The organism is bacterium (genome assembly GCA_030652805.1).
In the GTDB taxonomy this organism is placed as follows: domain Bacteria; phylum JAHJDO01; class JAHJDO01; order JAHJDO01; family JAHJDO01; genus JAHJDO01.
In genome coordinates, this window is the sequence record JAUSPT010000076.1 from 1 (window position 1) to 41,295 (window position 41,295).

At 38.3% G+C, this 41,295-nt stretch carries 28 protein-coding genes and 1 tRNA gene; 18 read left to right on the forward strand and 11 right to left on the reverse strand.

Features of this window, described 5'->3' with window-relative positions:
* The 18 genes from Q7J67_07800 to Q7J67_07885 all read left to right on the forward strand — a co-directional run.
* Window positions 1-951: (4Fe-4S)-binding protein (locus Q7J67_07800; protein MDO9465182.1), on the forward strand; the 951-nt coding region annotated here is incomplete at its 5' end.
* Window positions 948-3,347, forward strand: a complete 2,400-nt coding sequence (locus tag Q7J67_07805) for a hypothetical protein (protein MDO9465183.1) — start codon at window positions 948-950, stop codon at window positions 3,345-3,347. The genes Q7J67_07800 and Q7J67_07805, both read left to right, overlap by 4 nt.
* A gap of 82 nt (window positions 3,348-3,429) precedes the next feature.
* Window positions 3,430-4,455 (forward strand): hypothetical protein, encoded by a 1,026-nt coding sequence (locus tag Q7J67_07810; GenBank protein ID MDO9465184.1) that lies wholly within the window; start codon window positions 3,430-3,432, stop codon window positions 4,453-4,455.
* 1 nt (window position 4,456) lies between these two features.
* Window positions 4,457-5,794 carry a GH1 family beta-glucosidase gene (locus Q7J67_07815; protein MDO9465185.1) on the forward strand — a complete coding sequence of 446 codons (1,338 nt, stop codon included), beginning with the start codon at window positions 4,457-4,459 and terminating at the stop codon, window positions 5,792-5,794.
* 135 nt (window positions 5,795-5,929) lie between these two features.
* Window positions 5,930-7,267, forward strand: a complete 1,338-nt coding sequence (locus tag Q7J67_07820; protein ID MDO9465186.1) for a sialidase family protein — start codon at window positions 5,930-5,932, stop codon at window positions 7,265-7,267.
* Window positions 7,268-7,337: 70 nt separating this feature from the next.
* Window positions 7,338-8,492: a hypothetical protein gene (locus Q7J67_07825; protein MDO9465187.1), complete on the forward strand. Its 1,155-nt coding sequence runs from the start codon at window positions 7,338-7,340 to the stop codon at window positions 8,490-8,492.
* 9 nt (window positions 8,493-8,501) lie between these two features.
* Window positions 8,502-10,220: a glycoside hydrolase family 2 TIM barrel-domain containing protein gene (locus Q7J67_07830; GenBank protein ID MDO9465188.1), complete on the forward strand. Its 1,719-nt coding sequence runs from the start codon at window positions 8,502-8,504 to the stop codon at window positions 10,218-10,220.
* Between the two features lie 16 nt (window positions 10,221-10,236).
* The gene (locus Q7J67_07835; protein MDO9465189.1) at window positions 10,237-11,340 is read left to right on the forward strand and encodes a uroporphyrinogen decarboxylase family protein; all 1,104 of its coding nucleotides are present in this window, start codon (window positions 10,237-10,239) and stop codon (window positions 11,338-11,340) included.
* Window positions 11,341-11,358: 18 nt separating this feature from the next.
* A complete protein-coding gene (locus tag Q7J67_07840; GenBank protein MDO9465190.1) occupies window positions 11,359-14,016 on the forward strand; it encodes a glycoside hydrolase family 38 C-terminal domain-containing protein in 2,658 nt (885 codons plus the stop codon).
* 134 nt (window positions 14,017-14,150) lie between these two features.
* Window positions 14,151-17,882 (forward strand): DUF3857 domain-containing protein, encoded by a 3,732-nt coding sequence (locus Q7J67_07845; protein MDO9465191.1) that lies wholly within the window; start codon window positions 14,151-14,153, stop codon window positions 17,880-17,882.
* Complete coding sequence (locus tag Q7J67_07850; protein ID MDO9465192.1) at window positions 17,879-18,466, forward strand: hypothetical protein; 588 nt, start codon at window positions 17,879-17,881, stop codon at window positions 18,464-18,466. The genes Q7J67_07845 and Q7J67_07850 overlap by 4 nt, the downstream gene beginning before the upstream one ends.
* Complete coding sequence (locus Q7J67_07855) at window positions 18,456-18,977, forward strand: hypothetical protein (GenBank protein ID MDO9465193.1); 522 nt, start codon at window positions 18,456-18,458, stop codon at window positions 18,975-18,977. The genes Q7J67_07850 and Q7J67_07855 overlap by 11 nt, the downstream gene beginning before the upstream one ends.
* 15 nt (window positions 18,978-18,992) lie before the next feature.
* Window positions 18,993-20,387, forward strand: a complete 1,395-nt coding sequence (locus Q7J67_07860; GenBank protein ID MDO9465194.1) for a hypothetical protein — start codon at window positions 18,993-18,995, stop codon at window positions 20,385-20,387.
* Window positions 20,388-20,414: 27 nt separating this feature from the next.
* A complete protein-coding gene (locus Q7J67_07865) occupies window positions 20,415-20,891 on the forward strand; it encodes a hypothetical protein (protein ID MDO9465195.1) in 477 nt (158 codons plus the stop codon).
* Entirely contained in the window at window positions 20,888-21,112 is a 225-nt protein-coding gene (locus tag Q7J67_07870) for a superinfection immunity protein (protein MDO9465196.1), read from the forward strand. Before Q7J67_07865 ends, Q7J67_07870 begins: the two co-directional genes overlap by 4 nt.
* Window positions 21,113-21,174: 62 nt before the next feature.
* Entirely contained in the window at window positions 21,175-22,518 is a 1,344-nt protein-coding gene (locus Q7J67_07875) for a helix-turn-helix domain-containing protein (GenBank protein ID MDO9465197.1), read from the forward strand.
* Window positions 22,515-26,276 (forward strand): tetratricopeptide repeat protein, encoded by a 3,762-nt coding sequence (locus tag Q7J67_07880; GenBank protein MDO9465198.1) that lies wholly within the window; start codon window positions 22,515-22,517, stop codon window positions 26,274-26,276. The genes Q7J67_07875 and Q7J67_07880 overlap by 4 nt, the downstream gene beginning before the upstream one ends.
* Window positions 26,277-26,319: 43 nt before the next feature.
* Complete coding sequence (locus Q7J67_07885; protein MDO9465199.1) at window positions 26,320-27,201, forward strand: M15 family metallopeptidase; 882 nt, start codon at window positions 26,320-26,322, stop codon at window positions 27,199-27,201.
* A 155-nt stretch (window positions 27,202-27,356) separates the two neighbouring features.
* Here Q7J67_07885 and Q7J67_07890 read toward each other — a convergent pair whose 3' ends face one another.
* The 11 genes from Q7J67_07890 to Q7J67_07940 all read right to left on the reverse strand — a co-directional run bounded on the left by Q7J67_07890 (window position 27,357) and on the right by Q7J67_07940 (window position 41,174).
* Complete coding sequence (locus Q7J67_07890) at window positions 27,357-27,638, reverse strand: type II toxin-antitoxin system RelE/ParE family toxin (GenBank protein ID MDO9465200.1); 282 nt, start codon at window positions 27,636-27,638, stop codon at window positions 27,357-27,359.
* Window positions 27,635-27,862 carry a hypothetical protein gene (locus tag Q7J67_07895; protein MDO9465201.1) on the reverse strand — a complete coding sequence of 76 codons (228 nt, stop codon included), beginning with the start codon at window positions 27,860-27,862 and terminating at the stop codon, window positions 27,635-27,637. Before Q7J67_07895 ends, Q7J67_07890 begins: the two co-directional genes overlap by 4 nt.
* Window positions 27,863-27,918: 56 nt before the next feature.
* Window positions 27,919-30,018, reverse strand: coding sequence for a DNA translocase FtsK (locus Q7J67_07900; GenBank protein MDO9465202.1), 2,100 nt, complete (start codon window positions 30,016-30,018; stop codon window positions 27,919-27,921).
* A gap of 271 nt (window positions 30,019-30,289) precedes the next feature.
* Window positions 30,290-31,066, reverse strand: a complete 777-nt coding sequence (locus Q7J67_07905; GenBank protein ID MDO9465203.1) for a class I SAM-dependent methyltransferase — start codon at window positions 31,064-31,066, stop codon at window positions 30,290-30,292.
* 17 nt (window positions 31,067-31,083) lie between these two features.
* Complete coding sequence (locus Q7J67_07910; protein MDO9465204.1) at window positions 31,084-33,720, reverse strand: hypothetical protein; 2,637 nt, start codon at window positions 33,718-33,720, stop codon at window positions 31,084-31,086.
* 12 nt (window positions 33,721-33,732) lie between these two features.
* Window positions 33,733-34,305 (reverse strand): hypothetical protein, encoded by a 573-nt coding sequence (locus Q7J67_07915; GenBank protein MDO9465205.1) that lies wholly within the window; start codon window positions 34,303-34,305, stop codon window positions 33,733-33,735.
* A gap of 14 nt (window positions 34,306-34,319) precedes the next feature.
* Window positions 34,320-36,734, reverse strand: coding sequence for an Ig-like domain-containing protein (locus tag Q7J67_07920; GenBank protein ID MDO9465206.1), 2,415 nt, complete (start codon window positions 36,732-36,734; stop codon window positions 34,320-34,322).
* A 61-nt stretch (window positions 36,735-36,795) separates the two neighbouring features.
* The gene (gene dut / locus Q7J67_07925) at window positions 36,796-37,245 is read right to left on the reverse strand and encodes a dUTP diphosphatase (GenBank protein ID MDO9465207.1); all 450 of its coding nucleotides are present in this window, start codon (window positions 37,243-37,245) and stop codon (window positions 36,796-36,798) included.
* A gap of 9 nt (window positions 37,246-37,254) precedes the next feature.
* Complete coding sequence (gene pnp / locus Q7J67_07930; GenBank protein MDO9465208.1) at window positions 37,255-39,348, reverse strand: polyribonucleotide nucleotidyltransferase; 2,094 nt, start codon at window positions 39,346-39,348, stop codon at window positions 37,255-37,257.
* Window positions 39,349-39,373: 25 nt separating this feature from the next.
* Window positions 39,374-41,098: a threonine--tRNA ligase gene (gene thrS / locus Q7J67_07935; protein MDO9465209.1), complete on the reverse strand. Its 1,725-nt coding sequence runs from the start codon at window positions 41,096-41,098 to the stop codon at window positions 39,374-39,376.
* A 2-nt stretch (window positions 41,099-41,100) separates the two neighbouring features.
* Window positions 41,101-41,174 (reverse strand) — tRNA-Val (locus tag Q7J67_07940).
* Window positions 41,175-41,295: the final 121 nt, after the last annotated feature.

Sequence of the window (41,295 nt, forward strand, 5' to 3'; positions counted from 1 at the left end):
GAGTTTGCAAAAAATTGCGGGGCAGACTTGGTCGGAATTGCTTCAATGGATAGATTTGAGGGAGCACCTATGGAAATGGACCCTAGATACATTTTTCCTGAAGCGAAATCGTTGATTGCTCTGGCTTTTCGCATTCCTCGGGGTTGTTTTCGTGGGATTGAGGAAGGGACTTACTTTTCTGCCTATCCAGCCATGGGGTATGCCAATATCAACCAAATTCACGCTCCTATTGTTCTAAGAGCCGTCTCCCTTTTTTTAGAAGACAACGGCTATGAAGCAGTCCCTATTCAGAATGTGCTTGTCGGAGAAGGAAATTTAAGAGATGTAAATACCGGCAAATTGCGTCAGAGATCAGCAAAACGGGTCTCTCCCGATAAACCAGCGCCAGATGTATTTTTTCACTTTCGAATTGCCGCCTTTATTGCTGGCTTGGGAGAGATTGGTTACAGTAAGTTACTCCTTACTCCAGAATTTGGTCCCAGGCAGAGATTTGCGTTTATTCTTACTGATGCTCCTTTAGAACCAGACCCGCTCTTTGAAGGTAAAATCTGTGATCGGTGTATGCTTTGCGTCCGGGATTGCAGTGGAAAAGCAATCAGCAGGACAGAGACAGTAAAGATTAAAGTGGCCGGAAGAGAAATAGAGTGGGGAAAGTTAGATGAACTGAAATGTTCTGTGGCATATCTTGGGGGCAACAAGGAAACCAATCCTTTTCTGCTTGAAAATGTGGACGAGAATGAATACAACAAGGAATTCTACGGATGGGGTAAGATTTCCAGGTGCATGGTAGACAATTACCTGGATCACTGCTATCAGGAACTTCATCATATGCCGGCAATTGAAGGAGCTAAAGGATGTATCAGGGCTTGCATGATTCATTTAGAGGAGACGGGAAAAATCAAAAAAACTTTTAAAAATCCCTTCAGGAAAAGAAAGCCCTGGAAACTATGAAAATGAATTTGAGCAGGAAAACAATGGATGCATATCTGACTTTGAAAGTTAAATCTCTTATGCAGGATGAAGGAGCGGATTTGGTGGGGATAGCCGATGTTGGGAGATTTACAAAAATGTCCCTGAAAGTTGGGCCGAAACCTCAAGAAGTATATCCTGAGGCTAAATCGGTAATTGTAGCGGCAGTACGTATGACCGATGCCTGTATGGAAATGTCGGCACGGAATCACTACCAGAATCCCGGCCCAGGTATTATAAATCACCAAATGTCCAATAGGCTAAACTGGATAGCAATGAAAACCGTTCATTTTCTGGAAAATAGTGGGTATCCTTCTCTGGGTATATTCTCAACGTGCTTCTGGAGATACAGGCCATATAAACAGTATCCTACCCCATTTACAGCAGATGTATCCCACCGTCATATGGCAGTCGGTGCTGGTTTGGGTGAGTTTGGTTGGAATGGGCTTCTATTGACTCCCGAATACGGTCCCCGGATACGGCTAATAACGGTAATTACAACCGCATCTCTTGAACCTTCTCCTATGTATGAAGGTCCTGCCTTATGCGACAAATGTATGAAATGTGTAGAAGCCTGTAAGAAACATCTGAAAGGACTTACTAAGGAGGTGCACGGTAAGGTTCAGATTGAAATAGGCGGTAAAAAGTTTGAGTATGCTAATAAAAATTTATGGCGCTGTGCCTGGACAGAAAATTTTGGATTGGACTGTGCGATTGAATTACCGGATAAAATTGATGAAAAGGTAATGACTGAAATATCTAAAGAAGCAACCCTTCATCATCCTGAATGGTGGAAGACATGGACAATAGAACCATGCTGGCGCTACTGTTTGCCACCTCATTTGAGGTTTAATGACCCTGAATATACTGACGTACCGAGAAGGAAAAAGCCCATAATGGTGACCGATAACTCCATAATGAAAAACAAGATAATTGCAGAAATTGAATCGTGTCTTGTTAAAGGTGGAGTTAATGAATTTGGTGTTATTTCTATTGAGGAAAGTGGTAAAGAATTAAGTATTTTTAAAAGATATCTTCCCGACGCTTCCTCTGTCTTGATTTTTTCTTTGAAATATCCGTTACACTTTAAAGAATTGAGAGGTTATCTTAGCCAGCGCCGGGACTATTTAGAGATGGATGTAATTAACTACCTGGATAATTTGGGATACTCCGCTATTCAGATGAGTTACTTGCAGAACTCGCCAAATCGAAGCACTGAAGATGAACGGGCATTTGCTCTGGCAATGAAAACCTGCCGTTTAACGAGAGACAATGATAAGGAAACGGATGTTTTCGGCGGAGTAATCACCAGCGCTCAGTTGCAAATCACCATGTTCGCACCCCGGAAACAACGAAAAATAGCCGTAAAAAACATTTCAGCGAATAAGGATACTTCGCAAGAGCTCCGAGACAAAATCAAGGCGATTGCGTATCAAAACGGCATTGATTTGCTTGGTATTGCGCCAGCAGAAAGATTAGAAAACATAACCGCTCAACTGAGGAACTTGTTTGAAAAGGAATATTATTTTGAAGCTAATGACACCGGATTTTATAAAGGTCCAACCCTTCCGCAGATCAAAAGAAAAATGATAACGGTCAAAAAACCCAGTGATTATCTTGGAAAAGCCAGGTCCGTTGTAGTTCTGGGTTTGCACTTTTCAGATGCTGCAGTGGATTGGGCGGCAAAATCTCCTTCTGAATCTGTGGGACCATACTGTTTTAGCCAAACCTGGGATTATTTTTTTCTCTCCGAATCTGCTTTTCAGATATCTAATTTTTTAGAAAGTAAAGGCTACCTTGCTGTTCCTGTTGCTGACCTTTCTGGAATTGCATCAAGAGTGATAAGTTCTTATGTTGGTTCATATCCGGATATTAGTGCTAATCGATTCGCCGCTATCGCTGCTGGTCTCGGAGAATTAGGTTGGCATGGAAGGGTACTTACTCCGAAATTTGGCGTCCGGCAAAAATTTTTCGCTATTATTACCGATGCCGAATTAGAATCAGACCCTCTTTATCAAGGGCCCAGTCTGTGTAAGAGGTGTTTTAAATGTGTAAAAACCTGCCCGGTCCAGGCTATTTCCAGAAGAAAAGTTTCCCTTAATGTAGAGGGGAAAATTTTTGAATTTGGGATTTTTAATAGACTGCGCTGTGACTGGGCAATAAGATATGGATTAGTAGGTGATGAAGGACCCGGTTTTGTGGGTTCAGAAACAGATATAAAACCTCCGAAAAATATAACTAAAAAAGCGCTGGATAAAGCACTAAAGCAAATGGACCCTATACAAAAAAATTATTTAGCTATCCGAGAAAATTGTTTGGTTAATTGTCCTGCCGTTGTTCCCGCCATTTCTGAATTTCCGGGTAGAGAAGGATTATGAACAGCAGGGTAAACTGAAAAATGTTTTCAAAGGACCTTTTAGAAAAAGGAAACCCTGGAAGTTATAGGGTCAAAGGAATGCAATGAGATTTGCGTTCGGCTATCAATTACCCGAAGAGGGTGAAGAATCAATCGTTGATATCGCAAAGGAGTTCAGGGAACATATAGAAGAAGTCTATTTTCCCTGGCTGTATCTACCCAGTGGCAGATCTCCTATGACTGTCCGTGACGGCTTTGTGAACTGGACAGGTCAACATAAACAGGAGGAGGAACTGAAAGAGATAAAAAAGATGGGCATAAAACTTGATTTATTACTTAATGCCAACTGTTACGGAAGACACAGTTTATCCAAACATTTTAAAAACTTTATCGGTTCCCTTATTTCCTATTTACAAGAGACCATTGGACTGGATATAATTACAACCGCATCTTTGATGATTGCCAACACAGTAAAGGAAAATTTCCCGGAAATAGATGTTCGCGCTTCCGTTAATATGAAAATCGGTACCATAAAAGGGGCAGAGTATATTTCAGATCTTTTTGACAGTTTTTATATCCAGAGGGAATACAATCGGAACCTCAAAAGAATTGCGGAATTGAAGGAATGGGCGGATAGAAACCATAAAGATATTTATATCTTAGTCAATAGTGGCTGTTTAAATTTTTGTTCCGGTCAGACCTTTCATGACAACCTGGTTGCCCACGAAAGAGAAATAAGTGAAATGGACAACGTGACAGGATGGAATCCATGTCTCTGCTGGAATTACTACGCTAAGAAGAATAGATGGGTATCTTTTTTACAAAATTCCTGGATTCGTCCGGAAGATCTACATCATTATAGACCTTACTTTTCCGTGGCTAAACTTGCTACCCGGATGCACTCAAACCCGAGGAAAGTGATTCAATCTTATGTAGAAGAAAAGTTTCGGGGTAATCTATTAGACCTGCTGGAACCAGGACACAGCTCTCTATTTTCTCCATATATTATAGATAACTCCGAATTTCCAGAAGATTGGTTTCAGAAAACAACCGACTGCGAGATAAGAAGATGCCATCAGTGTGAGTATTGTTCATCAGTACTAAAAAAAGTATTAAAAAAGGTCGTGTGAAATGCATTCAAAAACAAAATTTCCAGCTGATTTTCTATGGGGTGTGTCCACCAGCGCCTATCAGATAGAAGGTGGCTGGAATGAGAATGGTAAAGGAGAATCCAACTGGGATAGATGGGCTCATCTTGGGAAGATAAAAAATGGAAACACCGGAGACATCACCTGCGACCATTACCATTTATGGAAAGAAGATGTAAGATTGATGAGAGAAATTGGTATAAATGCCTACCGTTTCTCCATTGCCTGGTCAAGGGTTCTTCCTGATGGCAAAGGGAAAATAAACCAAAAAAGCATTGACTTTTATAGTAATCTTGTTGATGAACTTTTGAAAAATAATGTTAAGCCTTTTATTACTCTACATCACTATGATATGCCCGTAACACTTGAAGAAGAAGGAGGCTGGGTTAACAGACAAACCATTGGCCATTTTGCTAAATATGCGGAAATAATGGCAAAGCATCTTGGTGACAGAGTCAAATATTGGACGACCCACAATGAACCTATTTGTATCGCCGGTCTTGGTTATTCGGGAACCTCTGAACCACCCGGTTTAGGTGACTCCAAGGCTGGCGCCCAGGCTTTACATAATCTCCTGGTTGCTCACGGTAGTGCCGTAAAGTCAATTAAAACAGAAAGAAAAGGGGCAAAAGTCGGTATTGTCCTGAATCTTTATCCGGTTCAGCCATTTAATAAAGAATCGGAAGATGACAGAAAGGTCGCCCGGACTAAGGATGGTATTTTAAATCGCTGGTTTCTTGACGCCCTGTATCTTGGTAAATATCCCGAAGATGTGTGGGCATATCAGAAGGAAAACCCGGAGATTAAACCGAACGATATGGGAACAATCTCAACACCTACAAATTTCCTCGGGATTAACTATTACTCCCGGTATGTGGTAAAAGGAAAAAGGGAAGAGGGGAAATTGAAGATTGTCGACGTGTCACCTGAAGAATTGGGAACCCCTTTCAGCACGATGGGCTGGGAGATTTATCCGGAAGGTCTGGGCATTCTCTTAAGAAGAATCGGGAAGGATTATAAAAATCCGGTTATCCTGGTTACCGAAAACGGCGTTGCCCTTGATGACAAAATAGAACCGGACGGTTCCATAAATGACCCGGTGAGAATAGATTTTTTGAAAAGACACATTGAAGAGTTAAAAAATACAATTTCAGGGGGTGTTGATGTAAGGGGATATTTTGTCTGGACCCTTATGGATACCATTGAATGGGAACTTGGTTTTACCCAAAGATTTGGATTAGTTTACACAGATTTTAAAACATTGAAGAGAACAGTAAAGGCAAGCGGAAGATGGTATAAGAATTGGATTAATCAGACATAATTAATAAAGAGAATTTGACAAAAGGGAAAGAAAAAGATTATCTGGTTTGAATCCAGTGGGAATGTTGTCTTTAACGGCGCAGGAACATAACGAAAAAGGATGGACGAAGACTTTTGCTTTTGAGGAGAAACAGTTATGCCATATGCTGAAGGACAGTCTGTATCGCCCCGCGTGACCAAAGAGATTCTTCACCCAAAATCCATGGATGCTGCTGATGCCTGCAGTGTTATCATCGACGGCGAGCCGGGCCCAAGATTCTTCAATTACCAGGTACAGCTCTGCGTGACCCCCAAAGGTACCTGGATTGCCTGCTGGACACAGGGAAGCTATGAGGCTGATTCTGATCAGCGTGTCGTGGTAGCGCGAAGCGAAGACAATGGTCAAACCTGGAGCAAGGAAATTGTGATTGAGGGTTCCGGGGGCACCTATCATGTGCCGGCGTGGATTGTCAGTTTCGTAGTTCCAGGCACGGGGCGGATATACATGTTTTATTGGTACAATATCAATGGCGTTTTCCTGCGCGATGCAGGCGATATTTTCTATCGGTGTTCTGACGATGACGGTTTTACATGGTCACCGCGGTACCGTGTTGAGATACCCCGCACAGCCATGGATGATCCGGAAGGCGATATCCACGGCTGGAATTTCGGCCAGCCGTGCCTTTTGGCGACGGGGCAGGTGATGATGACATATACTAAGATCAATCGCTCAAGTCTTTATCCAAAAGGTTGGCGTCTGGATCTGAACAATGAATGGCAGGTGGAGCCGGGTGCGGATTCTGCTACCAAACCCAAGAATGAGCAGGGGGGAGATCCAAACAACTGGGTAACGGAGGTTTTTTTTCTTGAACTGACCAATATCCTCACTGAAAATAATCCGGCCAGATTAAATTTCCGGTTCTTGCCGGAAGGACATAAGGGACTCTGGATGCCCTACCCGGGTACTGATCGTCATTTTGGTCAGGAAGGAACACTTGTAGATCTTTCCGGCGAACGATTGCTTTGTGTCTTTCGGTCGAGACTGGGGCATCCTTTTTTTGCCATCAGCGAGGATTGTGGGGCAACCTGGAGTAAGCCCGATATTCTCCGAATTTGCCCTGAGGGAGAGCCGTTTAATCAACCCTGCGCCCCATGTCCTATGACTAAACTGCCGGATGGCCGATTTGTATTTATTTTTCACAATGTGAAACCCGAAGGCCTGGGCTGGTATCCGCGGGATCCTCTTTGGATTACAGCGGGACGGGAAGCGCACGGCGTTACCAACAATGCCGGTCTGCACTTTGCCAAACCTAAAGTAGTTATTTTTAACGATGGCAAACCTGGCGGACCTTTTAAGGATCCTGAGATTGGTTATCCGTCATTTTACAGGATAGGCGGCAGACATTATATCGCTTACGCTAACAAAACCTGCCAACTTCGAATTAATGAAGTGCCCGATGAATTATTGGATGACTTTGGTTTGCGGGTTGAATAGTAAAGGTCAATACGGTTGTTAGGGGCGGAAACGCAGATAAACGAATAACGATTGAAATATAGGGTAGAGCGTGAAATTGCTTATTGCAAAAGTAATAGATATGGGTTTACAAATGGACAAACTGCGTAAAGAGACGCTTGCATTTGTCGAGACTAATCGGGTCTTAGGTGGGGAGATGGGTGAATATCGCTATTCAAGCGTGGTTACACTGCCTACGCTATATTCATCAACTTATGCGGTTATGACCCGCTCACTTTACAATGATCTGGATGTTTTGACAAGCGCTGAGCGACAAGCATGGATTGATTATTTCAACAGATATCAGGATGATGACGGTCTATTCCGCGATCCTGTTATATTTAACCAATATTCCTATAAAGGTGATTATTTTGGGAATGGAAGACCACATTTAACATGTCATATTTTAACAGCTTTGACATGTCTGAAAGGAGTTGCAAAAAAAAGCTTTGCTTTGGTTAAAAAGTTTTCATCGAGAAAGAATCTGGAGTCATGGTTAGAATCACGCGACTGGGGAAAAAGGGTGGCAAGCACAGGTAATGAGATAATGAATTTAGGCACAATTCTTCAGTATGCAAGGGATTTTCAGAATGATGCCCGTGCAGGAAGCGCTGTGGAATTTCTCCTTAATTGGCTGGATACGCACTATATCCATTCTGATACAGGTGTTTGGGGCGATATAGATATTGTTGAGCCACAGCAACGGTCTCATGCGGTTCAGGCAGCATATCATTGGTGGGCACTCTATTTCTATGACCATCACCCTATTCCTTATGTAGAACGTGCCATTGATACACTGCTTGCAACGCAGAATCAAGAAGGTGGATTTGGCTGGGGCGTACATAATTCTTCTGAGCCGTATAAAAGCAGTGCGTGTGAGGATATTGATTCGATAGATCCACTGGCCAGAATGTCTTTTTATACTGATTACCGTAGAGAAGATATCAAACAGAGCCTTGAAAAAGCATTAGGTTGGGTAAAACAAAATCAAATGCCGGATGGTGGATTCGTATTCATGCTGGATAAAGCTTACCAGTATGGACATCCTGAATTGAATGGTGAGAAGAATGCAGGAGCTATGTTCCCGACCTGGTTCAGAACTCTTTGTCTGGCCTATCTTGGAAAAACAATTACTAATAACCCGATTTGGAGTTTTCCCTGGCATTTTTGTAATTGTCCCGGGTATCAATTTTGGGAACATGAATAAGGAGAAATCGTGAAAAGAATTGACCTTAACGGAACGTGGGATTTTCTTGTCGACCTTGACCCAAAATATCATAAGAAAAACAAGAATACCTATGCTTATGCTCAAACGGATTGGAATCGGCGACACTGGAAGAAAGTAGAAGTTCCGGGAGTCTGGAATAAATATGGACCTGAACTTGATATCTATGAAGGAGTCTGCTGGTTCTCACGCACCTTTCAGGTGGACAAGTTGTTAACGAAAGCAACGTCATTATTACGTTTTGGGGCGGTAAATTACCTGTGTGAAGTTTTCGTTAACGGCGAATGCGTGGGTATGCATGAGGGAGGTTATACGGAATTTACCTTTGATGTATCAAGTTTTTTACAAAAAGGAGAAAATACCATTGCCCTAAGAGTAGATAATCGCGCCTTTATTATGAAATTACCACCTGTACTTGGTTATTTTAATTATGGCGGTATTCATCGGGACGTGAGTCTTGAAATATATCCTGATTCATTCATGGAAAATTTATTCATAAGCGCAGAACCTATCCGGCGAGGAGGCAGACTGACTATCAGGGGTTTTGTTGAAAAGAAAACAAAGGAGATTCTCAATATAAAAGTTGCCTGTGAAGGTGTTTCAGGTCAGGTTACTGTAAAGGCAGACAGCAGTTTTGAAATGATATTAGATACAGAGAATGTAAAAACGTGGACTCCCGAAAACCCCGTTCTTTATGATACCAAAATTATACTGCTTTCAGGTGAAGAGATAGTAGATACAAGGGAAGTGCGTATAGGTTTTCGTTCTATTACAGCACAAAGTGATGAAATTCTATTTAATGATAAGCCAATACAGTTGAATGGCATCTGTTATGTTTATGATAGTCCTGCTTATGGTCTCGTTATGAAGAAAGAACAATTTTTGACTGATATTTCACTTTTAAAAGAACTAGGCGTCAACATTATTCGCAGTCATTTTCCTTTTCCCAACGAATTTTATGAGGCTTGCGATAGAGCAGGTATTATGGTCTGGGTTGAAACTCCGGTCTATTGCATTAATCCGGGGAAAGAAAAAATCAATACCGTATTTTCTGATCCGTCATGGTTATTACTTGCCAAACAAATGATTAAGGAGATGATTATTCAGGCACGCAACCATCCATGCGTGGTTATTTATAGCATTGGTAATGAGTGCAACGTTGACTGCCCTGAAGCAGAGCCGTTTTTTAGCAAATTGGCAGCTACTGTGCGTGAACTTGATACAACACGTCTAGTTTCTTACGCTGCGCTTTACGGAATGGTCGGCCCTATAGGTGACATGGTGGATGTCATTGGTGTAAACGAGTACTGGGGCTGGTATGATCGACTAAAGGGTGGTGGCACGCCAAAAGCAGGCGCTCAAGGCCTGCCTGACCTAAAGATTGTCGAGAAAAAATTAACAGAGCTGTCAAAACAATTTAAAAAACCTTTATTACTAACGGAATTTGGTGCGGATTCAATTCCTGGATTTCGTTCAGAGAGTCTTGAATTGTGGTCGGAGGATTACCATGCTGAACTCCTTAAGCTTACAATTGAACTGGCAAGAACATTGCCTCGAGTGTGTGGGACATTTCCATTCTGCTTTAGCGATTACCGGGACCCATCCAAGTTTGTCGGAACTCATTGGGATGCTGTGAATTATAAAGGTGTGGTTAGTTATAATCGGACAAAAAAGATTTCGTTTAAGTATTTGAAAGCACTATATAGGTAGCAAAGAAGGGGAAATAATGACTTCCAGAGATAGAATGAAAACAGTTCTTTCAGGCAATATTCCTGATAAAGTTCCGTTTTCCCCAACAATTTATATTGACTATGCTTGTGTGTTATGTGGTAAAAATTTTGAAGATGCACTTATCAATCCATCTTTAGGCGCAGAATGTATGCTTGGTGCGGCTTTGAAGTATAATACGGATGTTGTACGTTTTGTTATGGGACCTGATGAGTCGTGGTATAGTGACAAGACTGTGAAAAAAGAAGATGGTATACTTATACAGTATGATAAGAAGACAGGGACAAAAGAAGGATACTATGATTTTGTGGGTGGAGGATATTATTTCCCTTTTGAAAAACAACGTTTTGTGCAGTGTATTAATGAAGTACGTGATATAAAAGTGATAAGTTCTAAGGAGTATATAGAACGTGGTTACCTGAAAGATATCAAACGATATATTGAAAAAGCACATGATAATGGATTGTTTGTAGTTGGCATGTGTGGTGGGCAGACAATAAACTTTATGGTTGAGAAATTGGGTAGTGTTGATACTGCGCTTATGAGTTTTTATGATTCGCCTGATCTTGTGTATGAACTTATTAACAAAGCAGTAGAAATTTCTATCCAGAAAGGTAAAGCATTTATTGAAGTGGGAGTGGATTGTATTTACATTGGTGATTCCTTTGCGTCTTCCAGTGTTATATCGCCTGATATATATAAACGTTTCTGTGCTCCGGCATATAAAGAAGTTACGCAAGAATTTCATAATTCAGGTGTTTTTTGTTATATGCATTGCTGTGGGAATTATAATCCCTTACTTGAATTTTTACCTTCAATCGGAATAGATGCTATGGATGGGATAGATCCTACAAGCGGTATGAGTGTAAAACGCACAAAAGATGCAATTGGTAAAGAACTTACATTAATGGGAGGAATAAGTTGTCTTACACTTCTAAATGGTTCTTCTGAAGAGGTGTATGATGAAGCAAGGAAGTGCATTGAAGAAGGTAAATCAGGTGGAAGATATGTCCTTGGAAGTGCATGTGCAGTACCAAGAGCAACCCCTACAAAAAATATAATTGCGGCACAAAAAGCGATATTTGAATATGGTTGGTATTAAAATCCAATACAGGAAGGGATGATTAAGAAGTTATTTGTCGTTCATCATACTCATACAGACATTGGCTATACAGATATCCAGACTAAGATAATGAATGACCATGTTGATTTTATAGATAAGGTCTTGGATTATTGCAAAGAGACGGATAATTATCCAGAAGAATCAAAATTTAAATGGACATGTGAAGTTTCATGGACAGTTAAAAATTATTTAAAAAAAAGACCTGAAAGGATTAATGAGTTCATTCAAAGGGTAAAAGAAGGGAGAATAGAAGTAACCGGACTTTATCTGAATGTTACTGAATTATATACTGCCGAGGAACTTATTCGTTCTCTCTATTTTGCTAAGAAGTTAGAAAAAAATTATGGAATTAAAGTAGTTTCTGCAATGAACTCCGACGTGCCCGGCTTATCCTGGGGTCTTCCGCAAATTTTTCCCGGAGCAGGTATTAAATATCTTTCTATGGCTCCTAATAGTATCAGGGCTAAAAGGATTTCAGTTCCCCAGCCTTTTTATTGGATTTCTCCTGATGAAAGCAGGGTTCTTGTCTGGACCAATAATGATTCTTATGGAGCAGGATATAATCTTGGACTTGGAAGTAGTTATAAAACATTTTCTAAAAAGCTACCTGAATATCTCAGACATCTTGAAAATAAAAATTATCCCTACGATGCTTATTGCCTGCGAATGGCCATGGATAATGTTGATCCTCATATTGAACTCTCCAAAATTGCTAGAGAATGGAACGAGAAACATGTTTCTCCTCAAATTATTGTCTCCACAAACAAAGATTTCTTTGAGTATATGGAGAAGAAATACAAAAACAAATTTCCGTCTTATAAACTTGCCTGGCCGGACTGGTGGGCTGACGGGAGTGCATCCGCTGCTTATGAGACAGGGCTATCAAGGAAGACAAAAAGAAGGTTAAAGGTCGCAGAAGCGCTCCTTGCTCTGCAATCGTTCTATCAAAGCCCTTATCCTAAAAGAGAGATTGATAATATCTGGGATAATTTAATGTTTTTTGATGAGCATACATGGGGAGCAACATCAACATACGGACTCGAATCCCCTATAGCAAAAGGGAGCTGGGCGATAAAGTCTTCCTTTATTTATAATGCCGTCGTAGAGGCCGAAAGGCTTCTGAAGAAAGCAAAGATTCTGACTAATAGGAAAGATTCTGCAGGGAAAAAGGACGTTTTTAATTTAGAATTATTACTACTTCAGGAACACAGTGACTCACTTAAGGAGATAGTTGTATTTAGCCCGTTCTTTCAGAGCAGAAAATCTCTTATTTCTTTTACAATGGGCCGTGAAGCATTGAAAGAAAAGTTTCATGTTAAAGATGGAAAGGAGATTTTGCCGATTCAGGTAGAAAAGATAGATAGAGAGGTTCCATGGAAAAAAGAAGAAGCAAAAGTTTCTTTTGTAGCCACCATTCCATCTTTTGGCTATAAAACCTTTGAGGTGATTTCCCGGGGTTCAGCTTATCAGTCTGATTTCTCTTTTGGAAAAGATAGCATTGAGAATAATTTTTATAAAGTTTCTCTTGACCATATCACCGGCGGGATAAAAAGCATCTATGATAAGCAGCTTGGAAGAGAATTGGTGGAGCAAAAAAGTCCCTATAGAGTTAATCAGTGTATCTATGAAGAGGCAGCCTTCGCCGGAGGAAAAAATCCTTTGGAACAGAGAGAGACAATTTTCAATGCTATCAAGTTTTATGGTGTTACTTCTGCAATAAAAGAAAGAGACACAAAATTTCGCAGGTTTAGTCCAACAATTTCTGAAATAAAGAGAGGCAAGGATGGCACTGTGATGGGCAGCTTAATCTCAGAGGCCAAGTTAAGAAAATGCCGTAAAATCATCCAGGAGGTTATTCTTTATCATGACCTGAAGAGAATAGATATAGTGAACACCATCTTCAAGGAAGAAACCCTAAATCCAGAAGCTGTTTATTATGCTTTTCCCTTTAATTTTAAGAATCCAGAGATAAAATTTGAAATTGCCGGGGCATCAATGAGACCGGAAATTGACCAATTACCCGGTTCAGCCAAGGATTATTATTCTATTCAGGACTGGGTCTCTATTTCAGATAAAGATTGTAGTGTAGTCTGGACTGCAAAAGAGGCTCCTCTGGTTCAGTTTGGGGAAATAAATACAGGAAAATGGCTTAGTAATGTCCGAATAAAAAATGGCACTCTTTTCTCATGGATAATGAATAATTACTGGTTTACGAATTTTAGGGCAAGCCAGGGAGGAAAATCTGTTTTTCATTATTCCCTTACAAGTTGTAAAGGGAAGATTAATAACTCAACAGCTTCTCTCTTTGCCCAAGAGTGCAATAACTCCTCAATTAGTCTAGCAATTGATAAAAACCTAAAAGTAGCTTTGCCGAAAAAATACAGTTTTATTTCTTTGGATAAGAAAAATGTTTCTCTTTTAGCCTTAAAAGGGGCTGAGGACAAAAAAGGATTGATTCTTCGTCTAATAGAGACAGATGGTAGGGATACTGTTATAAAAATAACCTTACCGTTTCTTGAAATTAAAAAGGCCTATCAAACGAATCTAGTGGAGGAGAATCAAAAAGAAATTTCCGCAGGAAAGCATTTAATAAACATGTCTATTAAATCATTTGGTATTGCTACGATCAGGATTCAGCGCTTTGAAAAATCCTAAGTTCTAAATTTCAAATCCAAATAAATTCCTAAATGCCCTGAAAAAAGTGATTGTTACTCTATATCAAATACGCTAAAATAGCCAAAATAGTAAAGACAGGTGTCATTGCGATTTGTGACTGCAAGATGCATTCTATGAAGATTAATTCAAAAAATTTGTTTTTCGTTATTCTCTCAATACTTTTTATCAGTGTCCCCCTCTATTCAACACCAAAGATAGAAAATATATTAGCACTAGAAAAAGCCGGGCTGTCTGAGGAAGCAAAGGGGCATTATGATAAGGCATTTGCATTGTATGAAAAGCTAATTAGAGAGACTTCCGATGGCGTACAGCAGGAGATATATCTAAGAAGAATTTTTGATATGCGTTTCAGTATCAGTAATAAAACAAACGTCTTAAAAATCTGTAAATATATAAGAAAAGGCAGAAAATCTAACCAATCACTAAAATCTCTTGCTAAATGGTTTATGCTGCAGCTATACCTTGAGGACGGAAAAATTGAGGCGGCAAAGAGCTTGTGCAAAAAACTCGGTTTTATTCAAAACTGGTTTGCAATAGGTCCTTTTGACAATGATGGGAAAACAGGTTTTGACAAAGAATACCCGCCTGAGACGGAAATAAAAATTTCTTCCGAATATCAGGGTAAGGATAGAGAAGTAAAATGGAGACATATAAATATTGAATCTCCGTCAGGATTTGTTGACCTTGGAGCTATTTTCAGACCAAATAAAAATACGTGTAGTTACTTACTAACATTTGTTAAATCAAGCAAGAAAAGAGAAGTTGCATTTAGAATGGGACACGATGATGCAATTAAGATATGGCTAAATAACAGCTTAGTTTTTAGCAATAATAATTATCATGCTGCACGATTTGATCAGAGTCATGCAAGAGTCCTTCTTAACAAAGGATGGAACAAAATCCTGATTAAGCTCTGTCAAAAACAGGAGAAATGGGGATTGCTTTTTAGAATAACATCTCCAAATGGCAACCCTATATCAAGACTAAAGGTCAGGGCAAATCTGCCCGCAAAGATAGCAGAACATGTTCCTGTGGAAGATACTGTCAGAACTGACTCAGGAAGTATATCCTGTCTTGAAGAAAGCATCAAAACCGACGCGGGTAATGCGCAACTCTATTATTATTTATCATATTTATACAACAAAAGTCTGCCATATGACGAAACCGAACATAAGGATTTTCTATGTATAACAAAGGCTATTCAGCTAAATCCCAATAATCCCTTTTACACCCATCTTGGAGCAAATCTTGCAGATCAACCAAACAAAAGAAGAGAGCTGCTGGAAAAAACGATTAAATTAGATCCTTATTTTATAATAGCATTTTATCAATTAGCGGAATATTATTTAAATGCCGATAATCTGACAAAAGCTCTGCATACAGTTAATAAATGTCTTGATATTAATCCATCATTTCTCCCGTCAATTTGTCTAAAAATCTCTATTTACTCAAAACAAGGATTAACCCCGCTTATTTCTCCTTTGCTTGAAGAGGTAAAAGATGCTCCTACACATAAGAAAGAAACACGGAATAATATAATCCGCTATTATGAGTATCATCGTTCACAGGAAGAAACCTTAGCACAACTCCGAAAGCTTTCAGAGATAGATTTTACAGATAACTGTGCAAGAGACAAGATCGTTAAAATTTTACTAGATACGAGCAAGGATTCAGAAGCATTGAATAGACTATGTGAAATGTCGGCCTTGAGTCCGTATGATACGAGCATATATCTTCGCAGAGCAAAGATATATGCTAACAGATACCAATTCCATAAAGCCATTAAAGTATGTAATCAAGCAATTATTATCTGTCCAGAGAACTATGAAATACTTTCAAGTTTAGGACTTCTGTATCGACGCATTGGTAATTACGAAAAGTTTGAGGGGTTTGTCAATGAGGCGTTGAAAATAAAGCCTGACTATACATGGCTCAGAAAATACGCTGAATTTGTGAGTCCAAAGAAAGAAGCGTATGAAGAGAATTTTACAGAGAACATAGCAGCAATAATCAATTCTGCAAATAACCTAAAACAGACTGATAGCGAAGCTGTTTATCTACTTGATAAAGCAATCTCACGGGTATATATGGATGGCACTTCGTCTGAATATATACATCAAGTCATTAAAATTCTTACAGATAAAGGCGTAAGGGATTTCAATCATCTCAACATATATTATGTGCCTGGAGACCAGGAAGTTATTATTAAAAAAGCATGCATTATAAAAAAAGATGGAACAATAAGAGATTATTATAAATTCTCTGACGTGTCCACATCCAGCCCACAGTACAGAACATACTATGATTACAGAAGAAAAACCATTAAGTTTAGTTCTCTTGAAAAAGGGGATATTATTGATTTTGAATACAATGTCAACGATATAGGGGGCAATATATATGGTGATTACTTTGGAAATATGTTCCTGTTTAAAGATACAAATCCTATAATTTTTTCTAAATACATTCTCATTGCTCCAAAACGCCGCAAATTTTATTTTTATAGCCCAAAGCTCCATATCATTCCCCGAAAAATTTATGATAAACATGCAGATACTATTAGCTATATTTGGGAGAAAAGGAACATTGGAAAAATAGACAAAGAGTTGAGTATGCCTCCTTACCAAGAGATTACTCCGTATCTGCTTATATCTACATTTAAGGATTGGACAGATATGGCCAGGTGGTACGCTGATCTTACAAGGGATCAGATGGAATCATCTCCTGAAATAAAAAAGATAGTAGCCTCATTAACAGAAAATAAGAATACAGAAATTGATAAGATTGAAGCTATATACAATTATGTTGTTAAGAAAATTAGATATGTAGCTCTGGAATTCGGCATACATGGTTATAAGCCATATAAAGCATGCCAGGTATTTAGCAGGAAATTCGGTGACTGCAAGGATAAAGCTCTACTGATTATGACAATGCTTAAAGAAGCTGGGATTCCTTCAGAAATTGTACTTGTAAGAACAAGATCCCTGGGCAGGTTTGATTTCTCCCAAGCCTCTCTTGGCTTATTTAATCACGCAATATGTCATATCAGACTTAAGGGTGGAAAAGAGCTCTGGCTGGATGGCACTGCTGAATATAGCAGTATCAATGAGATACCATGGATGGATCAGGGGGCTCGTGTGTTTGTAGTAGACCTGAAGCGGAGAAAGGGCATATTATCTGAAATACCTGTTAGCGCAGGCATTCATAATAATCGCATTTCAGATAAAAATGTATTATTAAAAAACGATGGCAGCGCATACATTGGCGGAACAGAAATAGTTAGTGGAGCATTCTGTTCTGGAATTAGATACTTCTTCCAAATTCCTTCAAAGCAAAAGGAGGAGTTTGAAAAATTATTAAACACCGTATTTGAAGGTGTGCAAGTAATAAATATCCATTTCCCTGATTTATCAGGACTGGATACTCCTATAAAATACAATTATGCTGTTAGTGTGCCAAAGTTCTTAAAACCTGTTTCCGAAGGCTTTTCATTTAATCCTGTTATGTTAAGGCACAAACTTACTCAAAGGTATGCTTCAAGTAGTATACGAAAACATGATTTCTTACTTTCGTATCCATTTATGGATAACAAAACAACTGAATTCTTACTCCCACAAGGTTATGAAGCAATTCACTTGCCTCAAGATGTTGAGCTGAAAAGTAAATTCGGCTCTCTATCAATGATATATGGTAAATTACCTGATAAGATTATAGTTAAAATAAAGCTTCAGTTAGATGTCTCAAGAGTTTTGCCTGAAGAGTATTCAGAATTTCGCAAATTTGTTGCAGACGTAGATAAGAACGAAAACAAGGAAATAATAATTAAAAAGATACCTGTGGCTGAATGATGAAAACAAGAAGAAAGAGACAACTTTGGAAACTTGAAGTCGCAGTTGTTCTAGCCGGAGTAGTTATGCTTATCTCTTTAGCTGACTGTAACTCGCTAAAACTCATTACATTTACTGACATACAAGGACATACTGAACCAACAGTTGTGGTAAAAAAAGAATATAGTTATCAAGAAATGCTAAAGGTTATTAAATCAGCTAAAGAATCTCTATGGATCTGCGACATTAAATATGAAGATAATCTTTCAGATGAGGTCAATCCCGGAATAGTTAATACAATTCTTCAAGCGGAGCAGCGTGGAGTAGATGTCAGAATTATGCACAGAGAGACAGGTACTCTCTGGCTTAATAAATTAAGGAGAGCGGGAATTGTAAATATCTTGGTCCCTCCGTGTGAAAGCAAGATGGTAAGAGAGAAATCAAAATATGTAATCGCAGATAAAAAAGTTGTGTTTGTGCAGGACGACAAGCTTGATCATCGTCCAAGAATAATAAGGCACTATTCGCGTGTTAGAGATTATATCATAGATTTTAGTGAGAGGTGGAATGAATCAGAGAGGAGAATTAGAAAATATGGTAACTAAATTAGTATATCTAAAATTGGGTTTATTGAGTCTTTTGGTCTTTTTATTAACAGGGTGCGCTTGTATCCCCGGAGGTATTTCAGCTTCAAGTACGCCTCTTAACAATAGGCCATATCATATACTTGGGCATACCTCGGCAACTGATAGTAGATTTCTTATACTGGGATTTATACCAGTAACAGGAAGTAACTCAACAAGAGACGCGCTTAATGAGGCAATTAAGGATGCTGGAGCTGATGCGTTAATTGATGTAACGGTAGAAGCATATGGACAATGGTTTATACTATTTTCCAGGGTAGTAACAAAAGTAGAAGGAATTGGTATTCGGTTTGAGCATTATAAGCAAGAGCCTGAGAATATAGGCGTAAAGAGCAAAAATACGGATAGTGAAGCTATTGCAGATTATATTACAGAAGCAGTAAAAGAAAAGAGAGAAAGAGAGAGCAAAAAGCAAAAGCAGAAAACGGATCCTGAAAAAACGGGAATGTGGGATAAGATTAAAATTGATTAACGTAGGAGCTCAAAAATGAAAGCACATAGCAAGTATTTGACAATCCTGTGTTTATTTCTGGTAGTTTCAATAGTTGGTTGCGGCGTAATTAAGAAACGTCCATCTAACGATCTTATTCGAGGCGCGTTAAAGTACAAATTACCTCCAGCGCTGAAAATAGTAGATTTGAAAGCAGATGAATGGAGTTCATCAGGTAAACTCGGAGAAATTATCACTATTTTTTCTGCGCAGGTTATTCCTAAAGAAGACCTTGTAGAACAGGTCGATTATATTGAAGGGACTTCCATTGTAAAGATTGTTTTTCCAAAAACAAAAAGCGTTCCAATTAGTGGTAAGGCGTTTGCCAAACAATTTGGAGATCAATGGGAAGTTCAAGTAGAAATTAGCGAAAAGCACAAAGTGCTGTATTTTGTAGAAGAACCAATATCAAAATATCAACCGGCAATTCTAGCAGGAAGCAAAGAAGCAGAGAAATTAAAATTAGCGGAGATAAACAAAAATTTGCTTATAGAGTCTAAAAAACTTGATGCAGAAAAGAAGTTGGAAGAAAAAAAAGAGCAAATAAGACAGCAACAGCTTGAAGAAGAAGGACAAAGGGATCTTGTTTTACGAAGCAAAATGTTCTCAGCAATAATCAATGCACCAGGTCTTGTTGGAGGGCCAGAGAAAAAGATACGCGATTGGTATATCTTTATTGAAAACAAAGATCCTAAAAAACTTCTTTTTACCGGTACTATTATTAAAGAACTTATAATTGGTGGATCTGTCCCTTTTTCGGGTAGAATTGAAAAGGGTGGGATAGCAGTCTTGGAAACAGTTGCCGATGACGAAACAAAAAATATTATACTTAACCAGGTAGATGTAACCGGCCGTGTGACAGGAAGATACTTTGCTTTTATGCCAATATCAGAAAATAAGGCAAAAGAAGTAAAAGGAACATTAGAATATATGAAAGCATGGGGCGAAAGAGATTTTATTATTAAAACACTGAGTAAAGAGGACGCCATACTACTTCTTGATCAAACTGAGTATTATACTCCAAAGGGAACAGCAACGAATTCAAGTTATCAAGATCATTCTATGATGTTAGATAATGATTTTAGTACATGGCAGCGTTTAGGTGATAAAACTGGATGGCTTAATGTTTATTTTAAAACGCCGCAAAAATGTATGGGAATTTTGTTATACAGACCCGGTTCCAAAACAATAATCAAATCCGCAAATATAAAGATTAATAATGGGAAAAGGATTTCCTTCTCAACTACAGCAGAAAAAGGGAGTCTTTTAATTCCTTTCACAAAAGAGGAATCTATTAAAAACATTAGGATAAATATTATCCAATCGGATAAAATCACTGGATTTGCAGAAATAGTTTTTATTTCTCGCTTGAAAGATAATAAGGGAAACTAAAATAAGAATAAACAAGCAGGAGGGAAAATGGAACAAAAAAAGGTTAAAAAATTTTCGCATTCGCTTTTTGGAATTATCCTTATTTGTTTTTTATTACCGTTTATAAGTGTTTCTTGTAACGGTCAGAAGTGTCTAACTTTAAGTGGGAGACAACTGATTACTGGCACAACTATTAAATATCCAAGTGGATTTGGTTATACCCAAGAGCAGAAAATAGATGGAGAGCCACTGGCACTAATAGTCTTTCTGTGCGCTACTGGTGGTTTATTATTGAGCTTTGCAAAACATAAAAGCGGAATTATCGGCACTACAATCAGTGGCGTTGCTGGCTTAATAGCCCTTTTGTCGCTTAAAGGAAAACTTAACAATGATATTGCAAGGGAAGGTATGGGATCTTATTTTGAATATCTTATAGGATATCAACTAATGTTGCTGTGCTTTCTTTTAGCTATAGGCTTAAGTATTTATCTTATTATAAATTATAAAGGGAACGAAAAGTTGTGAGTGATGGTTGGGGCGTTTTTTATTGTATTTGTTTTTTGATTTATTTCATTCCTACGTTTGTTGCGTTTTCCAGAGACCATGAAAATAAGGGGTGGATTACGTTGGTTAATATCATAATTGGTTGGACTGGTCTTGGTTGGCTAGCAGTGCTTCTCTGGGCAGGATTAGGAAATAAAGCGCAGAGGATTAAATCTTCTAATGAAGGGTCGAATGAGAAATGATGAAAAGAAAGGACAGTTTTAGATGAGATTATTTAAAATGTATTGGTTTAGATATTAAAATTATGAAAACCGAAGAATTAAAGCTCATAATCAAAGAAGGCGAAGGCTTAACGGTTGAGTTTAAGGAGAAATACACCTCAAAGATTAATCGTGATATTGTTGCTTTTGCCAATTCAAAAGGCGGATTGTTGCTTCTTGGAGTTAACGACAGTGGGAAAATAGTCGGTGAGATGCTAACGAACAAGATGAAATCTGAAATAAATACGATTGCCAGAAATTGTGAGCCGTCAATCCACATTAAGAAAATTCAGCAGGCTGAAGAGATTGTTGTTGTTGAGATCGCCGAAGGAGATGAAAAGCCGTATAGCTGTTCCGCTGGATATTTCCGCAGGCTTGACGCTGTTACGCAGAAGATGACACAACGAGAAGTGCACTCTATCTTCCGTGAGACGGGTACTATTTCTTTCGAGGACATCACTTGCAAAGATTTAAGCCTTAATGATATTTCATTTAAAAAAGTAAAATCATTTCTGCAGGTAGCGAATACATCCTATAAGGTTAGCAAAGCAAATATTCCTTCTTTTCTTACAAGTCTAAGCATATATAGGAAAGGCAAAATCAGTAATGCAGGGACGTTGATGTTTGCGTCTAAAGTTAAGAGATTTATCCCTCATGCAGAAAGTATTCTAGGAGCTTTTAAGGGAAGGGATAAGACGAATATTTACGACCGCAAAGATGTTCAGGATGATTTATTGACGCAATTTAATGAAGCTGAGACTTTTCTTAAGAAACATTTAAACGTAAGGAGCGAAATAAAAGGATTTAACCGTCAGGATATTTATGAAATTCCTCTGGACGCCTTAAGGGAAGCGGTAGTTAATGCGATAGTTCATCGAAATTATAGCATAAAAGGCACGAGTATATATGTAAGGATTTATGATGATCGCTTGGAGATAGAAAATCCCGGCGGGTTGCCTGATGGCGTTACAAAGCATAATTTCGGTAAATCATCAGTAAGAAGAAATCCAATTATTGCGGATTTATTCCACCGCATGGGTAAGGTTGAACGTATGGGCTCTGGAATTGATCGTATGAGAGATCTTATGCGTGAAGCCGGTCTGAAAGAGCCTGTGTTTGAAATGGGTGGGTTTTTCCGTGTTATCTTCTATCGCGACCCACGCTATTCGCTTAAAGTTGGAGAAACTAGGGAGAAAACTAGGGAGAAAACTAGGGAGAAAATATTGCGGTTGATGCAAGAAAATCCCGGGGTTACCACGAAAGAATTGACTGGAATGGTCGGGATAACTTCCAAAGGAATAGAATGGCATATCAAAAAGCTAAAAAAAGAAGGCTTTATTAAGCGTATCGGCTCGGCAAAAGGTGGACACTGGGAAATAATTAGATGAGATTATTTAAAAATTTCGCTCTAGTAATACTTATATGCTTAATAACAGCAAACGCAACTGCTGATTCTTTGTCTCGAGGCTGGAAGGCTCTTTATCAGAACAGGTATGACGAAGCCATTGAATATTTCTCTAAAGACATTGGCCAGAATAAAAATGCAGTGTCTGCATATGAGGGGATGGCTTTTGCCTATGAAGCCAGAGGTAAATATGACGAGATGCTGAATAGCTGGCTGAAAATATTAAAGGAGGATCCTGATTCTGCAAGAAGCACGGTTATATTGCAAAGCATGTTGAACTCATCTAACAAGTTTAATAAGTTAACGGATTATAAAAAAGCTATTAAGGTTCTTGCGAAGACATTAAAAAAAGGAATAAGTAATCAGAGAAACAAGTTTCTCATAAAACAGGTTATTGTAAAATTCTATAACCTCACTCATCAGTTAAAAAAGGCTGAAAAAATATATGCTTCTTTTGGATATGTAACTGAATGGGCAGTAATAGGTCCGTTTGGCAGATTTGGACGCTCATGTTTCTATGAGGAATTTCCTCCAGAACAAGAGATCAAATTCGATGCCAGTTATCAGGGATATACCGGAGAGATTCGCTGGAGACGTTTTGATGGCATCTTCAGAAATGGCTTAGTCGACTTTAAACAGATAGTTAAGCCAAATGTTGGATGTGCTTATGCGCTGACGTTTATATATTCTCCTTTTAGGCAGGATGTGATTTTCAAGCTCCAAACACCGCATGCTTGGAAAGCATGGGTCAACTATCAATGCGTCTCTGTATGTGACAGATATAAGAATTTCTATCCTCTTACTAATTCGTTTCCTGTTTCCCTGGAGGAAGGGTGGAATTCTCTGCTTATCAAGTCTGTTTGTGATGTAGAATTAGGCAGCTGGACACTTAAGTTAAGAGTAACTGACCTGAAAGAAAAAAACTGTACAAATCTAAAGTTTACGGATAACTTATCAACTGCGTCATTGCGAGGAGTTCCAAAAGTCCCGAAAGCTTTCGGGAGTACGACGTGGCAACCTGAAACTGAGTTGCTTCGGGAGTCTCTCCCTCGCAATGATATTGAATGTTTAGATGATAAAGCGCTGAATTATTACTATACCGGCATGCTTCTTTATTTCCAAGGACTGCAAGATAAGGGGATAAAATACCTAAAGAATGCGGTAGAGCTTCAGCCCAAATTCTCAGGATTTTTGTATGCAATCGGCAAGACGTATGAACAAGCCAGATTTCTCCCAAAAATAGAAAGAGAAAACAAAGCAAAGGATTTTTACAATAAAGTTATCGAATATGACAGCCAGTATGTACCCGCTTTAGGAGCCCTGGGCCTATATTTTGAGAGAAACAAGTTGTATGAAGAAGCAATAGAGAAATTTAGACATACAATAAAAATAAATTCTGAGTTTGCTCATGGCTATGTTGATCTTGGAAGAGTTTACAGGAATAGAGGATGGGATTTAGAAGCCACAAAATCCATTGATTTTGCTTTAAAAATCAATCCAGAGCTAAAAGATGCCTTAGTGCTTAAAGCAAAGTTATACACTGACAGAACCCAGTTTAATAAAGCAGAAAGGATCTATAAAAAAATCGGCAATATACCTGTCTCTTTATTACTCAGGCAAGGCAAATATGATCAGGCAGTAGAGCAATATAATGCCAGTATAAAAGCTAATCCATTGAGAACAGATCTACGGCTGGAATTGGGTAGATTATATTCTAAATTGGGAGACCAGAGAGGCGCATACAAACAGTATAAAGATATTCTGGACATTATACCAACATACAGTATGTGCTATAAACTATTGGGAACCCTCCTCTATGCTGAGCATATGACTAATAGTGCAATAGAAGCATGGGAATCTGCCTTAAAGCTTAATCCACGTGATTATGAACTCAGAAACCTGTTAGCTGAAATAAAAACAAGTACAGCACCCTATACTTTAAAGAAATTTAATACAGTAAAACTAATTTCGGATAATAAAGATCTGAGCGAACTTCCCAATGCCTACACTGCTGCTTTATATAATGGGAAGGTTATAATTCTTAATACAGACGGCAGTTACAAGGAGATAGTACACAGGATAGTTAAAATCCTCAGTGAAATAGGGATAGAAAAATATGGTGAAATTTACATCCCTGGGAACCTGGAAGAATTAAGGGTATTCCTTAAAGACGGAACAATATTGGAACCTGTAAAGATAAAGGGGAAAAATACCTACTCTATTCATGGATTAGAGAAGGATGCAGTGATAGAGTATAAATATACAGTCGAACATAAATCATATAATATTGCTAAAGATTATTTTAGATTACCTCCATTCTATTTCCAGGCATTTAATGAAGCTCTCCTCTGGTCTCGTTATACCGTAATATTACCCTCAGACATTAATGTGTCATATATATCTAAAAATTTAGGGGGGAACATAGTAAAGGAAGAAAAAAACTTGGAAGGCAATAAAAAACTTGTTCAGTTCGAATGCCATAACATTCCAGGTGTTACAGAAGAGGTTATGATGCCTCCAGAAGAAGATGTATTACCAAATATTATTATAACGGCTTCTATGAAATTGGATAAAGTGAGTGATCTATACAGAAGTTTAATTATGGGAACATCTGTTGTTACGTCTATACTTAAAGACACAACTTATGAAATTATAAAGGCTTGTAACACCCCTCATGAAAAGGCAGAGGCAATATACTACTATATAAACAGGACTATTAAACATAACAGCGCTAAGTTTGAACCTGCAATATCTACGTTAGCAGAAAAAAGTGGAAATAAAGCTATTTTGCTAAAAGTAATGTTGGATATAGCAGGGCTGGATGCAACTTATGTTCTTGTAAGACCCAATACATTTGCAAAAATGGCTACACCCTATTATGGCGCTTTTTCAACACCACTTGTAAAACTTAATCTTCAGGGGAACAATGTTTGGCTTGACATAAGCAACAAATATCTTAAGTTTGGCGAAATTTCTTCGAGTTTAACAAATGGAGATGCACTTGTTTTTAATACAACTAATTATCAGACATGCAAAACTCCTCCCTTGGATCTTTCAGCTAATGGCGCAGAAACAAGTCTAGTTATAAATATTAACAGAGATATTAACGGAAAATCTGATTGTTTGGCAGAGGAAACCTATCCGGGCAATTTATCCGGTTTATTTCGCCTTGTTTTTCTTGAGGGCATAGAAAAAAATCTATGGGGTAAATATATTGAAAAAGGTCTGGCAAACTCCTTTGGAGAGCCTGTATTAGAAAAGGCAGAATTCCCAAATATAGATAATCCTGAAGAGCCATTTCGTATAAAATATAAATTCAAGATATCCGATTTTCTCCAACAGGTATCGGGACAAGATGATGAGTTTATATTCAACCCTATTCCTTTTAAACTTGAACTCAGCAAAAAATATATACAAAAAACCCAGCGAAAATTCCCAATCAAAATAAAGCTTGAATTTACTCCTCTATATCTAGATCAGCAGTTTGATATAAATATCCCTGACAATTTTATCATTAAGGATACGCCTCAAGATATTACTGAAGAGAGTAAATTTGGTAAATATCTAGTTAAATTTACTTTCAATAAGAACACACTGAAAGTAAAACAGCACTTTGAACTTTTCCCTCAAGAAATCTCTGCCTTGGATTATCCCAAGTTTGTAGATTTCTGCCGCAGGATTGATGCTCTGGAAAAGAAAACTATTTCGCTTCAGATAAAAACGGTCTCTGAGATAAAATAACTATTTTTTAACAGAAAAGATAATTGTGTGTAAGAGATTAACTATGAAGAAACATAAAAAAACTGAGAATGATGCAAAACGCATGTATTGGAAGGATCAGATGGAGAAAGCGTATACAATGATGATGGATGTGCGTAATTATCCAGTTGAGGAATGTATGGAAGCATTAGTCTTATTGCAAGAGGCTGTTTCAGGGACAGGGGTAGACGTTGTGTTTTCAACAACGAAAATTTCAAATAAATACAATCGCCTATTTTACCTTCGTGAAGGATTGCTTGATGATTTTCTCAAAATAGCACAGGATATGAATGATAATGACTGGGTATTGAAAGTGGAGGATGCATTTCGGACCCTTCAGATGCAAAGACATCTTGCACGCGCAGAGTACACCTTTGATGTTATTCTAAATCGTGTTATATGGGAATCCAAGGGTACTATCCCATCGTCTGATTTTCTTATGCGTCGTCTCACTGCTCTCGTTGCCACTACGGCTAAAATAGGAACACACATTTCTGGAAGCGCAATTGACATTTCTGTTCTGGATATGAATACGAGGCAAGAGATTGATAGAGGTGGTCCATATATAGAGCTTTCAGAATTAACGCCTATGAATTCTCCGTTTGTCTCCAGGAAAGCCCGGGAAAACCGCATTAAAATCACAAATATAATGAGCCGTAACGGCTTTACAGCCTACCCGTTTGAGTTCTGGCATTATAGTAAAGGAGACGCATATGATCACTATTTAAATAAAACTGGCAGGTCTGCTCGTTATGGGCCCGTAGACTGGGACCGGAGTACAAATACACTAAACCCCGTTCCTGATCCATGTAAGCCACTAATTACACTTGATGAAATTCAGGAACACATAAAAAAGGTAGTGGAACGATCCGATTTACAGAAAACAGATCGCTCTGTTATCTATTAAAGAGGAAATTATGAAAATTATCCCCAGACCTAAGCATGTAACAATTTCCACAGGCAGGTTTTGTCTGCGGAAAGATACTGAAATCTTTATCGTTGATAGACCTTATAGAAAAAGAAAACAATAAGTGGATTATTCCAGAATTCGAAATTAGGGATTTACCTCAGATATCGTTTTAAACTTTTATAAAACCCCTCGTGGGTATTTAGTGCGATCAAATATCTAACTTTGGAATCCCACTGGTAAGCAAGGAGCAATAGTTGGGGACCTACCTTAAATTTATGTATCCATATCCCCTTTAAATCTCCCTTTTTTTGTTCGCCGACTTCAGGATTTTTGATAAGCTTTTTAATTTCTCTATCCAATACTTCTATTTGATTTTTATGAAGTTTCTTTTTCTGCCTAGAGAATAAAGGAGATTGTAAAACAGGAACCGTCACTTAGCCTCTCCAAAAACATAGGGAGTAGCTAAACCATGGTTTATTTCTTCCCTTCCTTGCAGAATATCATGGATAAAGGACAGCGAAAGCTCTGGATTATCTTCTGCTATTTTCCCCATCTGCGCCCAGTATTCTATCTGTTTAGCTACAGATCGATGCTCAACTTTTGCATAAATTCTAGCTGTGGCTAAAAGTTCACTTGATATTTTAACCGCATTACTCATATAACTCCCTCCATTTTCAAAACATTATACTATAAAATGCAACCTTTTGCAACTTATTATTCTTCCGATTCATAAGAGTCTATGAGGATTTCTCTGCCTTTACTGCCTTTGAGGTGGCCTACAATGTCTTCAGCTTCCATCATATCAATAAGTCTCGCCGCTCTTGCGTATCCGATCCTGAGACGGCGCTGCAGGACCGACGAGGAAGCCTGACGTGTATCTAAAACTACTTTGACTGCATCTTCAAACAGTTCGTCTTTTTCAAATAATTCCTCTTGTCCATTTTCAACCCGAGGTTCTTCTAGAATCTCCTTCCTGTATGAAGGGCCCGCCTGCTTCTTTAGGAAGTTAACCGTCCTTGATATTTCCTTATCAGATACAAAGCACGCCTGTGCCCTCACAGGCTTTGGTAAGCCGGCAGGCAGAAATAACATATCTCCTTTGCCAAGGAGAACCTCTGCTCCATTCATATCAAGAACAGTTCTGGAATCCACCTTAGAAGAAACCTGAAACGAGAGTCTACATGGAAAATTAGCTTTAATAACACCTGTTATTACATCAACAGATGGTCTCTGAGTAGCCAGAATAATATGAATTCCAGCAGCTCTTGAGAGTTGCGCCAGTCTTGTAATTGAATCTTCAACATCTCTACGCGCTACACTCATTAAATCTGCTAATTCGTCAATAATTACAACAATATACGGCATGTTCTCCATATGTTCCTGAGATCCATTTGATTCGGAAACTATCTTGTTATATCCAATGATATTGCGTACGCCTGCTTTTGCAAGCTTTTGATATCTATCCTCCATCTCTCCCACGATCCATTTCAAAGCATTAGCTGCTTTCTTTGCATCAGTTACTATTGGAGTTATGAGCTGAGGAATATCTGAAAAAGCAGCTAATTCCACCATTTTTGGATCTATCATCAGAAATTGAACTTCAGTTGGATATGCGTTATATAACATGCTCATTATAAGACTATTAATACATACAGATTTGCCTGACCCGGTAGTTCCTGCAATTAAAATATGAGGCATATCTTCAATATCTGCAACCAGGCATTCTCCCTGAATATCCTTTCCAAAGGCTAGTGCAAGTTTTGACTTAATATCCCTAAAAGCTTTTGATTCCAGTACTTCTCTCAGATACACAGGCTGCCTCTTCTTATTTGGGATTTCAATCCCTACAACATCCTTTCCAGGAATTGGTGCAACAATACGTACGCTTTGTGCTTTGAGATTCAAGGCTATGTCATTTGCAAGGGAAACAATATTATGCACCTTTACGCCGGGCGCAGGTTGCAGTTCATAACTCGTAATAACAGGCCCTTGATTGATCTGAGTAACCTTTGCCTCTATGCCAAAATCATGAAGTGTATGTTCCAGTATTTCAGAGTTTGAATCTAACATGCCTGCATCATCGCTCGCCATCTCAGACTCTGAAGGTAATTCTAATAGTGTTAATGGCGGTAACTGAAATACATCAGGCTGAACTGAAGCAACAGTTTCTTTAGATACAGACTGGTTTTCTGAAACATCTTCTGTTTGAACTTGTTTTAGTCCTGTAGTTCTAATCTTTCTTGTAACATTTTTATTAATAATTAAGTCCTTTTTTGAGAATTTGTGGACAATAAATGAACTAAAAACAGAGAGAGAAAACTCTGTACATAATAGAAAACCTGAAATAAACACTGTTACTGTTACAATATAAGCTCCTGTTTGCTGCAGATACATTTTCAGCTGTTCCGCCAAAAAAACCCCTAATATGCCGCCTGCTTTAAACCTGCTTGTCAAAAGAAAAATTTTTAATGACGGCACATTGATCAGTGCAAATAAAGATGCTCCTCCACATAGAAGCAAAACTATTCCCAGTATTTTCACATATAGATTCTGTGACGGTTTCTGTCTGAATTTATTGATACTTGAAATAAAGCTTATAAGAGGGACAAAATAGGCTGCAAATCCCAGAGCGAGAAAAAGCCCAAACCCAATATATGCCCCGGTTATACCAATATAATTGTGCGCAGGACTATTAGGAGTTGATATATTAAATGCGATATCAGCTGAATCATAGGATTTTAAGCTAAGAAATATAAGAATGCTAAAGGCAAGAAGCAGGACTCCAATTAAGTCATTTCTCTGTTTTTCTTTCAAAAAAATAAACAAGTTTATAGCCCTGTATGCCCAAATCCTCCCGCATTCCTGGAGGTTTTGGTTAATTTGTCAACTATGCCCTAAATTGAATGCTCGGCGAATTACGTTATTGCAGGCGTTAGCGAAGCAATCTCGCTCGTACCACTTATGAATTTTTCAACGCTTTTTGTTCTGGTTTTGTGATGGTTTTTATCATTTTGTGTTCCATCCTCTCCCAATGTACCACAACACACAACCTACGGTCATAGCATATTATCCCATTTTTGCAAAATTAATCTACTATCCTCTTAAACAGAAACTCATTACATCCAATTGAATTTGTTCTATTGCATTTTAATAAATCAAATCCCCGTGATTCTATATATGAACATACTTCCTTATATGGAGCGAATTCATATGGGAATCCCCCTGCCCAATCAACGGCATCATAATAAATAGACATTCCCCTTTTTTCCTTAAATGGATGTTTGAATTTGATTAGTCTCGCTAGGACTCTGGGAAGAAAAATAATCCATACCATAATGCTTTTCTTGATCCTTCTTGATTTATTGTACAAGCGTTTATATTTCAACCAGAAATTTGACATCAGCGTCTGGTTGTAAATAGCAATACCAAATAGACCATTAAGCTTGACTAAGTCAGTTGCACTATTTATCGCTTCCCACATCCTGCCTGTATGATGCAGAACTCCCCAAGCATAAACAATGTCAAACTTCCCTAATCTAGAAATAAAATCATTATTAACAACTGAACCTTCAAAAACTTCCCAATTCTCAGGATTGTTTGCTTTTTTGCGGAGATGTCTACAACATTCTACTGAGAAAGTGTCCAGATCAAAACTAACAATCTTATCAGCACCAAGACTAAAAGCAGCATAGGAAAAAAGACCGCTGCCACAACCCACATCCAAAAAGCTTTTGCCCTGCATATTCTCTAGCCCCAAAAATTCAGTAAGGGATAATTTTGCATTTCTAAATTTATCCTCACTAAGACTTATTAAAAAATTTTGCCAATTTTTACCAAATGAAAAAGTTATCTTTTCTTGCACAAATAATTCCCAACTTTTTATTCTACAATTATAAGCAATGAGTAAGATTGAAAACTCTGCAATCCATGCATTTTTCTCTGGTAATATTTTCCATCTATAATTCTTTCTTTATAGAATTGAGATGTTTCAACCTGCGATTCATTTCCATATTTCAATTGTGTGTATAATGGAGTTTTATTGTCATAAGTTTCCTGTATCTTTGATAAGTTATTAATTTCAGCAATAGTCTTTTGTGGCTGAACCCAACTAGAAGATCCACCTCCATACCAATGTAGAGAAGCTAACTTTGCGCCTACATTACCATTAAGCCCAAAATTTCCAATTGCAGAAGATGGAGATACATGAAAGTCTATTGTATACATAGGAGAATTAGAAGAAGTGCTCCAGCTTCCCCAATGATGCCAACTTTCATTATTCCAATTATAGCTAGCATTAGATCTAAACTTAGCAGCTACTATTTTTAATCCCTCAATTGGTATTTGATTACCGATATCATAGGAAAACAACAGTCTATATGCCTGAAGACTCGTATGACTATATATTTCAGGATTATCATCTGAGAATATAAAGCTACCAGGTCCCCATCCACCAGCTTGTCCCCAAGTAATAGACTCTGGTGTGCCATCATAATAAATGTCATGTGTTCTATATCTGCTCTCTATTAAAGACGGGCTTATTACAATAGGATTTACCATTAACGCATTATTACCGTTTCCCGTTCCGTCTGAAGCAGAGATAATTAGAAATAGATGATTATCTCCTATATTTCCATCTTCTGCTTTTATTACTACACCTGATATTGATCCTGTTCCATCTACAAGTTCCAATGTCTCCAGCTTCTCTCCGCCTACGTATAATTCATACCCTGACGTATTTATTCCAAAACTTACCTCTCCAGTGTAATCGTTCTTTTCCCACTCTTCAGGGGCGATACAATTCGGATTGATCTTCTCTTTTCGCCATTCATCAATGCTTTCCCCTACATTAACATAATGCCACCAGCTCTCTGTGCCTTCTTTCTTATCTACATATCTTTCGCCCTCTACCTCTGGCTTTGTTTCCGATGTTCCATAGTTATAACACTGAACTTTTATTGTGAATGTTTCTGTTTGTAATACAGGACTGCCTGTTTCTACATATTCCGGGGAGAGTTGGACGTGGAAGTAGTAGGGGGGGATTTCTTCCATTTCATCAAAAACTTTTCCAATCGTTACGCTTGACTCCTGCCCGAGTCCTCCGCTATACGCAAGTGTAAATTCTATCTTGCTGAAATCATCTTGTTTAAACTCATCCTTTGCATATTCAGGCATTTCTATTATTGCATCGTTTATCACCCACTCTTTCGTCTCCGCTCCGTTGGGAAGTTCTGTTACTCCTGTCTCAAGAAGCTCAGAGAGACTTTTTGTGTTTCCAAGTTGCGCATATTCCGTTTCACTCTTCTTATACATCAACACAAAACTACCACCGCTCATCCCCTCGCCGGAATCGTTTTTTATCTTCAGTGTTATATCATAGCTCCTGTTATCAGCACTTTCCCTCTTTGCTTCCTTCTTTGTAATCTCCAGCTTCCCTCTGAAAAAGTGATTGAGCAGTCCCGCAGAATAGCCAACTGAGCGGGGAATTAAATATTGAGAGTATTCTGCATGGCATTTATTATTTAGCGAGTATACTTCCTTGCCAGTTTTTTTCTTTGATTCAAAATTCCAGTAAGAATACGCAGTCAAATAATTAAAAGGATCTACGCTTTGAGCAGGTTTATAAGCATCTTTTATTATCGATCGCGTATATTTGATAGTAGGACTGTGTGTATTTCCCTTTTTGTCTTCAAACGTGTATATCTCTTCCCACCTATCCGGATAAATATTATTTTTAGGGTAAAGATAAGCGTTGAGTTTATCATCAAGATTTGTATCTTTGCTTAAAAAATTGAAATTAGTAAATTCTGCCAATCCAATTCCTATATCAGCTCCCGGATTTTGTGGAGACCGTTTCTCGTCCCAGAGGTATTTTACATCATCATTTGAAAAACTTACAGCTTCATAACTGCCTGTTGGCAATATTGCAACATTTTGCTCTGCCCATGTCTCATAAGGATCACCCGGTATATGTTGGTCATTTCTCACATGCGCAGGAACTGCCATATCTTCTAATAAATGCATACTACGTCCAAGAGAATGGAACATTAAACCAAAATTCACTGACCTTTTTAGTTTTGTGTCTGCTGTAAGTGCGTTATATAAATAGATTTTTGCAATAGAATATTTATCATCTGTCCCTCTCACCATTGCGCTGGTAAGCCCAAACAAACCTCCGCCTGTCGTTGGATCATAGAAATGGAAACGACAGTTACGCGAAGGGATATCTTCGCTCCATCCACCTGAAGTTATCAAATCGCTGTACGTCCCTTCAAATCTCTTAACAATAGTATTGCCATCTTCCTGAAGTTCTGAAAACTGTATCTTGAATCTTTCGCTTGATTTTAGTTTCCATTCATCGGTTACAACGTTATTTATTTTTGATTTGACACTTTCAATCGCTTCCTTTGTTATCCTGACGTGTGTTCTCTTTTCATATGCAAACAGATTAATCGAAAATATTAACGATAGACATATACCAATTGCACAAACCCACAATATGTTTTTTCTTTTGCCCATTTACTTATCCCTTTATTGTTCTTTTTTATGCCACAAATCAGAGGCTCTTTCTTCTTCTCTTTTAATAATTTCTATCCACTTTGTTCCTGAAAAGAATATTGACACATTAATCATATTGCTGACATATTCTCTTGTTCCCTCATACCCCTCAGGCAATTTTTTGAGTTTAATGGTAGGAGATTTCAGACCTCCAGACATACTATATAACCCTCTTGTTCTGCTAACGGTAAGTCTAGGAGGCCCTCCTAACGTGTATCCTCTTTTCCAAGCATTTATCCATAAATATTTACCATACCTCTTCTTTTTCTCAAAGGGATGAAATTCTCCACTCTTATCTGTCTCAAATTCTATAATCTCAGTTGTCCTTGAATTTGGTCCGCCAACATTTAATCGTTCACAAAAGGGTATTTTCTCCCACTTTATCACTACCCACGCTCCCTCAATCGGCTCTCCTGTGTTCGCATCAACCACCTGCATTGTCTCATAATTCTTCATCCACTTTGTGCCGAAGCCAAAAGAAAAAGCGGATGTTGTAAAAATAAAGATTAAAGCAAATGCTAGTAATGCTGTCTTTGTTTTATACATAATAAATCTCTCCTCTAAAATGATTGTAGCTTCCACTCCCCATTTTCATCTCTCTTAAAATAGATAAAATATCCTATTCCCTCCCCATCTTCTATTCTTGTTATTATGTATTCGGCAACATCTCCATTTATGGATATTAAAGTCATATCATCCATATCCTGAGCTATTTGAGGAAGTTCATCTTCTAAATCTGTCAGAATTTCTCTATATTTCTCTTTTACCTCTTCTGAAAAATATTCTAACGCGCCTTCTACATTTTTATCGGTTAGCTTGTCTTTCATCGGATTCAATGCAGTTTCTTCCGCAGACTTAATCGGTATCTCAACTCTCAATACCCTGTTATTTCCATTATCCGCTATGTATATTATTTCTCTCTTCAGGTCACTATCTATTGCAATTGCTGTTGGATTGTTTAGACTCAGGTTGTCAAATTTAGCTTCAAATGGCCTTTGAGACTCCGTCTCCTTTCTTGGCTCTGTCAGGAATTTCTGAACTCTCAGATTTCCATTGTCAATAACATAGATGTAATAAAGACTTACTGCCGCATCTACAGGATTTTGAAACTCGCCATCTCCTGTTCCCTCAGAACCTATAATGACATTCAAAGCACTGGCTGAACTCTCCTGTATCTGGTTATTTCCGCTGTCTGCTACATATATTGTCCCATATCCTGTTGATGTAATTCCTTTTGGATTACTGAATGGATGTTCTATGATTTCAGTATCGCTTATTGCTTCTTCCGTCCTGTCAAAATCTGTTATATACTTTCCTTGTCCATCAAATTCTATTACCTTATTTGCTTGATTATCTGTTACATAGATATTTATATCATTGATATTTGTATCATCATCAACTGTTATTCCCCATGGACTAATGAGCGTATCACTGACAATCCCATCTATTCCAAAATCTGTATCAAGCTGGTAGGCAAATAAATCCGGCTCTATTAATTTAAGTTTCTTTATACGGTTATTTCCTGTATCTGTTATATAAAGATTATTATCCTTATCCAGCGCTATTCCTTTTGGATCTATTATATTCTCAAGCTGAATATATGTTATGTAGGCTGCATCCTTATCATAAATGTATATTCTTGCTGGCCCTGATTCCAGTATGTATAGGTTTCTGCTCGTATCTATCGCTAAATCTTGCGGATCATTACTGGAAATCTCATTTAATATCTTTGCTCCTCCCTCTACTGTAAACGTCCATGTCTTTATTGCTGTGTTACCTGCAATGTCTTTGATTTCCAGTGCTACTGTATGTTCCCCGCTTTCTAAATCCTGAGCAGGAGCACATGTTATCTTTGTATCCGTTACTGTGGCATTACCCGTTACATCTTCGCCATCTAATAATAAATTAACTGAACTTACATCTATTCCTGATAGGCTATCCAAGTATTCTGCTGATATGGTTGGTTTTGGCTCCTCAATTGTACTTCCGTCTTCCGGCTGAAGATTTGTTATCACAGGTGGAGTTGCATCTACTGTGAAGGCTGATGTTGCGCTCGCTTTATTTCCTGCATTGTCCTTCACTTCAATAGAAATTGTATGTGTTCCGTCTTCAAGCACTATGGAAGGTGTATAACTTATTTTTCCTGTTATCTCATCATAACTTGCAGCTACTTCTACATCATCAAGCTTTAATATGATAGTTTCTTTATCTATCCCACTTGTTGCATCTTCTAATACTGCTGAGATCTCTGGCTGGTTGTTGTTTAGTAAAGCATTATCTGCTGGAGAAATATCCGAAATCGCAGGCGAAGTATTGTCTAAAATAAATGTTATTTCTTTAGATTCTGCTTTGTAGCCTCTTCTCCTGTGTGATCTATATGCAATTGCTTTGAGCTTGTGCTCTCCGTCTTCCTGAGACGAAAGATCTATATTGAACGTATGATTCCCTGACCTGTGCCACCAACGCCATGTTCTGTAACTTCCAGCTAAACTATCGTCTAAATATAAATCTATTATTCCTGCTCTGCCTTCCCATGATACATTTACATCTAAACTTGTTCCTCTTATGTATGAATTATCTTCAGGTGAAGTTATGTTGACTAATATTAGCGGCTTTTTAGGTCTTAATCTGAAGTTTAATGTATATGTTCTTCCTTTTCTTACATATATCCATCTGGAACTTGAGTAATATCCATTTACTTCGGCTTTTACTCTATATATCCTTCCCCAGAACCATACTTTAATATTCTTTATTGAATAATTACCACTTGCATTTGTTGTAGCTCTGTAACTGCCTGCCTGGACTGCTGCGCCAGATATGGCTTGATTTGTTAGAGAATCTGTTACCCTGCCCTGGATTGTTGCCGTTTTTATGGGAACTGGTTTGCGATTCTTTGACCACGGCCAACTATATGCAGGAGTTATGCTACCTAAGATTATTGAAAATATGAGTAAAAATACTGAAAGTTTTTTCATATTAGATTGTCTCCTTGAATGTTATGAACAAAATAGCATATAAATAAATGTGGTGTCAAATTTATAGTCCTGTATGTCCAAAACCTCCCGCATTCCTGGAGGTTTTGGCTAATTTGTCAACATACACTAAATCAGCTCTGCTAACTTTGTTAATTATGAGCTGTGCTATCCGATCCCCTCGATGGATTAAAAAATCCTTTTCCCCGAGATTCACCACTATAACACCTATTTCGCCCCTGTAATCCGCATCAATAGTGCCGGGGCTGTTGACAATACTTATCCCATGTTTAAGAGCAAGACCGCTTCTTGGCCTGACCTGTCCCTCATATCCGGGGGGAATGGCTATTTGAACACCTGTAGAAACCAGTTTAATTTCACCTGGCTTCAAAACCATATCTTCCTTAACAGCAGCTAAGAGATCCATGCCGCTCGCATGCTCAGTCATATATTTGGGAAGAGACATATCCTCTGCCCCAGAGATATGTGTTACCTCTACTTTTATCTCTTCCAAAACTAGCTCCTAATTATCTTGTTTTTCTTCATCCATTACTGCCTTGCGGCTTAGATTGATTCTGCCCTGGGAATCTATTTCCATTACTTTGACAGTTAGCTTGTCTCCAACCTTAACCACATCATCGACGTTTTTTATATATGCATTAGATAATTGAGATACATGAATAAGTCCTTCCTGCCCTGGAAGCACCTCTGCAAATGCGCCAAAATTTGTAACTTTCTTTACTACGCTATCGTATGTTTTTCCCACTTCCACGTCTTCCACAAGTTTCTTAACAATATCAATAGCTTTATCAAGCTGCTCTTTATCAGCGGAGGCAATAGATACCTTGCCTTGATCGTCAATATCAATCTTAACACCTGTATCCAAGACAATCTTTTTTATCGTTTTTCCACCAGGTCCAATGACTTTCCCGATTTTATCAGTATTAACCTGCATTGTAAAAATCCTTGGAGCATATAGAGATACTTCTTTACGCGGCTCAGAAATTGCATCTGCCATTTTATCAAGAATTTTTAAACGCGCTTCTTTTGCTTGACTTAGACACTTTCCCATAATTTCGTGAGTAATCCCTTCCATTTTTATATCCATCTGAAAAGCTGTTATTCCTTCTCTGGTACCAGTAACTTTAAAATCCATATCTCCAATATGATCCTCCAGCCCGCTGATATCCGTGAGTACAACAAACCTGTCTTCTTCCTTTATTAAACCCATTGCAACTCCTGCTACAGACTCTTTTATTGGTACCCCGGCATCCATAAGAGAAAGCACACCACCGCACACCGTTGCCATTGAAGAAGAGCCGTTTGACTCCAGAATATCTGATACTATTCTTACTGTGTATGGAAAATTTTCAGAAGAAGGCATTACCGGTCTTATAGCGCGTTCGGCAAGCGCGCCGTGACCTATTTCCCGCCTGCCTGGACCTCTGTTAGGCCTTGCTTCTCCAACACTAAATGCCGGGAAGTTATAATGCAGCATAAATGTTTTTTCAGAGTCTCCCCTTAATCCATCTATACGTTGTCCATCTTCAGATGTGCCCAGTGTTGTTACTGCCAGACTCTGTGTTTCTCCTCTTGTAAAAACCGCTGAGCCGTGCGTTCTTGGCAAAACGCCAATCTCACAGGTAATAGGTCTAATCTCTTCCGGCGACCTGCCATCGATTCTTTTCCCATCATCCAAAATTTTTCTTCTTACTTCCTCTTTTTCTATCTTATCAAAAACATAAGATATTGCGTTCTCCTGTTCAGGGTATTTCTCTGAAAGTTTGTCCTTAATCTCGGTCAACAAATTATCCAGAAGATCCCTGCGCTTGGATCTATCGGTCATCTTATTTGCCTGTAGTATCTTGTCTACAGCTAATTCTTTTATAGCGCTCTCCAGTTCTTGCGATATATTCATTATTTCAATTGTACGCTTAGTCTTACCGCACTTAGCTATTAATTCTTCAATTACTTCTGTAATCTTTACGATATGGGTATGCGCTACTTTTAAAGCATCTAAAGAGACTTCCTCTGATACTCCTTTCCCGTCCCCTTCAACCATTGTTATTGCATCCTTTGTGCCTGCAACAACAAAAGCTAACTCGCTCTGTTCAATCTGTTCATATGACGGATTTATAATAAATTCCCCATTGATTCTGCCTATCCTTACCGCTCCAATTGGTTTAAAAAAAGGTATATCAGATATTCCCATCGCTGCTGAAGCGCCAACCATTGCAAGAACATCAGGATCTGTGAATTCATCAGCAGACAGAACAGCTATCATAATCTGCAGCTCGTTCCTGAACATATCAGGGAAAAGAGGTCTTATTGGTCTATCTATCAGTCTTGAAGTCAAAATTTCTTTTTCTGTTGGCCTTCCTTCCCGTTTAAAAAATCCTCCTGGAATCTTCCCTGCAGCATATGTCTTTTCTCTATAATCAACAGACAATGGGAAATAATCCATCCCTTCTCTAGTTGTTTTAGAACAAACAACTGTTGCAAGAATAATAGTATCGCCGCATCTAACTGTAACAGCTCCATCTGCCTGTTTTGCAAGCTTACCTGTTTCTATAATTAAGTCTCTATCGCCTATTTTTACCTCTACCTTCTCATTCATATCTTCTCTCTTTCTTTTTTTATTGTCATTTTCTAGTTTCTATTTGCTTACTAATCCGGTCTATAAATTGTTTAATATCCATTCCCGCACAATCCCTGTTTCCGTGCTTTCTAACAGATACTGTCTTCTCTTTAACCTCCCTGTCTCCTATTATAAACATGTAAGGAATCTTATCCAGCTCTGATTCCCTTATTTTTAATCCTATTTTTTCATCTCTATTATCAAGTTCTGTTCTTATTTGGTTGCATTGCAACAAACTCTGCATTTCTTTTGCATAAGGAATATTATTCTCTCCTATCGTCAATATTTTAACCTGAACAGGTGAAAGCCATACTGGAAATGCCCCCCCATAATGCTCAATAAGAGTCCCCACAAACCTTTCCATGGAACCAAGAACAGTACGGTGAACCATCATTGCATAATGTTCTTTCCCATCTTCTCCAATATAGGTAACATTAAAACGACGCGGCAGATTAAAGTCAAATTGCACAGTTGGCCCCTGCCACAATCTGCCAAGAAAGTCCTTCATTTTTATATCAATCTTCGGACCATAAAAAACTGCCTCTCCCTCTTCAACCTCGTATGTCATTTTCTTCTCTTTCAATACATCTTCAAGGGCGTCTGTAGCATTCTTCCATTCTTCAAGACTTCCGGCAAATTTATTGCTTTTATCTCTTGTGCTCAAAAATACTTTATATTCGAATCCAAATGTTTTCATCATATAGTCCATAAGCTCTATTACTTCTTTTATTTCATTTTTAAGCTGATTCGAAGTGCAAAAAATATGTGCATCATCCTGAGTAAAACCACGAACCCTCAGCATACCGTGAAGCACTCCCGATTTCTCGTATCTATAGACTGTCCCGAGTTCTGCGTAACGTATTGGCAGTTCTTTATAACTACGTAATTTTGTTTTGTAAATCAATATATGTCCGGGACAGTTCATGGGCTTAATTATATAATCCTGAGAATCTATTTTCATTGGAGAATACATATTGTCTTTGTAAAAATCCAGATGTCCGCTGGTCTTCCACAAATTGATATTTGAGATATGAGGTATATTCACAAACTGATATCCGCGCTTCATATGCTCCTCATACCAAAAGTCTTCGATTAACCTGCGAATCATAGCTCCCTTTGGATGCCAGAAAATAAGACCTGCGCCTGCTTCCTTATGTATGCTGTATAGATCAAGCTCCTTTCCAAGTTTCCTGTGATCGCGCTTTTTGGCCTCTGCCAGTTTATTTACATACTCGTCAAGCTCCTCTTTTGTATACCATGCTGTGCCATATATTCTCTGAAGCATTTTCTTCTTCTCATCTCCACGCCAATAAGCGCCGGCAATACTAAGCAGCTTAAACGCCTTTATGTCATCTGCGCTTTCAACATGCGGACCGCGGCAGAGATCAATAAAATCACCTGTTTTATACAAGCTTACATTTTTATCAGGAATCTCATCAAGCAATTCTAATTTATACGCTTCATTTCTCTCCTTAAATATATTTTTAGCTTCATTCTTAGAGACTTCAATCCGCTCAAATTGGATGTGTTTATCTATTATCTTCTGCATCCTATTCTCAATCTTTTCCAAATCTTCCGGAACAAATGGAGTTTCTTTATCAAAATCGTAATAAAACCCATCTTCAATAGCTGGCCCTATGCCTATCTTTGCACCAGGGAATAGCTGCTGGACAGCTGAAGCCATTATATGGGTGGTACTATGCCGATAAACATCTAACGAGAATTTCATAGTGGGCGGTACTGGGCTCGAACCAGTGACCCCCTGCACGTCAAGCAGGTACTCTAACCAGCTGAGCTAACCGCCCTAAGCTGCGCTAGTATAACGAAAAGGAATACTGTTTACAAGCCAAATGTCAACCACATTTAGAAATGTCCGCTTTTAAAACATTTAGAAATGTCCTATTTTGTTAAGATTAGTAGTAGTAA

Excerpts from the sequence above, each read along its gene's own strand:
- Q7J67_07805 (MDO9465183.1), top strand. The coding sequence starts at position 948 with ATGAAAATGAATTTGAGCAGGAAAACAATGGATGCATATCTGACTTTG.
- Q7J67_07810 (MDO9465184.1), top strand. The coding sequence starts at position 3,430 with ATGAGATTTGCGTTCGGCTATCAATTACCCGAAGAGGGTGAAGAATCA.
- Q7J67_07815 (MDO9465185.1), top strand. The coding sequence starts at position 4,457 with ATGCATTCAAAAACAAAATTTCCAGCTGATTTTCTATGGGGTGTGTCC.
- Q7J67_07820 (MDO9465186.1), top strand. The coding sequence starts at position 5,930 with ATGCCATATGCTGAAGGACAGTCTGTATCGCCCCGCGTGACCAAAGAG.
- Q7J67_07835 (MDO9465189.1), top strand. The coding sequence starts at position 10,237 with ATGACTTCCAGAGATAGAATGAAAACAGTTCTTTCAGGCAATATTCCT.
- Q7J67_07840 (MDO9465190.1), top strand. The coding sequence starts at position 11,359 with ATGATTAAGAAGTTATTTGTCGTTCATCATACTCATACAGACATTGGC.
- Q7J67_07845 (MDO9465191.1), top strand. The coding sequence starts at position 14,151 with ATGAAGATTAATTCAAAAAATTTGTTTTTCGTTATTCTCTCAATACTT.
- Q7J67_07850 (MDO9465192.1), top strand. The coding sequence starts at position 17,879 with ATGATGAAAACAAGAAGAAAGAGACAACTTTGGAAACTTGAAGTCGCA.
- Q7J67_07855 (MDO9465193.1), top strand. The coding sequence starts at position 18,456 with ATGGTAACTAAATTAGTATATCTAAAATTGGGTTTATTGAGTCTTTTG.
- Q7J67_07860 (MDO9465194.1), top strand. The coding sequence starts at position 18,993 with ATGAAAGCACATAGCAAGTATTTGACAATCCTGTGTTTATTTCTGGTA.
- Q7J67_07865 (MDO9465195.1), top strand. The coding sequence starts at position 20,415 with ATGGAACAAAAAAAGGTTAAAAAATTTTCGCATTCGCTTTTTGGAATT.
- Q7J67_07875 (MDO9465197.1), top strand. The coding sequence starts at position 21,175 with ATGAAAACCGAAGAATTAAAGCTCATAATCAAAGAAGGCGAAGGCTTA.
- Q7J67_07880 (MDO9465198.1), top strand. The coding sequence starts at position 22,515 with ATGAGATTATTTAAAAATTTCGCTCTAGTAATACTTATATGCTTAATA.
- Q7J67_07885 (MDO9465199.1), top strand. The coding sequence starts at position 26,320 with ATGAAGAAACATAAAAAAACTGAGAATGATGCAAAACGCATGTATTGG.
- Q7J67_07895 (MDO9465201.1), bottom strand. The coding sequence starts at position 27,862 with ATGAGTAATGCGGTTAAAATATCAAGTGAACTTTTAGCCACAGCTAGA.
- Q7J67_07910 (MDO9465204.1), bottom strand. The coding sequence starts at position 33,720 with ATGGGCAAAAGAAAAAACATATTGTGGGTTTGTGCAATTGGTATATGT.
- Q7J67_07915 (MDO9465205.1), bottom strand. The coding sequence starts at position 34,305 with ATGTATAAAACAAAGACAGCATTACTAGCATTTGCTTTAATCTTTATT.
- Q7J67_07920 (MDO9465206.1), bottom strand. The coding sequence starts at position 36,734 with ATGAAAAAACTTTCAGTATTTTTACTCATATTTTCAATAATCTTAGGT.
- pnp (MDO9465208.1), bottom strand. The coding sequence starts at position 39,348 with ATGAATGAGAAGGTAGAGGTAAAAATAGGCGATAGAGACTTAATTATA.
- thrS (MDO9465209.1), bottom strand. The coding sequence starts at position 41,098 with ATGAAATTCTCGTTAGATGTTTATCGGCATAGTACCACCCATATAATG.